Source organism: Kribbella sp. NPDC051952, assembly GCF_040680855.1.
GTDB lineage: Bacteria > Actinomycetota > Actinomycetes > Propionibacteriales > Kribbellaceae > Kribbella.
The window spans coordinates 1-53,028 of record NZ_JBFAXQ010000038.1 but is presented as its reverse complement, the minus strand read 5'-3'; the positions used below and the strand labels follow the sequence as shown (position 1 = coordinate 53,028).

At 68.0% G+C, this 53,028-nt stretch carries 53 protein-coding genes; 13 read left to right on the top strand and 40 right to left on the bottom strand.

Annotated features, from left to right (window positions below; translation table 11 throughout):
* Positions 1 to 122: 122 nt before the first annotated feature.
* Together fxlM and AB0L70_RS38635 are read right to left on the bottom strand one after the other, a co-directional pair.
* Positions 123 to 1,319 carry a methyltransferase, FxLD system gene (gene fxlM, locus AB0L70_RS38640; protein ID WP_363691857.1) on the bottom strand — a complete coding sequence of 399 codons (1,197 nt, stop codon included), beginning with the start codon at positions 1,317 to 1,319 and terminating at the stop codon, positions 123 to 125.
* A 3-nt stretch (positions 1,320 to 1,322) separates the two neighbouring features.
* A complete protein-coding gene (locus AB0L70_RS38635; RefSeq protein WP_363691856.1) occupies positions 1,323 to 1,820 on the bottom strand; it encodes a MarR family transcriptional regulator in 498 nt (165 codons plus the stop codon).
* 73 nt (positions 1,821 to 1,893) lie between these two features.
* Here AB0L70_RS38635 and AB0L70_RS38630 point away from each other — a divergent pair, with 73 nt between their 5' ends.
* The 4 genes from AB0L70_RS38630 (at position 1,894) to AB0L70_RS38615 (ending at position 6,074) form a co-directional block, all read left to right on the top strand.
* Entirely contained in the window at positions 1,894 to 2,796 is a 903-nt protein-coding gene (locus tag AB0L70_RS38630; protein ID WP_363691855.1) for an EamA family transporter, read from the top strand.
* Positions 2,797 to 2,798: 2 nt separating this feature from the next.
* Positions 2,799 to 3,065: an NAD(P)H-binding protein gene (locus AB0L70_RS38625; RefSeq protein WP_363691854.1), complete on the top strand. Its 267-nt coding sequence runs from the start codon at positions 2,799 to 2,801 to the stop codon at positions 3,063 to 3,065.
* Positions 3,065 to 3,280 (top strand): hypothetical protein, encoded by a 216-nt coding sequence (locus AB0L70_RS38620; protein ID WP_363691853.1) that lies wholly within the window; start codon positions 3,065 to 3,067, stop codon positions 3,278 to 3,280. Before AB0L70_RS38625 ends, AB0L70_RS38620 begins: the two co-directional genes overlap by 1 nt.
* 76 nt (positions 3,281 to 3,356) lie before the next feature.
* The gene (locus AB0L70_RS38615) at positions 3,357 to 6,074 is read left to right on the top strand and encodes a BTAD domain-containing putative transcriptional regulator (RefSeq protein ID WP_363691852.1); all 2,718 of its coding nucleotides are present in this window, start codon (positions 3,357 to 3,359) and stop codon (positions 6,072 to 6,074) included.
* 42 nt (positions 6,075 to 6,116) lie between these two features.
* Here the strand turns inward: AB0L70_RS38615 and AB0L70_RS38610 are convergent, their stop codons facing one another.
* From AB0L70_RS38610 to AB0L70_RS38600, 3 genes are all read right to left on the bottom strand, one after another.
* Positions 6,117 to 6,788, bottom strand: coding sequence for a response regulator transcription factor (locus tag AB0L70_RS38610; RefSeq protein ID WP_363691851.1), 672 nt, complete (start codon positions 6,786 to 6,788; stop codon positions 6,117 to 6,119).
* Positions 6,789 to 7,146: 358 nt separating this feature from the next.
* Complete coding sequence (gene aroQ, locus AB0L70_RS38605; RefSeq protein WP_363691858.1) at positions 7,147 to 7,584, bottom strand: type II 3-dehydroquinate dehydratase; 438 nt, start codon at positions 7,582 to 7,584, stop codon at positions 7,147 to 7,149.
* A 25-nt stretch (positions 7,585 to 7,609) separates the two neighbouring features.
* Entirely contained in the window at positions 7,610 to 8,209 is a 600-nt protein-coding gene (locus tag AB0L70_RS38600; RefSeq protein ID WP_363691850.1) for a TetR family transcriptional regulator, read from the bottom strand.
* Between the two features lie 58 nt (positions 8,210 to 8,267).
* Here AB0L70_RS38600 and AB0L70_RS38595 point away from each other — a divergent pair, with 58 nt between their 5' ends.
* The 3 genes from AB0L70_RS38595 to AB0L70_RS38585 are packed head-to-tail and all read left to right on the top strand — an operon-like array spanning position 8,268 to position 11,868.
* The gene (locus tag AB0L70_RS38595) at positions 8,268 to 10,268 is read left to right on the top strand and encodes an AAA family ATPase (RefSeq protein WP_363691849.1); all 2,001 of its coding nucleotides are present in this window, start codon (positions 8,268 to 8,270) and stop codon (positions 10,266 to 10,268) included.
* 20 nt (positions 10,269 to 10,288) lie between these two features.
* Complete coding sequence (locus AB0L70_RS38590; RefSeq protein ID WP_363691848.1) at positions 10,289 to 10,912, top strand: RNA polymerase sigma factor; 624 nt, start codon at positions 10,289 to 10,291, stop codon at positions 10,910 to 10,912.
* Positions 10,909 to 11,868, top strand: coding sequence for a hypothetical protein (locus tag AB0L70_RS38585; protein ID WP_363691847.1), 960 nt, complete (start codon positions 10,909 to 10,911; stop codon positions 11,866 to 11,868). Before AB0L70_RS38590 ends, AB0L70_RS38585 begins: the two co-directional genes overlap by 4 nt.
* A gap of 4 nt (positions 11,869 to 11,872) precedes the next feature.
* Here AB0L70_RS38585 and AB0L70_RS38580 read toward each other — a convergent pair whose 3' ends face one another.
* From AB0L70_RS38580 to AB0L70_RS38550, 7 genes are all read right to left on the bottom strand, one after another.
* Positions 11,873 to 12,955 (bottom strand): Gfo/Idh/MocA family oxidoreductase, encoded by a 1,083-nt coding sequence (locus AB0L70_RS38580; RefSeq protein ID WP_363691846.1) that lies wholly within the window; start codon positions 12,953 to 12,955, stop codon positions 11,873 to 11,875.
* Positions 12,956 to 13,043: 88 nt separating this feature from the next.
* The gene (gene aroB / locus AB0L70_RS38575) at positions 13,044 to 14,144 is read right to left on the bottom strand and encodes a 3-dehydroquinate synthase (protein WP_363691844.1); all 1,101 of its coding nucleotides are present in this window, start codon (positions 14,142 to 14,144) and stop codon (positions 13,044 to 13,046) included.
* Positions 14,141 to 14,650 carry a shikimate kinase gene (locus AB0L70_RS38570; protein WP_363691843.1) on the bottom strand — a complete coding sequence of 170 codons (510 nt, stop codon included), beginning with the start codon at positions 14,648 to 14,650 and terminating at the stop codon, positions 14,141 to 14,143. Before AB0L70_RS38570 ends, aroB begins: the two co-directional genes overlap by 4 nt.
* Complete coding sequence (gene aroC / locus AB0L70_RS38565) at positions 14,647 to 15,849, bottom strand: chorismate synthase (protein ID WP_363691842.1); 1,203 nt, start codon at positions 15,847 to 15,849, stop codon at positions 14,647 to 14,649. The genes AB0L70_RS38570 and aroC overlap by 4 nt, the downstream gene beginning before the upstream one ends.
* 43 nt (positions 15,850 to 15,892) lie before the next feature.
* A complete protein-coding gene (locus tag AB0L70_RS38560) occupies positions 15,893 to 16,303 on the bottom strand; it encodes a type II toxin-antitoxin system VapC family toxin (RefSeq protein ID WP_363691841.1) in 411 nt (136 codons plus the stop codon).
* On the bottom strand, positions 16,300 to 16,563 hold the full coding sequence (locus AB0L70_RS38555; RefSeq protein WP_363691840.1) for a type II toxin-antitoxin system Phd/YefM family antitoxin: 264 nt from the start codon (positions 16,561 to 16,563) through the stop codon (positions 16,300 to 16,302). The genes AB0L70_RS38560 and AB0L70_RS38555 overlap by 4 nt, the downstream gene beginning before the upstream one ends.
* 53 nt (positions 16,564 to 16,616) lie before the next feature.
* On the bottom strand, positions 16,617 to 16,817 hold the full coding sequence (locus AB0L70_RS38550; RefSeq protein ID WP_363691839.1) for a hypothetical protein: 201 nt from the start codon (positions 16,815 to 16,817) through the stop codon (positions 16,617 to 16,619).
* Positions 16,818 to 16,940: 123 nt separating this feature from the next.
* On the opposite strand from AB0L70_RS38550, the gene AB0L70_RS38545 reads away from it, so the two are divergent.
* Positions 16,941 to 18,056 (top strand): ADP-ribosylglycohydrolase family protein, encoded by a 1,116-nt coding sequence (locus AB0L70_RS38545; protein ID WP_363691838.1) that lies wholly within the window; start codon positions 16,941 to 16,943, stop codon positions 18,054 to 18,056.
* Here AB0L70_RS38545 and AB0L70_RS38540 read toward each other — a convergent pair whose 3' ends face one another.
* The 16 genes from AB0L70_RS38540 to AB0L70_RS38465 form a co-directional block, all read right to left on the bottom strand.
* Complete coding sequence (locus AB0L70_RS38540) at positions 18,057 to 19,637, bottom strand: FAD-binding protein (protein WP_363691837.1); 1,581 nt, start codon at positions 19,635 to 19,637, stop codon at positions 18,057 to 18,059.
* 85 nt (positions 19,638 to 19,722) lie between these two features.
* Complete coding sequence (locus tag AB0L70_RS38535; RefSeq protein WP_363691836.1) at positions 19,723 to 20,430, bottom strand: A24 family peptidase; 708 nt, start codon at positions 20,428 to 20,430, stop codon at positions 19,723 to 19,725.
* Between the two features lie 21 nt (positions 20,431 to 20,451).
* On the bottom strand, positions 20,452 to 21,498 hold the full coding sequence (locus AB0L70_RS38530; protein WP_363691835.1) for a DUF2330 domain-containing protein: 1,047 nt from the start codon (positions 21,496 to 21,498) through the stop codon (positions 20,452 to 20,454).
* A 13-nt stretch (positions 21,499 to 21,511) separates the two neighbouring features.
* Entirely contained in the window at positions 21,512 to 22,987 is a 1,476-nt protein-coding gene (locus tag AB0L70_RS38525) for an FAD-binding oxidoreductase (protein ID WP_363691834.1), read from the bottom strand.
* Positions 22,974 to 23,798, bottom strand: a complete 825-nt coding sequence (locus tag AB0L70_RS38520; RefSeq protein WP_363691833.1) for a shikimate dehydrogenase — start codon at positions 23,796 to 23,798, stop codon at positions 22,974 to 22,976. Before AB0L70_RS38520 ends, AB0L70_RS38525 begins: the two co-directional genes overlap by 14 nt.
* A gap of 16 nt (positions 23,799 to 23,814) precedes the next feature.
* Complete coding sequence (gene mltG, locus AB0L70_RS38515) at positions 23,815 to 24,996, bottom strand: endolytic transglycosylase MltG (protein WP_363691832.1); 1,182 nt, start codon at positions 24,994 to 24,996, stop codon at positions 23,815 to 23,817.
* Positions 24,997 to 25,007: 11 nt separating this feature from the next.
* The gene (ruvX, locus tag AB0L70_RS38510) at positions 25,008 to 25,466 is read right to left on the bottom strand and encodes a Holliday junction resolvase RuvX (protein ID WP_363691831.1); all 459 of its coding nucleotides are present in this window, start codon (positions 25,464 to 25,466) and stop codon (positions 25,008 to 25,010) included.
* A 16-nt stretch (positions 25,467 to 25,482) separates the two neighbouring features.
* Positions 25,483 to 28,152, bottom strand: coding sequence for an alanine--tRNA ligase (alaS, locus tag AB0L70_RS38505; RefSeq protein ID WP_363691830.1), 2,670 nt, complete (start codon positions 28,150 to 28,152; stop codon positions 25,483 to 25,485).
* A 5-nt stretch (positions 28,153 to 28,157) separates the two neighbouring features.
* Entirely contained in the window at positions 28,158 to 28,391 is a 234-nt protein-coding gene (locus AB0L70_RS38500) for a DUF6167 family protein (protein WP_363691829.1), read from the bottom strand.
* Positions 28,388 to 28,798, bottom strand: coding sequence for a DUF948 domain-containing protein (locus AB0L70_RS38495; RefSeq protein WP_363691828.1), 411 nt, complete (start codon positions 28,796 to 28,798; stop codon positions 28,388 to 28,390). The genes AB0L70_RS38500 and AB0L70_RS38495 overlap by 4 nt, the downstream gene beginning before the upstream one ends.
* A gap of 840 nt (positions 28,799 to 29,638) precedes the next feature.
* Entirely contained in the window at positions 29,639 to 29,947 is a 309-nt protein-coding gene (locus AB0L70_RS38490) for a nuclear transport factor 2 family protein (protein ID WP_363691827.1), read from the bottom strand.
* Positions 29,947 to 31,311 (bottom strand): replication-associated recombination protein A, encoded by a 1,365-nt coding sequence (locus AB0L70_RS38485; protein ID WP_363691826.1) that lies wholly within the window; start codon positions 31,309 to 31,311, stop codon positions 29,947 to 29,949. Before AB0L70_RS38485 ends, AB0L70_RS38490 begins: the two co-directional genes overlap by 1 nt.
* A gap of 86 nt (positions 31,312 to 31,397) precedes the next feature.
* Positions 31,398 to 32,318 carry a hypothetical protein gene (locus tag AB0L70_RS38480; RefSeq protein WP_363691825.1) on the bottom strand — a complete coding sequence of 307 codons (921 nt, stop codon included), beginning with the start codon at positions 32,316 to 32,318 and terminating at the stop codon, positions 31,398 to 31,400.
* 5 nt (positions 32,319 to 32,323) lie between these two features.
* Positions 32,324 to 32,554: a hypothetical protein gene (locus tag AB0L70_RS38475; protein ID WP_363691824.1), complete on the bottom strand. Its 231-nt coding sequence runs from the start codon at positions 32,552 to 32,554 to the stop codon at positions 32,324 to 32,326.
* A gap of 60 nt (positions 32,555 to 32,614) precedes the next feature.
* Positions 32,615 to 35,080, bottom strand: a complete 2,466-nt coding sequence (gene secA2 / locus AB0L70_RS38470; RefSeq protein ID WP_363691823.1) for an accessory Sec system translocase SecA2 — start codon at positions 35,078 to 35,080, stop codon at positions 32,615 to 32,617.
* Positions 35,081 to 35,119: 39 nt separating this feature from the next.
* Entirely contained in the window at positions 35,120 to 35,923 is an 804-nt protein-coding gene (locus AB0L70_RS38465; protein ID WP_363691821.1) for a GNAT family N-acetyltransferase, read from the bottom strand.
* A gap of 142 nt (positions 35,924 to 36,065) precedes the next feature.
* Here AB0L70_RS38465 and AB0L70_RS38460 point away from each other — a divergent pair, with 142 nt between their 5' ends.
* A complete protein-coding gene (locus AB0L70_RS38460) occupies positions 36,066 to 36,662 on the top strand; it encodes a hypothetical protein (RefSeq protein ID WP_363691820.1) in 597 nt (198 codons plus the stop codon).
* A gap of 50 nt (positions 36,663 to 36,712) precedes the next feature.
* Here the strand turns inward: AB0L70_RS38460 and AB0L70_RS38455 are convergent, their stop codons facing one another.
* The 5 genes from AB0L70_RS38455 to AB0L70_RS38435 all read right to left on the bottom strand — a co-directional run bounded on the left by AB0L70_RS38455 (position 36,713) and on the right by AB0L70_RS38435 (position 41,947).
* Positions 36,713 to 38,731, bottom strand: coding sequence for a GxGYxYP domain-containing protein (locus tag AB0L70_RS38455; protein WP_363691819.1), 2,019 nt, complete (start codon positions 38,729 to 38,731; stop codon positions 36,713 to 36,715).
* A 184-nt stretch (positions 38,732 to 38,915) separates the two neighbouring features.
* A complete protein-coding gene (locus AB0L70_RS38450) occupies positions 38,916 to 39,545 on the bottom strand; it encodes a glyoxalase superfamily protein (RefSeq protein WP_363691818.1) in 630 nt (209 codons plus the stop codon).
* A 126-nt stretch (positions 39,546 to 39,671) separates the two neighbouring features.
* Positions 39,672 to 40,628, bottom strand: a complete 957-nt coding sequence (locus AB0L70_RS38445; protein ID WP_363691817.1) for a carbon-nitrogen hydrolase family protein — start codon at positions 40,626 to 40,628, stop codon at positions 39,672 to 39,674.
* 81 nt (positions 40,629 to 40,709) lie between these two features.
* The gene (locus AB0L70_RS38440; protein ID WP_363691816.1) at positions 40,710 to 41,063 is read right to left on the bottom strand and encodes a GntR family transcriptional regulator; all 354 of its coding nucleotides are present in this window, start codon (positions 41,061 to 41,063) and stop codon (positions 40,710 to 40,712) included.
* Positions 41,060 to 41,947, bottom strand: coding sequence for a hypothetical protein (locus tag AB0L70_RS38435; RefSeq protein ID WP_363691815.1), 888 nt, complete (start codon positions 41,945 to 41,947; stop codon positions 41,060 to 41,062). Before AB0L70_RS38435 ends, AB0L70_RS38440 begins: the two co-directional genes overlap by 4 nt.
* Positions 41,948 to 42,034: 87 nt before the next feature.
* On the opposite strand from AB0L70_RS38435, the gene AB0L70_RS38430 reads away from it, so the two are divergent.
* Positions 42,035 to 42,634, top strand: coding sequence for a hypothetical protein (locus tag AB0L70_RS38430; RefSeq protein WP_363691814.1), 600 nt, complete (start codon positions 42,035 to 42,037; stop codon positions 42,632 to 42,634).
* Here AB0L70_RS38430 and AB0L70_RS38425 read toward each other — a convergent pair.
* The 3 genes from AB0L70_RS38425 to AB0L70_RS38415 are packed head-to-tail and all read right to left on the bottom strand — an operon-like array spanning position 42,627 to position 44,406.
* A complete protein-coding gene (locus AB0L70_RS38425) occupies positions 42,627 to 43,055 on the bottom strand; it encodes a VOC family protein (protein WP_363691812.1) in 429 nt (142 codons plus the stop codon). The genes AB0L70_RS38430 and AB0L70_RS38425 overlap by 8 nt on opposite strands.
* A complete protein-coding gene (locus AB0L70_RS38420; RefSeq protein WP_363691811.1) occupies positions 43,052 to 43,504 on the bottom strand; it encodes a helix-turn-helix transcriptional regulator in 453 nt (150 codons plus the stop codon). The genes AB0L70_RS38425 and AB0L70_RS38420 overlap by 4 nt, the downstream gene beginning before the upstream one ends.
* Positions 43,504 to 44,406, bottom strand: a complete 903-nt coding sequence (locus AB0L70_RS38415) for a proline iminopeptidase-family hydrolase (RefSeq protein WP_363691809.1) — start codon at positions 44,404 to 44,406, stop codon at positions 43,504 to 43,506. Before AB0L70_RS38415 ends, AB0L70_RS38420 begins: the two co-directional genes overlap by 1 nt.
* A gap of 67 nt (positions 44,407 to 44,473) precedes the next feature.
* On the opposite strand from AB0L70_RS38415, the gene AB0L70_RS38410 reads away from it, so the two are divergent.
* A complete protein-coding gene (locus AB0L70_RS38410) occupies positions 44,474 to 45,145 on the top strand; it encodes a class I SAM-dependent methyltransferase (RefSeq protein ID WP_363691808.1) in 672 nt (223 codons plus the stop codon).
* 59 nt (positions 45,146 to 45,204) lie between these two features.
* Here the strand turns inward: AB0L70_RS38410 and AB0L70_RS38405 are convergent, their stop codons facing one another.
* The 4 genes from AB0L70_RS38405 to AB0L70_RS38390 form a co-directional block, all read right to left on the bottom strand.
* Positions 45,205 to 46,140, bottom strand: coding sequence for a glycoside hydrolase family 19 protein (locus tag AB0L70_RS38405; protein ID WP_363691806.1), 936 nt, complete (start codon positions 46,138 to 46,140; stop codon positions 45,205 to 45,207).
* A 101-nt stretch (positions 46,141 to 46,241) separates the two neighbouring features.
* Positions 46,242 to 48,023 (bottom strand): aspartate--tRNA ligase, encoded by a 1,782-nt coding sequence (gene aspS, locus AB0L70_RS38400; protein ID WP_363691805.1) that lies wholly within the window; start codon positions 48,021 to 48,023, stop codon positions 46,242 to 46,244.
* Positions 48,020 to 49,351, bottom strand: a complete 1,332-nt coding sequence (gene hisS / locus AB0L70_RS38395) for a histidine--tRNA ligase (RefSeq protein ID WP_363691804.1) — start codon at positions 49,349 to 49,351, stop codon at positions 48,020 to 48,022. Before hisS ends, aspS begins: the two co-directional genes overlap by 4 nt.
* A gap of 13 nt (positions 49,352 to 49,364) precedes the next feature.
* Positions 49,365 to 50,054 (bottom strand): MBL fold metallo-hydrolase, encoded by a 690-nt coding sequence (locus AB0L70_RS38390; RefSeq protein WP_363691803.1) that lies wholly within the window; start codon positions 50,052 to 50,054, stop codon positions 49,365 to 49,367.
* A 236-nt stretch (positions 50,055 to 50,290) separates the two neighbouring features.
* Between AB0L70_RS38390 and AB0L70_RS38385 the strand changes: the two genes are divergently transcribed.
* Together AB0L70_RS38385 and AB0L70_RS38380 are read left to right on the top strand one after the other, a co-directional pair.
* Positions 50,291 to 51,517, top strand: a complete 1,227-nt coding sequence (locus AB0L70_RS38385; RefSeq protein WP_363691802.1) for a DUF349 domain-containing protein — start codon at positions 50,291 to 50,293, stop codon at positions 51,515 to 51,517.
* A 342-nt stretch (positions 51,518 to 51,859) separates the two neighbouring features.
* On the top strand, positions 51,860 to 52,726 hold the full coding sequence (locus AB0L70_RS38380; RefSeq protein WP_363691801.1) for a hypothetical protein: 867 nt from the start codon (positions 51,860 to 51,862) through the stop codon (positions 52,724 to 52,726).
* The last annotated feature ends 302 nt before the right edge of the window (positions 52,727 to 53,028 follow it).

Here is a 53,028-nt window from a genome sequence, read left to right as displayed (position 1 = left end):
CTTCGACCTGGACCGGGACGAGGACGTCTGGGCCAGCGGCTGGGTCGACACCCCAGAACCCGAGGACCGCACCGACATCGACGAGCTCTGGCAGACGGTCCGCAACGCCCCGCGTCCCGGGACTACGCCGCCCAGCTGACAGTGATGTAGCTGTGCCGCCGAGCGATCTGAAAGCCCGGTGGGGGCTCATCGCCGACCGCGTGGACCTGGAACGCGGGTCCGGGACCACGCCGGTGGTGCGTGTCCCAGATCCGCAACTGGTCGACCATCCGGTCGGCCAGGTCACGCCCATCCGGACCATGGCTACTGATCCCGAGCTCCACGAAGGAGGACGGAGTACGCCGTACCCGTCGACACGTCAGGTAGGCCACGCTGTCGCGGGTGGCGACCGCCGCCGCTCCCCCGCGCGGCGTCGGCGTGACTCCGGTCCGTTCGCCGGACAGAACGCAGTACCCGGGCAGTGTGGATGCGAGCCAGAGGTTCAGATCGAGCAATGGTTCCTCGCGGTTCACCACGACACTCGACCAGGTCTGGTGCCGCGGTTGATCGAGTACGCCGTCGAACGGATGCGCGTCGATCTCTTGGTCCTCGTCGAAGCAGACACTCACCTCGTCGCCCGCGATCGGGACCAACCGCTCGTAGTTCGCTCCCGCGCCCTGCATGCAGACGAACCCGCACAAGGTCGTCGACCGGCTCTCCAGATGACCCTCCACCCGGTCGAACGCGATCGACCGCGTCTGCCCACGCACCCGCAGCGGTACGACGATCCGCCCACCCGGCCGCAGCTGGTCGACCCACGCCGTCGGCACATCCCACGCGGTCACCGTCACCACGATCCGGTCGTACGGCGCTCCTTCGGGTACGCCGTACTCGCCATCGGCCTGCACGACCCGGACATCGTCGTACCCGGCCTGATCGAGCAACGCCCGCGCTCGTTCGGTGACGTCGGCGTCGATGTCGATCGTGGTCACGGATCCCTCCGGACCGGTCAGCTCTCGCAGCAGGGCCGCGTTGTAGCCGCCGGAACCGATCTCCAGCACCCGGTCACCCGGCCGGATCTCGGCCTGCTCGAGCATCAGCGCGACGATGCTCGGTTGCGAGACCGAGCTGATCGCCACGCCGGCCTGGTTCCGCTTCATCAGCACGACGTCGTCGGCGTACGCGATCTCGAGTGGCACGTGCGGGATGAACAGGTGCCGCGGCACCGTCCGGAACGCGGCCGCCACGTCCAGATCATGAATGGTGCCCTCGGCAACCAGATGCCGGGTGAGCGCATCGCGCAGCGTCTCCGTCCGGTCGTTGCCGAGGGCAGGCATCATGGATCAGTCCCGCTTGTCCCCGTGTGATTCCAGCAGTGCCCGGAGCAGACCGGCGAGCTGATCCCGCTCGGTCTCCGACAGGCCGGCCAGCAGGCGGTCCTCGGTGTCGATGTGGGTCGGCAGGACGGCATCGATCAACCGCAGTCCCTCGGCGGTCAGCGTCACCCGGACACCGCGCCCGTCGGTCTCACTGGGCGCGCGGGTGACCAGGCCACGGGCCTCCAATCGATCCAGCCGCTGGCTGATCGCACCGGACGTCACCATCGACGAGTGCATCAGACCGGCCGGCGTCAGACTGTGCTCGGAGTTGCTCCGCCGCAGGGTCGCCAGTACGTCGAAGGACGCGCGATCGAGCTCGTGCTGCGAGAAGTTGCGCCGCAGCTCGTTGTCGAACAGCTGATTGAGCCGGCTCAACCGGCCGATGACTCCCATCGGGGACGCGTCCAGGTCGGGCCGCTGCTCGCCCCACTGCTCGAGCACCAGGTCGACGTGATCTGCCATCTCCCCAGCCTAGCCCCAGATTGCTTAGCGGTGAGGGATTGTGGATTGCTTAGCGCTGAGATACTTTATCTTAGTGCTAAGCAAACGAGTCACCCTCCTCCTGGTCACGGCGATCACGCCGCTGCTCTGGGGCACCACCTATCTGGTCACCACAGAGCTCCTCCCACCCCATCGCCCACTCCTCGCCGCGCTGTTACGCTCGCTGCCGGCCGGGCTGCTGCTGGTCGCGATCACCCGCACGCTGCCGCGTGGCAGCTGGTGGTGGCGGTCGCTGGTTCTCGGCACCCTGAACATCGGCGCGTTCAATGCCTTGCTGTTCGTCGGCGCCTACCGGCTGCCGGGTGGTGTCGCCGCCACCGTCGGCGCGATCCAGCCACTCCTTGTCGCCCTGCTCTCGACCGGTCTGTTGAGTCAGCGTCTGTCGCTGCGGACCGTTCTTGCTGCGATCGCCGGTGTCTTCGGCGTCGGGCTGTTGGTCCTCCGGGCCAACGCGCACCTCGATACCTGGGGTGTGGTCGCGGCTCTTGGTGGCGCGGTGGTGATGGCGTTCGGCGTCGTACTGAGCAAGCGGTGGTCGACACCCGCTCCCCTGCTGGCAGTCACCGGTTGGCAGCTCGTCGCCGGTGGTGTGGTGCTGCTACCAGTCACGTTCCTGGTCGAGGGTGCGCCGCCTGCGTTCACAGCCCAGAACCTCGCGGGGTATGCGTACCTGACGCTGATCGGTTCAGCTGTCGCCTACGCCTTATGGTTCCGCGGCATCCGGGCCTTATCCCCCACCGACGTGACGTTCCTCGGCCTGCTGAGCCCGGTGATGGCGACCACGCTCGGCTGGCTGGTACTCGACCAACACCTCGCCCTCGCGCAGGGCGTCGGCGCCCTCATCGTTCTGACCGCCCTCATCAGCGCGCAAGTACGCCGGAAGCCGAAGCCGATCGCCCCGGCGCCAGTGCTCGTGCCGGCTGCGGAGAGGTGCTGATCATGCGCATCCTCGTCTTCGGCGCCACTGGCGCAGTCGGCAGCAGAGTCGTCAACGAGGCAACCTCCCGCGGGCATCAGGTGACGGCTGTCAGCCGCGGACCGCAGTTCGTTCGAGGTGATGCCTCCGACCCGGACGACGTAGCCAGACTGAGCGCCGGTCACGACGTGGTCATCAGTGCGACCCGGCCGCAGCCAGGTCGGGAGGACGAGCTGGTCCAAACGGCCAAGGACTACTCCTCGGCCTGCGGGCCGAACAGTTCGAACTGATGCGCGCGTCGATCGGCGTGGACTGGACCTATGTGAGTCCTCCGGCACTCCTCGAGCCAGGCGTTCGTACGGGCGACTACCGGAAAGGCGGCGACCACCTCCTGACCGATGCCGACGGCAACTCGCACATCTCGATGGAGGACTTCGCCATCGCCCTGGTCGACGAGGGAGAGCAAGCAGAGCACGTCGGTCAGCGATTCACCGTGGGCTATTAGGCCGCGCCGCGCCGAGGGACCTCCCGAGCTGCCGAACGGGCAGGCACCCTAAGATCTACGACGTTCTCCACTGGGGGTGAGAGCGACGAAGCAACCGCGCCTCGAAGTGCGCATCCTCGGCACCTCCGAGGTCCTCCGGCCTGCCCGGGACGTGCTGCCGGTGCGGCAACCAATGGCGCGGGCGCTCGCGGTCCGGCTGGCGCTGGCTCGTGGTCAGGCCGTTGCCGACGACATCTTGATCCGAGACCTGTGGGGCAAGGAAAACCCAGCGGGGCCGACCGCCCGGCTGCGAGTGCTGGCGTCGCGGCTGCGTGCCGCATTGGGAGATCACGCAGCCGCGCTCGAGCGCACCCCGGCCGGGTTCAGCCTGCGGGCCGAGCCGACCGACCTGATGGCTGCGGAGAAGGTGCTCGCCACGGCCGACGCAGTACGCCGTACTGGCGATCAGGCTCGGTTGTTCGCCGCGACCACCGCAGCGATCGAGCTCTGGCGGGGCGATCCGTTGAGCGACCTGGACGGGATCCCGTTCGTCGCCGCGGAACGGCGGCGCCTGCAGTCGTTGCGGCTGGAACTCCAGTTGGCGTGGGCCGAAGCCGGCCTCACCCTCGGCCATCCCGTCGGACCCGAACTGGAACGGCTCGTCGCCGCCCATCCGCTGCACGAACGCCTGGTCGGATTGTCGGCAATCTCCCTGTCCCGGTCCGGGCACGAGGCGGACGCCCTCGATCGGCTGCGCGACCTGCGGACGACGCTCGCGACTGAGCTCGGCATCGATCCGACTCCGGAGACGGTCGCGATCGAGGACGACCTCCGCGGACATCGGCCGGAGCTGCCACGGATCTCGTTGCCTACGGCATCGAAGAACTTCGTCGGCCGCCGGGACGAGCGGATCGCCTTGCTGGCAGAGATCCGGCGGCCGGGGCTCATCACGTTGCTCGGTGGGCCTGGCGTCGGCAAGACCCGGCTGGCTCGCGAGGTTGCTGCCGAAGCGGCGCGCGGTCGGACGGTCGCGTGGTTGGACCTCGCGCCGCTGCATGGCACCGACAACCTCACCGCGGCCCTCGCGGCCGCGGTCGGCGCCGACCGTGGGGACAACTCCATCAGCCAGTCCGCCGAGCTGCTGACCGGCGCACTTCTGGTCGTCGACAACGCCGAACACCTGACGGCCGACCTCGCCGCGCTGCTCGACAGCCTGCGGTTCAAGGCTGTCGACCTCTCAATTCTCGTGACCTCGCAACGACTGCTCGGCCGCTCCGACGAGTCTGTACGACGCATCGAGCCACTGCCGCAGGCCGCGGCCGTCGAGTTGTTCTGCGACCGGACCGGGGCCGAGCCGAGTCCGGCGGTGGAGCAGATCTGCGCTGCGGTCGATCGGCTTCCGCTCGGCATCGAGCTCGCCGCGGGTCTCACTCGCACGATCTCTGTTCAGCAAGTGGCCGAGCAGTTCGATGATCGACTTCGCCTGATCGGCGCCGAGGGCCGTGACCTGAATCTGCGCGCGGCTCTCGACTGGAGCCACGAGCTGCTCGATCCGCCTGTGCGTGCGGCGTTGCGCCGCCTGTCGGTGTTCGCCGGCGGCTGCACGTTGGAGGCGGCCGAGCAGGTGGTCGCGGGCGACGGGATCCAGGCCGACGAGGTCGCCGAGCTGCTGGCCGTTCTCGTCGACCGCAGCCTGGTCACGATGGACGACGACGAACGCTTCAGCTTCTTGGAGACGGTCCGCGAGTACGGGCTCGAACGGCTGCGAGCCGCCGGCGAGGAGAGCGCCGTACGCGGGCGTCATGCTGCGTGGTGCGTGACGTTGGCGGACTTCGGCAAGCATGCGGCGCGGATGAATCGCCGGCTTGCGTTGCGGCAGTTCGAGGCGGCACGTCGGTTGCGTGCCGAGGAGCCGAACTTGCTCGCCGCGATCGAGTGGTGCCTGGTCAACGATCCGGCCCGGGTGAGTGAGATCGTCGCGCCGCTGTCGTGGCACTGGTACTTCCGCGGCCTGATGGGCCAGGCCCTCGGCTGGTTGCGCGCCGCGCTCGACTCTCTCGCGCCAGGCACACCTGGGCGAGCCGCGGCGCTGGCGGCACTCGCCGCACAGACCCGGTACGCGGGTTGGTACGCCGAGGCTCGGGACATCGGTCTGGAGTGCGCGGCGACATACCGGGCGCTGGATGACAAGCGTGGGCTCGCGATCGCGATGCAGAGTCTGACGTTGACCAGTCTGGCGCTCGGAGACGAGTACGCCGCGCTGCAGTACGCGCACGAGGTTGAGGGGCTCACTGCGGACTTGGGGCTTGGTGTCGTCCGTGGGGCCGCTTTGAACTGCACTGGGTTGGCGCTTAGGCAGCTTGGACATCCGGTCGCGGCACGGCAGATGTTCGAGGAAGCGCATGCGGTGTGGTCGGAGATCAACGATGAGCAGGGCATCGTGATCGCGAACGGCAACCTCGCGATCATGGACTTCCAGACCGGTGCGCTCGTGTCGGCGCGGTCCCGGACTCTGCTTGCGCTGCGGATCTCGCGAAGCATCGGCTACTCGGTTGGTGTGTTGGACGCGTTCGGCGTACTGGCGACGATCGATGCCGCGGAGGGTCGGCACGAACGCGCCGTACGGCTGCTGGCGGTTGCCGAATCTGAGCGTGCGGAGATTGGTGCGCCACTCTTCATTGCCGATGAACTGACTGCCCTCACCGCTGCTTGGGCGGTGTGTCGTCAAGCTCTTGGTCCCGAAGTGGAGCGCATCGCCGATCACGCTCGGAGGCTTCCGCTCGACGCCCTGGTCACGGAGATCTTGACCGCGTAGAAGCCGGCCCCCGCCTTGGACAGGGCCGGCTTCGTTGAGCTGTTAGATCAGGCCTTCGCGGAGGGCGTAGGCGACCGCGTGCGAGCGGTTGCGCAGTTGCAGGCGGCTGGTCACGTCGTGGAGGACGTTCTTCACCGTTCGCTCCGAATAGGACAGCTCGCGGGCGATCTCCTGGGTGTCCTTGCCGTCGGCCACGAGCCGCAGTACCTGCGTCTCGCGGTCGGACAGCCCGTTGTGGGACAGCTCACGCGGTGCCAGCACGTGCCGCTGCATGCGCGACACCTGACCGAGCAACCGGCCCAGCAGATCTGGTGGCAGGCTGCCATCACCCGCGGCGGCGGCCTGCACCAGGTGCACGATGCGGTCGGCTGTCGCCTCGGTACGACGCAGTACGCCGGACACCCCCAGTTCGACCGCGGTCATCAGAGCATCGTCGTCGATCGTGCTGCCGATCAACACGGTCCGGCGACATCCCCGTTGGGTCGCGGCCCGCAGGACCTGGACGGCTCCCGCGTCCAGCGAATCCACGGCGACCAACGCGACCACTGGCGGGGCGATGCGCTGGCCTGCCGACTCGGACTGCTGCAGTGCCCCGAGGTCGGCGTCACTGATCAGCGCGATCTCCGGGCGCTGCCTGAGTGCGTGCACCAACCCGAACTGCGACAGCGGGTCCAGCGCCTTCACCCAGACCGGAATACGTTGTTGCGTCGTCATACTCGTTACTCCCCCAGAGCGGTTGATCAACGCAGAGCGTTGCTGAACGGAACGGATCGACTCAGCAGTCATACGAACCCCCCAAAATCGTCGATTCCGATCGTGCCCACGAACCTTCAGCCAGCCTTTAGACCGATGACGCGCGTATTACGACCTGATGCCTAGCGTGACGCAAACGCATTTCACCGGCATCTCAACCTGATCTCTTGTCCGTGTGCGGTCGAATCGTGACCTCGCGAACGGCGAAAGCTGCCCACACGGACTAGATGCCCAAAAGGGCAGGATGGTTGCCGGTTCTTCCGGCCGGCGCCCGACTGGGTCTCGGAGACGCGGCGGGTTACTCCGGGAGGGGGCCGGGTTACTCCGGGAGGGTGGTCAGGGCTTGGAGGGCCAGGCGGTAGGAGTTCAGGCCGAAGCCGGCGATGGTGCCGGTGGCTACGCCGGCGACGACGCTGGTGTGGCGGAACTCTTCGCGGGTGGCCGGGTTGGTGAGGTGGATCTCGATCAGGGGTGCGGTGCGCTGGGCGATGGCGTCGCGGAGTGAGTACGAGTAGTGGGTGAACGCGGCCGGGTTCAGCACGACCGGGATCCGGCCGTCGGCGGCCTCGTGCAGCCAGCCGACCAGCTCGGCCTCGTCGTCGGTCTGCCGCACCTCGACCTCGAGCCCGAGCTCGGCGCCCGCCTTCGCGCACTCCCCCACGAGCTCCTCGAAGGTCGTCGAGCCGTACTTCTCCGGCTCCCGCGACCCCAACCGGCCCAAGTTCGGCCCATTCAGCACCAGCACCCGCCTGCTCACATCAGTCACACCATCACCCTAGTGGTCACAACCCGGCAGCCAGCGCCTTGTACGCCGTGATCGCCTCGGCATAGGCGGTCGGGTGGTAGACATCGGCCGCCATACCCGAGGTCATCACCTGCCAGTTGCGCCGGCTCAGCACCTGATTCACCGAGATCAGGCAGGCCGCGGTCACCGCGGCACGCAGATGACCGCCCAGCGCCACCGCAAGCGCCTCCTCGTCAGCCGCAACAAACCGCGTCAGCCGACTCTCGAGCGCAGGGGTCGTGAACACGAGCTCGTAGAACGCGAGGACGGCCGGATCGTCGTTGAGCCCGGTAACCGGGTCATGGCGATCAAGGCCCGCCAGGAAATGATCCCGCAGCGCCTCCACCGGCGACGCCGAGGGCGCCGAGGACGCCGCCACCACGCGGGCGGCCTCGTGCTGGTGATCGGCGAACCGGTGCAGCACCAGGTCCTGCTTCGTCGGGAAGTACTTGAACAGCGTTGGCTTGGACACGTTCGCAGCCGTCGCGATGTCCGTGACCGAGACCTCGTCGAAGCCGCGCTCGAGGAAGAGCTTGATGGCCGCCTCGGAGAGAGCGTCGTGGGTCTGCTGCTTCTTGCGAGCACGAAGTCCGGTCACGCCGACATGTTAACCTAGACAAATTATTGACCGGGTTAACCTTTTTCATTGGAGCGTGATGCGAGAGCTGCCCGAGGAGCGCGCGTACGCCGAGCGATGCCGCGACGCGCTCCGGCGAATGGTCGCGGGAGCCCGCGACAACGTGGTGATCGGCGAAGACACCTGGGGTGACCGCTACACGGCCGAGCGACTCGGCTTCTACCTCAAGACCCTCGCCCGCGACCTGGGCGAGGAGGGAGACAACCCACCCTTCTTCGGCCTCATCGGGTACGGCGAGGACCGCGCGGCCGGCGAGCACCGCAACCAGACCTACTACCTCGGCCGCCGGCACATCTCGGACGCGATCGGCCGCCCGCCGATGGTGATCGACTGGCGAGCACCCGTCTCCACGGCCTTCTACCGCGCGTCCGCCACCGCGCCTCAAGGCATCCAGACCCGCCGCCGCTTCGGCTGGTCGGCCAACACCCTGACCAGCTTCGAAGACGAGCACCTCACCGCCGGCGAGACCTCCAGCGGCAGCGCCTTGGTACGCCGGGAGATCGAGCGAGCTCGCGTCGGGCCAATGCGCGACATCGTCGCCACGATCCAGCCGGAGCAGGACGAGGTCGTCCGGACCGACCTGGAGGTATCGGTCTGCGTCCAGGGCGCACCCGGCACCGGCAAGACCGCGGTCGGCCTGCACCGAGCCGCCTACCTCCTCTACGCCCACCGCGACCGGCTGAAGCGCACCGGCGTCCTCGTGCTCGGTCCCAACCGGGCTTTCCTGCACTACATCTCGGCCGTCCTCCCCACGCTCGGCGAGGTCGACGTCGAACAGACGACCATCGAGTCCCTTCTCGCCCGCGAGATCAAGGCGACCGACGATCCGGCTGCGGCCGGAGTCAAGCACGACCGACGGATGGCCGACGTACTGCGGAACGCGGTCTATGCGCGAGTGCAGCGCCCGGACGAAGCCGTGGTCGTCGCGGATGGGTCGTACAAGTGGCGCGTCAACCAGCACGAGTTCGCGGAGATGGTGACGGAGGCCCGGGTCGAGGCGACGGCGTATCTGCTCGGCCGCGAGCGGGTGATCGCGCGGATCGTCGCCGCACTCCAACGCCAGGCCGAAGCGCGCGGGCAGAACTGCAACGGTGTCTGGCAACGGCGGATGGCCCGAGCCGCGAAGCCGGCCGTCGAGGCAGTCTGGCCGAACACCAAGGCCGACGAGGTCCTGGCCGAACTGCTCAGCGACCGCGACCAGCTCAGCCACGCCGCCGACGGAATCCTCACTCCTGACGAACAAGACCTGATCGCCTGGCCGCGACCACGCAGGGCGAAGAGCGCCCGCTGGACCACCGCCGACGCGGTCCTGCTCGACGAAGTGGGCGCGCTGCTCGAACGCGGACCGACGTACGGACACGTCATTGTCGACGAGGCGCAGGACCTCTCCCCCATGCAGTGCCGCACCATCGCCCGCCGCAGCGAACACGGCTCGATCACCGTCCTCGGCGACCTGGCCCAAGGTACGACGCCCTGGGCCGCGACGGACTGGATCACCCAACTCCAGCACCTCGGGAAGCCAACAGCGCAGGTGATCGCGCTGACCACGGGCTACCGAGTCCCAGCGGCCGTCGTGGAGCTCGCCAACCGCCTGCTCGGCCCCCTCGACGTCTCGGTCCCACCGACCATCTCGTTCCGCACCGACGGCAAACTCACGGTCACCCACGTCGACGAGCTCCCAACCGCCTGCGTCGCCGCCGTACAAGCAGCCCTCGCGGACGAGGGCTCGATCGGCGTGATCGCCGCCGACCACCAGGCGGCCGCACTCGCCGACGCGCTCAAGGCCGCCGGCATCGAGGTCGTCCCCGCAGACGGCGACGGCCGGGTGACCGTCGTACCCGCGAGCCTGGCCAAGGGGCTCGAGTACGACCACGTGATCGCGGTCGAGCCGGCCGAGATCGTCGCCGCCGAGCCCCGCGGCCTGAACCGGCTCTACGTCATCCTGACCAGAGCGGTGTCGAGGTTGGAAGTCCTGCATCACCTGGAGCTCCCCACCGAACTGAAGGGAACCGCCGGCTGACGTCCTGGACTCTTCCAGGCATGAGGACATCAACGCTGGGGGTGCTGATGGGTGAGAGCCCAGGACAGCTGGTGGGCACCGATCGCGAGCTCTGGCAGCGGCTCCGGCTCGCGGACGAGCAGGCGCTGACCGAGCTGTTCCACCGGCACAGTGACGCCGTCTACAACTTCGCGTTCCGCCGTACGGCGTCGTGGTCGCAGGCCGAGGACGTGGTCCAGTTGACGTTCACCGCGCTCTGGCGACGAGCCAAGGCCGGCCGGATCGACGAACTGACGCTCGACTCCGCCCGCCCACTGCTGCTCGTCATGGCCGGATACGAATGCGGCAACGTCCTGCGCTCGACACGTCGGCAGGACGCGCTGCGGAACCGGATCGAGCTGATCGACGCGGGCGGTACGGCGGTCGCCGACCACTCCACGGTCACCGCGGCCCGGATCGACGACGAACGTGCGATGAGCGATATCCGCCGGCTGCTCGACAAGCTCCCCACCAAACTCCGGGACGTGGTCGAACTGGTGGTCTGGTCGGAATGCTCGATGGCCGAAGCGGCTCGCGCCCTCGGCATCCCCGAAGGAACCGTCAAATCCCGCTTGGCCAGGGCGCGCAGCCAGCTGGCCGGAACCTCCTTGGAAGGCCTGAAATGATCACCAAGCTCCCGGCCGACCGGCCGCTCCCGCACAAGCACGAAATCCTCGAACGCATCCTCGCCGACGACCTCACCGCGGTACGCCGTCGCCGCAGCTGGCTGGTGCCCGTCAGCGCCGCCGCCTCCATCGCCGTGATCGCCGGCGGAATCCTGGTCGTTGCCACCGGCCACGACAAGAGCCAGCCGGCACCGGCCACCCAGCAGACATCGGCAACAACCCAGGCCACGACCCCAGCCAAGCCGAAGGTGAGTATCCAGCTCCACCCCGACATCAACATCGACCTCGGCCCGCTCACGGCGGCGGACAAGACGAAGGCTGCGCAGGCCTGCCTGAGCAGCATGGGCGGCCCGAACCGGCCCACCGCCGTTGGCCACGGCATCAAGGTGATGACCTGGGGCCGGCAGGCGAGCGAGACCACGATCGCCTTCACCTCGCCGGAGAACCTGCGCTACGGCTGCTTCGGCGACGGCAAGACGATGACAGCGGCGCCCGTCGGAGGCGACCCGGCCGTGGCGGCCAGGTACAAGAGCCGGATCCCCACGACGGACGCGACCCACCCCGCCGCGCCGACCGAAGGCAGCTCAGCCGTGGGATTCATCGAGTTCGACCAGAAGCCCGACCTCCTGACCAGGGACGGCTGGTACGCGGTCGACGAGCGGGTCGCGACCATGCGGCAGCGCTGGATCGTCCGCGGCACTCCCGGCCCTTGGTACGTCGCCAACGCCGCCGACGGACTGGTGTTCCTCCGGTCCTGGGACCAATCGACCGCGCTGAAACTCGGCGAAGAGGTGAAGCTCGAGACCCAGGTCCTCGACCACGACGGCAATCTCCTCGACGCTCCCGCCACGCTGACCGGACACGGTCTCACTCCGAGCCCCGGCAGCACCCACGTCGACACCGGCAAGATCGTCCGCGAGGCGGCGACGGCGTACGGAATCCTCGAGCTGCTCTGACCCCTTACCAGGGTGCGCCCGGTCCGCCCATGCGTTCGGCATAGGCGGACCCGCGGGTCAGCTCGCCGCGGTGGATGGGTTTGTCGGTGAAGGCCGAGGCGTAGATGGCGGCTGCGAGTTCGACCGTGTTGCGCGCCTCGGCCAAGGTGACCGGAGCCGGGTCGCCGGTGTCCAAGGCGTCCAGTACGGCGGTCAACTGGGCAGTGTGTCCACTCGGGACGTCCGGGAGATCCGCTGTCCACGCGTCCGAAACCGCAGAGTGGCCGTCGGCCGGCGTCACCGTCCAGTCCGGGTTCTGGTAGCCGTACAGATGTTCCAGCTCGACCGTCGCGTTCTCGTAGTCGAAGCGGAGCTGGGACGTCTGGCGCGGCGACACCAGCGAGTTCACGATCGACGCGACCGCGCCGTTCTCGAACGTCACCATCGCCAGCGAGACATCCTCGGTCTGGGTCGGCCGCGCCTGCCGGGCCGCGAGCGCGGTCACCTTCTGCCAGGGACCGTAGATCGACAGCAGCAGATCGTACTGGTGGATCCCGTGACCCATCGTCGGCCCACCGCCCTCGACCTCGAACGTCCCGCGCCAGGGCACCGAGAAGTACGCGTCGTCGCGGAACCAGACGGTGTTGCACAAGGCAACCAACGGCCGGCCGAGGACACCGTCGGCCGCGAGTCGGCGCAGCCGCACCGCGCCGGATCCGAAGCGATGCTGGAAGACACATGCGACCTGAGCCGACGACGCACTCTCCGCCTCGAGCAGAGCATCCAGTTCGTCGAGCGACAGCGTCGGTGGCTTCTCCGTCAGTACGTCGACCCCGGCCGCGAGGGCCTCTGTGGCCAACGGGACGTGGGAGCTGGGCGGCGTACACAGGTGGATGAGATCGACTCCGCCGGCCGCGAGCAGCTCGGTCAGATTCGGGTAGGTCGACGGGATGTTCCACTCGTCCGCGAAGGCCTTGGCCCGGTCGAGGTCGACGTCGACCCCGGCCACCAACTCAGCGCGGTCAGGCAGCGCGGTCACGGCCCGAGCGTGCGACTTCGCGATCCCGCCAGTACCGACGATCGCGATCCGGCGTTTGCTCTCAGTCATATGGAAAGCCCTTTCCGAGGCGTCTCCAGCATCCTCGGCGGCTTTCCGGCGATCTACAAGGGTCAGTTCGCCCCGTGACCGGATCCGGTCAGCTGATCTCGGCGTACGCCGCGACGAGCAGGCTCGGGTCGGGCGCCTCGAGGATCGTCGGCTTGGCCAGCGCGTCCAGGACGACGAAGCGGAGCCGGTCGGCGCGGGTCTTCTTGTCGACCTTCATCGCGTCCTGCAGGTGCGGCCACGCGTCGGCGCGGTAGCTGACCGGGAGGCCGAGGGATTCGAGGACGGCGCGGTGCCGATCCGCCGTCGCGTCATCGAGCCGGCCGGCCGCGCGGGCGAGCTCGGCGACGAAGATCATCCCGATGCTGATCGCGGCGCCGTGGCGCCACTTGTACCGCTCGACCCGCTCGATCGCGTGGCCGAGGGTGTGCCCGTAGTTCAGCGCCTCGCGGCCGATCCGTCCGCCGGCGACGGTGGTCCGCTCGCGCAGATCTGCGCCGACGGAGTCCGCCTTCACCTGGATGGATCGAGCGATCAGCTCCTCGGTCCCGTCGTACGACGGACTTGCCGCGCCGGCCGGGTCCTTCTCGACCAGATCGAGGATCACCGGGTCCGCGATGAAGCCGCACTTCACGACCTCGGCGAGCCCGCTGATGTAGTCGTTGCGCGGCAGCGTCTCCAGCGCGGCGAGGTCGCAGAGGACGCCGGCGGGCTCCCAGAAGGCACCCACCAGGTTCTTGCCCTCGGCCGTGTTGATCCCGGTCTTGCCGCCGACGGCCGCGTCGACCATGCCGAGCAGGGTGGTCGGGATGTGCACGACCTTCACGCCGCGCAGCCAGGTCGCAGCCACGAACCCGGCCAGGTCTGTCGTCGTACCGCCGCCGATGCTCACGATCGCGTCGGAGCGGGTGAAGCCGGCCTGGCCCAGCACCGACCAGCAGTAGGCGAGCACCTCGGCGGTCTTGGCTTCCTCGGCGTCCGGGATCTCGATCGCGTGCGCGGTGTACCCGGACGAGGTCAGGTCGTCGCGGATCGCGTCACCGCTGCTCCGCAAGGCCCGCGGGTGGATCACGGCGACCCGCTGGACGCCGTCCCCGAGCAGGCCGGGCAGCTCGCCCAGCAGGTTGTTGCCGATGACAACGTCGTACGGCGCGGCCGCGGCGACCCGGATCCGGGTCGGCTCGCCGGTCATCCGCGGGCTCCCAGGTGGCCGAGGATCTCCTCCGTGATCTCCTCCGGCGTCTTCCCGTCGGTGATCACCGTCAACTTGGCGACCTCGTCGTACAACGGGCGCCGGGCGTCCATCAGGTTGCGCAACTGGGTCCGGACGTTGCCGAGCAGCAGCGGGCGCGCGACCCCGAGGCCGACGCGCTTCACCGCCTCACCAAGGCTGACGTCGAGGTAGACCACGGTGTGACCGGCCAGGTCGGCGCGGGTATCGGGGTCGAGGATCGCGCCACCGCCGAGTGACAGCACCTCACCGTTGTCGTTCAGAGCCGCGACGATGGCGGCTCGCTCGAGCGCCCGGAAATGCGGTTCGCCATGGTCGACGAAGATGTCGGAGATCGGCTGACCGGCGCCGGCCTCGATGTCCACGTCGGTGTCGCGGTGCTTGGTGTGCAGCCGCTCGGCCAGCAGGGCGGCGATCGTCGACTTGCCGGAGCCGGGCGGACCGACGAGAACAACGAGAGGACTCACTGGTCCCACTCCCGTGGCGTGATCGTGGTCGGCAGGTTCGCCAGGTACGACTTGTGGTTGCGCGAGGTCTCGGTCACCGAGTCGCCGCCGAACTTCTCCAGCGAGACCTCGGCCAGCACCAGCGCGACCATCGCCTCGGCCACGATGCCGGCGGCCGGTACGGCGCAGACGTCGGAACGCTGGTGATGCGCGGAGGCGGCCTCGCCGGTGGTCGTGTCGATCGTGCGCAGTGCCCGCGGAACGGTCGCGATCGGCTTCATCGCGGCCCGGACCCGAAGCGTCTCGCCCGTGCTCATGCCGCCCTCGGTGCCACCCGAGCGACCGCTGGTGCGGCGGATGCTGCCGTCCTCGGCGACGATCTCGTCGTGCGCCTTCGAGCCGGGAGTGCGGGCCAGCTCGAATCCGTCGCCGAGCTCGACACCCTTGATCGCCTGGATGCCCATCAGCGCACCGGCCAGCTTGGAGTCGAGCCGGCGGTCCCAGTGCACGTAGCTGCCGAGGCCCGGCGGGAGTCCGTCCACGACCACCTCGACCACACCGCCGAGGGTGTCGCCGGCCTTCTGCGCGGCGTCGATCTCGGCGACCATCTGCTTGCTCGCGTCCGGGTCCAGGCAGCGCACCGGGTCCGCGTCCAGTTGCGCGACATCGTCGTACGCCGGAATCACGCCGTACGGCGCCTTCACGGTGCCGAGCTCGACCACGTGGCTGACGATGGTGACGCCGTACGCCTGACGGAGGAAGCGGGCCGCGATCTCGCCGAGCGCGACGCGGGCCGCGGTCTCGCGGGCGCTGGCCCGCTCGAGCACCGGGCGGGCCTCGTCGAACCCGTACTTCTGCATGCCGGCCAGGTCCGCGTGCCCCGGCCGCGGGCGGGTCAGCGGCGCGTTCCGGGCCAGGTCCGCGAGCACTTCCGGATCGACCGGATCCGCGCTCATCACCTGCTCCCACTTCGGCCACTCGGTGTTCCCGACCTGGACCGCACACGGGCTCCCGAGGGTCAGCCCGTGCCGGAACCCGCCGACGAACGTCACCTCGTCCCGCTCGAACTTCATCCGGGCGCCACGGCCGTACCCCAGCCGACGACGGGCCAGCGCATCGGCCACATCATCAGTGGTGACCTCAACCCCAGCGGGAAGACCTTCAAGTACGGCGACGAGCGCTTGTCCGTGCGACTCGCCGGCGGTAAGCCAGCGCAGCATGCCGCAATTCTTTCACGCGCCCACCACCACCCCGGACCCGGTCTCAGGTGTGGAAGGGATTGAGGAGACGGACGCCGGTGCGCTCGACGTCCGCGGCGTTCCGGGTGACGAACGTCCAATCGTGCACAAGCGCGGTCGCGGCCATCAATCCGTCCACCAGCGGCAGCGGTTCTGACGCATTCAGGGCGCCCCAGGTCTCGGCAACCTCCAGCGACACCGGGACGATCCGGTCCGCATACCCGCGAACCAGTCGGCGGCGCCAGTCCTCGATCGCGGCCGCCTGCTCGGGGTCTCGCGCGGCGAGCCGCGCGACGCCCCGCTTGATCTCTCCAACCACCAGAACACTCAGGTACAGCTGACTCGACCGGACCGAGTCGAGCCAGTCCGTCGCGCCCACATCGGGAGATTTCTTCCGGAACTCCGAGACCACGTTCGTGTCGAGCAGAAAGCTCACTCGAAGTCGACCTGCCGCACCGGAGCCGTCGAACGCTCGATCTCGAGCCCGCTCAGATCTGGCGCCGAGGTCAGAAAATGCTTGAAGTCCACCACTTCCGCTCCCGTCATCCGCCGGTAGTCCACGATGTCCAGCACGACGGCGACCTGCTGGCCGTGCTTCGTCACGAACTGCGGACCGTCGGCCTGAACGGCGCGGATCAACTCACTGAAATGCTGTTTCGCCTCCTGCAGCTGCCACTGTCCAGCCGTAACCGTCATCACCATCACCTCGGAAACAGTCTAGACAGACTGGACAGAATCCATCAACCGGATCAGCGGCAGGTTGGGGTTTCTTGGGTCAGGCCTTCGCGGAGGGTCAGGACTGCGTCGATGGTTCTGACGATCGGGGAGGTGTCGCAGGAGGTCGAGGCGCTGGCTGCTGAACCGCCGGCGATCGCGGCGCCGGTCAGCGCCGTAGCGGCGAAGGCGGCCACCGCCAGGCGCCCGGCGGTACGACGGAATGCGGGGGTCATCATGCGCTCCTTCTCGATCGGCTTCGTTCTACCAATGACGGTAGAAGGAACGAGCTGAGAGGAACCTGGCCCTGGAACCCGTCTTCGGGGTAGCGCTGGCACCACCCTGGATAGGGTCTTTGCATGACTCGGGTGGCGGATGAGACGTGGCGGGCGCGGATTCGCGGGTGTCTGCTGGGCGGGGCGATCGGGGACGCGCTGGGTGGGCCGGTCGAGTTCGAGAACGCGCATTCGATCGTGGCGAAGCACCCTGACGGCCTGAAGACCTTCGCCTCCGGCTCAGCCGGCTGGCCGCCGGGGACGATCACGGACGACACCCAGATGACGCTGTTCACGGTCGAAGGGCTGATCCGGGCGAGCGTCCGGACCGATCGCGGGCTCGGCTTCACGGTGGCCGTCGTACAGCATGCGTACGATCGCTGGCTCGACACGCAGACGCTGCCCGGGCCGAGTGGTGCGCGGGACGGCTGGCTGCAGGCCGAGCAATGGCTGTACGCCCGGCGGGCACCGGGAAACACCTGCCTGAGTGCGCTTACCGAGGCCCGGAAGGGTGAGGCGAAGATCCCGCAGTTCGGCGCGGACGCGGTGAACGACTCCAAGGGCTGCGGCGGGGTGATGCGGGTTGCGCCGTTCGGCCTGATCCGGGCGCCCTACCCGATCGAGTGGGTCTTCGACTCGGCCGCGACCGCAGCCGGGTACACGCACGGTCACCCGACCGGCAAGCTGGCGTCCGGCACTCTCGCCGCGCTCATCCGTGCCCTGTGCGACGGCGCCGCACTCGACGACGCGCTCTCGACGGCCACAGAATTCCTGACCCAGCACGAAGGCCACGAGGAGACCAGTACGGCGCTCTCCTTCGCGCGTCACCTGGCGGCGACCGCACCGGCCAACCCCGTGACGGTCGAGCGCCTCGGCGGCGGCTGGGTAGCGGAAGAGGCGCTCGCGATCGCCGTCTACGCCGCGCTCGCCTGTCCCGAGCCCGACCAGTTCCTCGACGCCCTCGCGCTCGCGGTCACCCATTCGGGCGACAGCGACTCCACCGGAGCCATCTGCGGGAACATCCTCGGCGCCCTCCACGGCGAGACGGCTCTGCCCCCAGAGCTCGTCTTCACCGTCGAGGGCCGTCCTGTCATCCTCCAGTTGGCCGACGACCTCGCGCTGGAGTTCGCCGGCGGCCGGCGGTTGCACGGCGACTACGGCCCACACACCGCGTGGACCACCCGGTACCCGGGCTGGTGATCACTTCAGTTCGATCGACAGCCTGTGGTGAAAGACGTTCCGCGGATCCCAGGTGGACTTGACCTGCTGCAGCCGCGGGTAGTTGCCCAAGTAGTACAGGTCGTGCCACGGCACCCCGGACTTGTTGTACGCCGGATCCGCCAGATCCGCGTCCGGGTAATTGATGTACGACCCCGCGTTGTACGCGTTCGGCACCGGCACCCCGCCGGTGTCCTTGTAGATGGCCGAGTACACCTTGCGCGCCCAGGCCAGGTTCGCCTCGTCGTCGGCCGCGTTGTCCCACGCCGCGGTGAGCACCATCTTGCAGAACACGTCCCGCTGCGCCGACGCCGTCGCGTTGGACGGGACCGAGTTCACCTTCCCGCCGTACGGGACCAGCAGGATCGACGACCCCGGCCCGTTGTACGACGCGTCGGTCAGCCCCTGGTAGATCGCCAGCAACTGCGCGTCGGTGTACCCCTTCCGCAGGTACGCCGCCTTGAACTTGCCCCGGTTCGGCGTCGGTGTCTCGGCGATCGACCGCTGCATCGTCGTGTGCAGGAACGGCCCCTCGCCCGTGTCGAGCACCTGCGGCTTCGGGTCGACACCCTCGACCATCGCCGCGTTGAACGCCGCCATCAACCCGGCCGCGTTCGGCGCCGCCGCGTCGATCTGCGTCGACAGCAAGAACTGCCCCGCCGACGAGTGGGTCAGGATGAACGGTGCGTACAGCGTCGCGTACGGCGAATCCGCGGTGTTGTGCTGCTCGAAGAAGTCCAGCCAGTTCCGCAGCGTCCGGATGAAGCCGGCCTGCGTGGTCGTCTTCCAGTCGTAGACGAGCAGGCTCGCCCGCAGCGCAGCCGGTGCCTTCGGCAACGATTCGGCCGGCGTCCGGCCGGACGAACCGGCGGACCGCATCAGGTACCGCGTGACGACACCGAAGTTCCCGCCGCCACCACCGGTGTGCGCCCACCACAGGTCCTTGTGGGCGTTGTCGCGGGTCGCCACCACGGACCGGGCTCGGCCACGGGCGTCCACGACGACGATCTCCACGCCGTACAGGTGGTCGACGACCGAGCCGTACTTGCGCGAGAGCGGCCCGTACCCGCCACCGCTGAAGTGACCGCCGACCCCGACAGCGAGGCAGCCGCCGCCGGGCACGGTCACGCCCCAGCCGTAGAACAACTCCTTGTAGACGGTCTCGAGGACCGCGCCCGCGCCGATCGAGAACGCTTTGTACTGCGGGTCCCACGTGACTTCGTCGTACGTCGACATGTCGAGCAGGACCTGGATGTCGCTGGTGTCCACGAAGTCCTCGAAGCAGTGCCCGCCACCACGGACCGCGATCCGTTTGCCGGACCGGACGGCCTCCTGGACCGCCTGGACGGCGTCCTCGGTCGAGCGGATCACCCGCGCGTACTCGGGCTTGCCGACGAACCGCCGGTTCTGGCCACGCTGGACGAGATCCTGGTAGCGCGCATCGTTCGGCCCGATCTTCGAACCGATGACCGCGGCCGGCGCCGCTGACGCCGTACCGGGTATCGCTAGTGCCGCGCCGGTGACGGCGGTCCCGGCCAAGAGACCTCGGCGACTGACTGGCATGGGTTTCCTCCCAGATCGATTACCTCGACCCTAGGAAAATCCGCACTCCACCCGCATCAACCATCCGGCTGAGTCCAGGCATCAGCTATCCGGTGTACAACCGCTCCAACGGCGCACCCAGGAACACGCCGGCCAAGGCGCCAACGAGCATGTACGGGCCGAAGGGGACCATCTGCTTGCGGGTCATCACCTTCCCCACGATCAGCACGATCCCGACGATCGCTCCGAGGAAGAACCCGCCGTACAGGCCGCTCGCGAACTGGCCCCAGCCCAACCACCCCAGCGCCAGTCCGAGCAGCCCGGACAGCCGCACGTCACCGAACCCGACGCCGCGCGGGAACGCGAACCAGAGCAGGTAGAACACCGCGAATCCGATCGCGCCCGCGATCACCGCCCGTCGCAACGAGCCCCACTCCCCTGACACCACGGCCGCGCCGAGCAACGCCAGCCCGACCACGAGGTACGACGGCCAGATGATCACCGACGGCAGATACCGCGTCCGGGCATCGATGTACCCGAGCACCGCGCCGGCGACGGTCAGCAGCAGCCACGCCGGCAACACCGCGGTCATCCCGAGCATCAACCCGAGCAGTCCGCCGGCCACCGCCGCCAGCCCGCCACACCAGTACGCCGCTCGCCGTCCGGCCAGCGCGGAGTACGGGACCTTCGTCTCGCCCTCCTCCAGCACCGGCTCCGGGATGCGCCGCATCAGCCAAGGCCCGAGGACGTACGCCGCCGGGCCGCAGCAGACCACGCCGATCCCTGCGGCGAGCAAAGCGTTGTCAGCGGACACGATCCAGGAGCCTAGACGATGTCAGCCCCTCGCCACGCGGGCCCTGTGGACAAGTATCCGCCCCACCAGCGCGGCGCCGCCGCCGATCAGCAGCAGGCCGCCGAAGAGTACGCCGATCGTGCTCCAGAACCCGTCGTTCCTGGTCACGTAGGTGACCCGCTGGAACTCGTCGTCGTTCGCCGCCGGCGCGAACGTGAAGTCGTCGGTGATTCGGCTGGGATCGCTGTACGTGACCGTGTATGCGGTCAGGAAGTCGGCCGGCTTGGTCAGCGTCTCGCTCTCGACCCGCCCGGCGAACAGCAGCTCCGGCTTCACGTCCGGGTCGGGCAGCTTGGTGGCATCGACGCGGTGCGCGGCCGCGACGTACACGGTCACCGTCTGGTCGGTGGTGGCACCCTTGCTCAGCCGCATCGGGTAGACGATCCGGTCCGAGGCGAACGTCAGCCGCAGCGGAGGTGTCGCCCCGCTCATCGACTCGCCGTCGCGCTTCGGCGCGAGCTTCACGGCGACGATCTCCCACTTCTCGGTCAGGTACGGCGTGAGGTTCGCGGCCAGCGTGGCGGGTACGACGTACCCGTTCGTGCGCAGCCAGTCCGTCACGGCGGTGCCGCTCGATCCGTCGATGCGCGCGACCTGGAACGGCCCGAGGACCATCTGCTGCCGCACGTTCACCCCGGACCCGGCTCCGGGTGCCGCGCCGGCATAGTCGCCCCGGCCGGCCATGATGCCGAGGTTCCGGAACGGCCAGTAGGTCTTCTTGGTCACGACCTTCGGCCGCGTCATCATGTCCAGGCGGTAGAACAGCTGGTCGTCGCCGAGTTCGACCTTGGCCGCGGCGGGCACCGGCATGATCCAGGCCGCCTTCTTCGATGTCCCGTTGATCGCCATCGAGAGCGTGATCTTCTCGGTGCCGGCGTCGTACTGGACCAAGGCGTTCTCGCCGTACGCCCTTGCCCGCGACTCCGCGTCCGGTAGATAGCCGCCGCACGCGCAAGCCCACGCGGGCGTCACTCCGGCCGCGACGAACCCGACTGCCAGTACTCCTGCAAGAACCCGCCAGAACTTCACTGCCGGAGACTATCTAGGCAAGGGTGTAGGTGGTGTGGAAGAAGTTCGCCGGGTCGTACTTCTTTTTAACGGTCTGCAGGCGCGGCAGGCTCGCACCGTAGTACGTGCTGACCGACCGACCGGTCTCGACGTAGTTGACGTAGCCGCCGGCCGAGTATGCGCGGACCGCGCGATGCCCGTTGGTGATGAAGGTCTGCGCGGTCTTGAGCTGCGCCGTCGTCGGGTGCGCGGGCGTGCCGGAGTACCACTGGACCACCCCGAGCGCCGACCGCCAGGCCCAGGACGCGCCACCGGCCGGCTGCTTGGCCGCCTGTCCACCCAGCGGGTCGAGGATCGCCGACGCGGGAGTCTTGGCCCGGGCCGCCGCCTTCACCGCACCGAGCAGCGCCGTGATCGTTGCCGCGTTCATCGGGCCCTTCAGTACGTCGGAACCCGCCAGGAAGCCGGTCCGTGGGCTGGTCGTCCCGCCGCCGAGGTACTTCACCGCCTCCATGTGCGTCTTCACGGTGATCGACCGCGTGGACGCCCTCACGCCGACGAACGACTCCAGCTGTGCCGCCGCTGCGGCCGCGCTGCCGGTGGTGGAGATGCCGAGCACGTGGATCGACAGCGTTCCGTTGCTGCGGGCATCGATGTGCAGATTGCCCCAGGAAGTGATCGGCGCGGTCTGGGCGAACATCTGCCAGCCGCGGACCACGGCCGCGGCCTGCGACTCGGTCCAGGTCAGCCGGAAGAACCCGAGCTTGGTCGCGGGAATCGTGGAGATCCGGAACGACGTGACCACGCCGAGGTTCCCGCCGCCGCTCCCCCGCAGCGCCCAGAACAGGTCGGGCTCCACGGTCGCGCTGACGTTGTGCGGCTTGCCGTCGGCGGTGATCACGCCCATCGACAGGATCCGGTCGCAGGTCAGACCGAACGCGCGGGTGTGGATCCCCATCCCGCCGCCAAGTGCGAGTCCGGCGATGCCGACGGTCGGGCAGGTCCCGGTCGGGAGCGACCGTCCGCACTTGTCGAGGAACGCGTGGACGTCGTACAAGCGTGCGCCGGCGCCGATGGTGACGACTCCGTTGGCGTAACTGATCCCGCGGATGGCGCCGACGTCGAGCTGCATGCCGTTGCTGATCGTGGATGCGCCGACGTACGAGTGGCCGCCGCTCTTCGGCACCAGGACGAGCTTGTTCGCGCGGGCGAAGTTGATCGCCTTCTGCACGTCGGTGGCGTTCGCGGCCTTGACCACGGCCGTCGGCCGGACGGCGTCCCAGCGCGGATTGAAGAGCAGATGCGTGTTGGCGTACCCGGCCGATGCCTGTAGATAGAGGCGGCCCGCGAGCGACCGGGCGAAGCTGTTCCAGTTCGGCGCGGCCGCGACCGAGGTCAGATTGTTCGCCGCTCCGGTGGTGACTTTCTTCGCGTCCGTGCAGCCGGCCAGCGAGGTGGCGGCGAGTGCGCCGGCTGTCTTCAGTACCGTGCGACGGTCAAACTGACTCACGATCCCCGAGCTCCTCACGGGCGGCGGCCCTCATGGCCGCCAGAGGTGCCGGCGACCTACCAGTCATCATCTCCACCTGGAGGGTCGCCTGGTGCACGAGGAGATCAAGCCCGTTCAACAGCTCTGTACCGATCCGGTGCGCCGCGATCGCGAGCTTCGTCGGCCACGGGTGGTAGGCCACGTCGAAGACCACCGGCGCCACCGCCGCGAAGTGCTCGGCCCACGGATCGACGGCCCCACCGGGAAGCGTCGAGATGCACAGATCGAACCCGCCGATCTGCTCGACCTGGGAGAAGTCCGCAACCGAAGTCCGCAGGTTCAGTTCAGCCGCCAGGTCCCGCAGCCGCTCGGCCTTGGCGAGGTCCCGGACCACGACCGTCACCTCGCTGACCTGCAGCCCACGCAACGCGGCCAGCGTTGACGCGGCGGTCGCCCCGCCACCCAGCACGACGGCCGAGTCGGCCGCGGTGATGCCCCGCTCGGCGAACGCATTCACCAGCCCGGGTACGTCGGTGTTGTGCGCGGACCGGGATCCGTCCGGCTCGAACAGCATCGTGTTCGCCGCACCGATCAGCTCCGCGACCGGATCGACCGTGTCGACGAGGTCCAGCGCAACCCGCTTCAGCGGCATGGTCAACGACAGTCCGCGAGTGTCGTCGCCGAGCGAGGCGACGAATCCGCGGAGTTCATCCTCTTCGACCTCGAAAGCGTCGTACTGCCAGTCCAGACCGAGAGCGGCGTACGCGGCCCGGTGCATCGCCGGCGACAGCGAGTGCGCAATCGGCGAACCGAGCACGGCACACCGGGTCATGAATCCAGCACAGTCATCAGCACCGGTCCTTGTGCGCGGCACACCAGGCCTGCAGCTTCTTCACGTTCGCCTCGTGCTCGGTCGACGTCGTGGCGAACGCGGTCTCACCGGTGTCGAGGTTGATAAGGGTGAAGTACCGCCAGGACCCTTGGGCGGGGTTGATCGCGGCCCGCAGGGTGTCCTTGGTCGGCGAGTTGATCGGCGTCGGCGGCAGACCCTTGTACTTGTAGGTGTTGTACGGGGACGGGTTCTCACGCTGCTCGGGCGTCGTGAACACGCCGCCGTTCCGGCCGACCACGTAGTGGATGGTCGAGTCCATCTGCAGCTTCTGTCCGCTCGCCAGCCGGTTGTAAATCACCCGGGCGACCTTGGCGTAGTCCTGCGGCCGGTTCGTCTCCGCACCGATGATGCTCGCCACGATCACCGCCTGGTACGGGTCGAGCTTCTTGTGCTGCGCGGTCTTCACCAGGTTCAGGTCGGCCGCCGTCTTCGCGTACTTCGCCGTCATCTGCTTCAGGATCGTGTACGCCGTCGCACCCTTCGGGATGTCGTACGTCCCCGGGTACAGGAAGCCCTCGGCGTTGTTGTGCGCGTACGCCGGCAGCCCGAGCGAGGCGGGTTTCGCCAGCGCACCCGCGGCGGCACCGGCCGGTAGCTTCAGCTTCGACTTCTGCAGGTTGTCGCTGACCTCGGCCTTGGTCCAGCCGGCCCGGAAGCTGATCCGGGTGACCAGGATCGACTTGGCCGTGTCCAGCATCAGCGCGAGTGCGGCCTTGGCCGACATCTCCTTCTTCAGCGTGTACGTGCCGGCCTGGATCTGCAGCGACCGCGGATCGTCGCGGGCCACCCGCTCGAACGCGCGGGCACTCTTCACCACGCCCTTCTTCTCGAGCGTGTCCGCGATCGACTTGGTGGCCTGGCCCTTGCTGATCTCGACCACGACCGGATCCTTGCCGGCGCCGCTGTAGTCCGGCGCGGCGAACAACTGCTCGATCGCGTCCTTGCCCTTGCCGAAGCCGACCACGGCACCGGCGACCAGCGAGCCGACGACGAGCAGCGAGATCACACCGGCGAAGCAGCCGAACGCGCGCCGGCCGCGGGCGCGACGGCGGTTCGCCCGCCGCTCGACCCGGCTCTCCGGGCGCAGTCCGAGCCCGGTGCCGAGGTCCTCGTCACCTTCGTTCAGATCCTCATCCACCGATGGTCCGTTCACAGGGGCCTCCCGGGTGGGTTGCCGGTCTCCCGCTCGAGGTCGAGCGCGTGTTGCAGAATCACGACCGCGGCGGCCTGGTCGACCACCGCACGCCGCTTGGAACCCTTCTTCCCGCGTTCCCGCAGCATGCGTTCGGCGGTGACCGTGGTGAACCGTTCGTCCACCAGCCGCACCGCCGGCCCCGAGTGTTCCGCCTGCACCTTCTGTCGCACCAGCTCTGCCGTCTCCCGGATCTTCACCGCGGCCGGCCCCTCGCCCCCGGACAGGGAGCGCGGCAATCCGACCACGATCTCGACCGCATCGTATTCGGCGGCGAGTGCGGCGATCCTATCCAGGTCACCGGGCCCTCGGCGGACCGTTTCCACAGGCGTAGCCAGAATCCCGTGCGGATCGCTGCTCGCGACACCGATCCGGACGTCACCGATATCGAGTGCGATCCGCACGCCGACTCTCACCTGGGCCTCGCCTCGGTCAGCCGGTGACGAGCTGGCCGATGGTGTGTTCCACCGCCGCCAGAGCCTCGTCGGAGCCGCTGGCCTCGGTGCCGCCACCTTGGGCCACGTCGTCCTTGCCGCCGCCGCGTCCGCCCAGCTTCTCGGCCGCGACCCGGACCAGGTCACCGGCCTTCAGCCGCCATTCGCGCGCGGTGTCGTTGAGTGCGACCACCACTGCGGGCTTGCCGTCGTTCACGCTCAGTACGGCGACCACGGCCGGCTTGTCGTTGCTCATCCGGCCGCGCACGTCCAGGGCCAGCTTGCGCAGGTCCCCACCGTTCACACCGTCCGGTGCGCGATGACCGACGTACTGGACTCCGAAGACGTCGCGCGGGTTGCTCGCGATCTCGGCGCCGGCCGCGAGGACCTGCGATGCACGGACCCGCTCGAGCTCCTTCTCCGCCGTACGCAGCCGCTCGGCCAGGTCGGCAACCTTGGCGGGCAGCTCCTCCGGCCGGGTCTTCAGGTTCTCGCTGAGCAGCCGGACCAGCGCGCGCTCACGGCCGAGGTAGTGCAGCGCCTCGATGCCGACGAAGGCCTCCAGCCGCCGGACCCCCGCACCGACCGAGGACTCACTGGTGACGGTCAGCGCGCCGACCTGCGACGAGTGCTTCACGTGCGTGCCACCACAGAGCTCACGCGACCAGGGGCCGCCGATCTCGACCACGCGGACCTGCTCGTCGTACGTCTCACCGAACAGCGCCAGCGCGCCCCACTCCCGAGCCGCCGGGAGCGTCATGTACTGCGCGGACACCGGCAGGTCCTGCCGTACGGCGAGGTTGGCGACCTCCTCGATCTCCGACCGGGTCGCCTGGTCCAGCGCCGACGACCAGGCGAAGTCGAGCCGCAGGTAGCCGGGCTTGTTGTACGAACCGCTCTGCAGCGCGTTCGGGCCGAGCACCTGGCGCAGCGCCGCGTGCACGACGTGCGTGCCGGAGTGCGCCTGGCAGGCCGAGACCCGCCACTCGTGGTCGACCTCCGCGTGCACGTCCTGACCGGGCCGCAGCACTCCCTCGAGCACCTCGACCTTGTGCACGATCAGGCCCTTGACCGGGCGCTGGACGTCGAGCACCTTCAGCTTCATGCCGTCGGCGACGATCAGGCCCTCGTCGGCGATCTGGCCACCGGACTCGGCATAGAACGGGGTCTTCTCCAGCACGACCTCGACGGTCTCGCCCTGCTCGGCGGCATCGGCGACGACGCCGTCGCGCAGCAGGCCGCGGATCTGCGAGTCGGTGGCGAGCTCCTGGTAGCCGGTGAACTCGGTGACGCCCTTCTCCCGCAGCTCCCGGTACCCCGAGGTGTCCGCGTGACCGGCCTTCTTGGCCCTGGCGTCCGCCTTGGCCCGCTCGCGCTGTTCCTTCATCAGGCTCTTGAAGCCTTCGGTGTCGACCTGAAGACCTTGCTCGGCCGCCATCTCGATGGTCAGGTCGATCGGGAACCCGTACGTGTCGTGCAGCTGGAACGCCTTCTGGCCCTCGAGCTGGTGCGCGCCGCCGGCCTTGGTGTCCTTGACGGCGACGTCGAAGATGCTCGTCCCGGCCGTGAGAGTACGGCGGAACGCCTCCTCCTCGGCGTACGCGACCTGGCTGATCCGGCCGAAATCGGCTTCCAGCTCGGGGTAGGACTTCTTCATCTGCTCGAGGCTGGTCGGCAGCAGCTCGACCAGGCTCGGGTCCTCGTAGCCGAGCAGGCGCATCGAGCGGATCGCGCGGCGGAGCAGCCGGCGCAGGACGTATCCGCCTTGCTCGTTGCCCGGGGTGACGCCGTCGCCGATCAGCATCAGCGCGCTGCGGACGTGGTCGGCGATGACGCGGAAGCGCACGTCGTCGACGTGCTCGACGCCGTACTTGCGGCCGCTCAGCTCGGAGGCCTTCTCGATCACCGGGTAGATCTCGTCGATCTCGTACATGTTGTCGACGCCCTGCAGGAGATACGCGACCCGCTCCAGGCCGAGGCCGGTGTCGATGTTCTTCTTCGGCAACTCGCCGAGGATCTCGTACCCGTCCTTGCCGCCACCCTCACCGCGGATGTTCTGCATGAAGACCAGGTTCCAGAACTCCAGGTAGCGGTCGCCCGCCTCCCAGTCCCGGTCCGCGCCGAACTCCGGGCCGCGGTCGATCAGGATCTCCGAACACGGGCCACACGGACCCGGGATGCCCATCGACCAGAAGTTGTCCTTCATGCCGAGGCGGACGATCCGGTCGTCGGGCAGGCCGGCGACCCGCTTCCAGATGTCGATCGCCTCGTCGTCGTCGTAGTACACCGACGCGTAGAGCACCGACTCGTCGAAGCCGTAGCCGCCGTCGTGCTGGGACTTGGTGACCAGCTCCCAGGCGTACTCGATCGCCTTCTCCTTGAAGTAGTCACCGAAGGAGAAGTTGCCGTTCATCTGGAAGAACGTGCCGTGCCGGGTGGTCTTGCCGACCTCTTCGATGTCGAGCGTCCGGACGCACTTCTGCACGCTGGTCGCGCGCGCGTACGGCGGGGTCTGCTGACCGACGAAGTACGGGACGAACTGGGCCATGCCGGCGACGTTGAACAGCAGGTTCGGGTCCGGCGACGGCAGTGGCGCGCTCGGCACCACGGTGTGACCCCGGTCCTCGAAGTACGTCAGGAACCGACGCCTGATCTCACTGGTTTCCATGGGTGTTACCGGTAGTCCTCACGTTCGTTGGTCTCGATGCCCAGAGCGTCGCGCAGCTCGGTCTCCCGCTCCTCCATGCCCTCGCGGACCTGGTCGCCGAAGTGCCGGACCGCGGCGGCCAGCTTGGCCGCCGACTCCTGCAGGCCCTCGGGGGCGAGCACCTGAGCACGCTTCTTCAACCGGGTGACGGCGTACACGCCGACGGCGATCCCGATGATCAGCCAGATGATCCGCTTCACCGCTTCCGTGCCTTCCGCTCGGCCTTCATCTCTTCCCTGACCCGCTTGGCCACGTCGCGTCGCTGGCTCTCACCGAGTGCCTTGCGGACGCCGTACGTGAACGCGGCGGCCTTCACCATCGGACCGCCGGCGGTGGCCGAGAACAGCGACACCAGAGCGGCCGCGTTGGAGGTCACCGTGGTCGCGTTGTCGGTGATCGTGTCGACCTTGGCCAGCTGCGCGTTGGTCGTTGCCACCGTGGTGGTGACCTCGCCGAGCAGCGGAACGCTGGAGTCGGAGACGCCCTTCACCATGATCCGGGTCTCATCAAGGACCTTGCCCAGCTTCAGGATCGGGTAGGCCAACAGGCCCACCAGGATGAGCAGCGCGCAGGCCGCTATCAGCCCCGCGACTTCACCGACGCTCATGGAAAACGATCCACCTTCCCGTTGCGACCTCGTGGACCGCCCGACCTTATCGCGCGCCCTGACCGCACTCCGCTCCAGGACACCATCCCTCACATCACAGTCCCCCACCAAACCGCAACCGAGCGTGCCTGATGACCACCTACAGTTGCCGCCGGTCGGGTGGTCTACTCCGCGGTGCTGGGTGGTGTCGGAGTGGGTTCCGGCGTGGTGGATTCGGTCGGGGTCGGCGACTGCGTCGGGGTGGTGGAAACGGTTGGGGACGGCTCTGTGGGCGTTGTTGGGGGTGGCTCTGTGGGCGTTGTCGGGGTTGGAGACGGGGCGGTCGGGGTTTGTGGTGGTGCGGTCGGGCTTGGGGACGGCTTGGGTGTGGTGCTGGTTGACCGCTTGGCTGGGGAGGGGGTCCGCTTGGACGGTTGTGCCGGCGAGGACGCGGACCAGGGCGGGGCTGGTGCGCTCGGTGTGGCCGAGGGGCGGGGCGTCGGGAACCAGGGTGTCTTCTGAGTCGACAGATTCCGGGCCGGGACTCCTGGCCGCAGCCCCGACCGTGTCGCACCCGAGGTCCGCGCGACCGTCGGCCGCTGGGACGCCGTACCTGCGAACGAGCTGGTGCCCGGCGACGCCTGCGTGGTCGCCGAATCGTGTTTGGCTGGGAACGGGACGAAGAACATGGCCCCGGCCAGCGCGACCACAACGGTCGCGACACCACCGACCTTCACGACCGGCAACCGCCGGCCGAGGTGTCGTGGACCGGATGTCCCGGCATGACGACCTGTGTTGAACTGCCTCACTACCTGACCCTTTCGCCCCCAGGCCGACAGGAAGGCTACCCAGCCGAACGCTTCAATCGAAGCTGACCGTGAGAGTTTTCACTTTGTCGTCGGGGGTCCAGGTGAGCTGCATGGTGCCGGTGTCGCCGCCTGACCAGCGGAAGCTGACGGTGTCGCCGTCGGTTCCTGCCAGGGTCATGGTTTCGGTGGGCGGATTCTCGCGGTACGCCTCGGTGATCGCCGTACGGCCTTCGAACGGGCCGGCCGGGACGCCGACGAACGACATCCGGGCGTCGTCGGCGAAGCGGGTGCTGAAGGTGTCCCAGTCGCCGGTGGTGACGGCGTGGTTGAACGCGTCGACGTGGTCGGTGGTGCGGCTCATCAGCGGTCCCTGAGGATCTTGCGGATGTTGGCGACACGATCGGCGTACGCCGCTTCGCCGCCGTGACGGGTGGGGTTGTAGTAGTCGGTGCGGTCGACGACGTCCGGGGCGTACTGCTGCGGGACGATGCCGCGCGGATCGTTGTGCGAGTACTGGTACGACGAACCGTGGCCGATCTTCTTGGCTCCGGCGTAATGGGCGTCGCGCAGATGCGGCGGCACCGGGCCGACCTTGCCGGCCTTCACGTCCGCGATGGCGGCGTCGATCGCCATGATCACGGCGTTCGACTTCGGCGCCAGGGCGAGCGCGACGACGGCCTGGGCGAGGTTGATCCGCGCCTCCGGCATGCCGATCAGCTGCACCGCCTCGGCTGCCGCGATCGCGACCCCGAGTGCGGTCGGGTCGCCCATCCCGATGTCCTCGCTGGCCGAGATCACCAGCCGGCGCGCGATGAACCGCGGATCCTCGCCGGCCTCGACCATCCGGGCCAGGTAGTGCATGGCCGCGTCCACATCCGAGCCGCGGATCGACTTGATCATCGCCGAGGTCACGTCGTAGTGCTGGTCGCCGGCCCGGTCGTACCGTACGGCGGCTCTGTCGACCGCTGTCTCCAGCGTCTTCAGATCGATGACCTTGGCGTCCTTCGCCCGCGCACCACCGGCGGCGGCCTCCAGGTAGGTCAAGGCCCGCCGAGCGTCTCCCCCGGCCATCCGCAGCAGGTGAGCTCGCGCGTCGTCGGCGAGCTCGAACTCGTCGTTCAGGCCGCGCTCGTCGGTCATGGCGCGATCCAGCAGTACGGCGATGTCGTCGTCGGTCAGGGATTCGAGCGTGAGCAGGAGGCTGCGGGAGAGGAGTGGGGAGATGACCGAGAAGAACGGGTTCTCGGTGGTTGCGGCGACCAGTGTCACCCAACGGTTCTCGACGCCGGGCAGGAGCGCGTCCTGCTGCGCCTTCGTGAAGCGGTGGACCTCGTCGATGAACAGCACGGTCTCGACTGCGCCAGTACCTCGGGACAGATCACGGCGGGCGGCGTCGATCACCTGCCGGACGTCCTTCACGCCAGCGGTGACGGCGGACAGTTCGACGAACTTGCGGTTCGTCTGGTGCGAGACGACGGCCGCGATGGTGGTCTTGCCGGTGCCAGGTGGACCCCAGAGGAGCAGCGACATCGGCTGATCACCTTCGACCAGCCGGCGCAGCGGTGAACCCGGCGCGAGCAGGTGCTGCTGCCCGACCAGTTCGTCCAGACTCCGCGGCCGCATCCGCACAGCCAACGGCGCGGCCGTGTGATCCACATCAGCCAAACTCCCGCCACCCCGGGCAGGCGCGGGAGCACCCGGAAGATCGAACAACCCATCACTCACAACCAGAGCTTATCCAGCTCCACCGACAACCCCGCCCTCACAGGCTCGTTGGTCAGCGGCCTGGGCCATTAGCGGGCTGGGGTTGGTTAGCGGGACGGGCCGTCTTTGCGGGGCCGCGCCGTACCCAGGGTTCGGGCGTCTCGGCGACCGAACGGGTTGTCGCCGTCCAGGCTCTCGGTCGCGTTGGTGCGGACGGAACGTAGCTGTGCCTGGGCCGAGTCCACCCGGTCGTACACGTCGTCGCGTTGTCTCCAGATCTCCAGCGTCCGGACGAACATGTACGCCGCAGCCGGTGCCTTGAGAACCATTTGGACCCACTCCGGTGTGGGCGTCAGATCGATGCTGGTGGCGTACGCGATGTACCCGGCTGTCAACGACCCCTGCTGGGCGAGGAAGTGGCCCCGGTCAACGGCTGCTTGTCGCGCGGCCAGGCGATTCCGGTCGGCCGTGAGCTTCTGACCGTGCTGAACGAGATTGTCCGCGGCCTTCTGGACCGGCGTGCTCATCTGGACCTTGGCGCCCACCGCGACCACGTCCCGGAGTACGGACGCGCGGGCCAGGCGGGTCAACGACTGCTGCAGCCACTCTTGTCCGTTCGGGACAGTCGCGCGGCCGCCGTACGAATCCTCGAAGTCCTGCCGGAAATCCTCGATGCCCTTCTTCAGCTCCCCTTGCCGGGCGAAGAACGTGTCGGCTTTAGCGCGGATGGTGGCTCCCTGCAGCGTCACGCCCCATTTGTTCTCGGGATCGTGCGCCAGGTGGGCGGCGGCGACCAGAATGCGTTGTGCATCGGACGCTTGACTGAGCTCCACCTCGTCCAGGCGGAGCTCCTTCCAGCAGTACTTCAGCAGATTGGCCGTCTCCTGCGACCGGGCCGGGTCGTCGGACGGGGCCCGCCGCTCGAACTTGTCCAGCGCCAGCAGCGCTTCGGTCGCGAGCAGATCCATCACCGTCTCGGCCGCGGCGACGTCGTCTTCCGAAACCGGGTGCCTGCGTCCGAGCGCCATTTCAGCTACTCCCACGCACCGTCAACACGCTCGGCCCGAGCCCGCAGCCGATCGAACTCCTCCGCCAATTCGGCGTCAGCGAGGACGTAATCGGCGCCATCGGGTGCGTCGGCAGGCACATACCACCACTGCCCGTCGTACCAGGTGGGCCCGACCTCAGCCCCAGCAAGCAACGGCACAGCCGCCCCCGCAACCACCAACTCCCGAACCTCACCAGCCGACCTAGCCGAAGTCACCCCCCGACCATAGGCCCCAACAAGCTCACCCGGTACGACGCCTTTTCGGACTGCACCGACTTACTTCTTGGCGTCCGGCGTCTCGTCCCCTTCGTCAGCATCACGAAGTTCTTCGGGCAGCTCGTCGTCGGCGTCGCGGAGTTCCTCGGGGAGGTCTTCCTCGTCGAATTCTTCGGGGAGGATCTCTTCGGCCTCGGCGGAAGATTCGGGCTTGATGGCGTTGCGTAGGCGACCCAGGATCCGGTCTGCCTCGGTGCCGAAGGGGTTGTCGTTGACCAGGTAGGTCCAGGTGGCAGTGGGCCGCTGGATTCCGCTCGCGTCCTCGTCCAGCCCGTCCGCCGTGATCTCGGCGGTCTTGAACGTCTCGACCGCGTCGTCCCAGGAGTCCGCGATCAGCGTGTCGAACGACGAGATCGCCGACTTGTTGAACTCGTCGATCGGCTTCAGGTGCACGATCCCGCCGGCCAACGACCGCAGGTGGATCCCCTCGCGCAGATCGGCCAGGTACGCCAGGTGGTCGGTCCACCGCCGGTCCAGCTGACGCAGGGCGATCCGCCGGGCGGCCGACTTCACGACGTCCTCCCCGACCTCCTCGACAAGTTCGTCGTACCGCTCCTTGGCCCGTTCGGCCAGCTCCTCCGCGGCCAGGTCCTCGGTCAGCACCTTCTCCCGGGTGTCGAGCAGGATCGCCCGCTGCTGACCCGTCAACCGGTGGTACGACCAGGTCGTCCGGTGCAGCTCCGCGTTCGCCCCGTCCGCGACCCGCTGCGCGTGCTCCAGCACCCCAACCGACTTCCGGTCGCTCAGCCGCCCGCTCTCGTCCGGGTGCGGCCGCAGACCGGACGAAACGGAGTACTTCGTCACGAGCTCGTCCGCAAGGCTCGCGAAGAACAGCGACCCGCCTGGGTCACCCTGCCGCCCGGCCCGCCCACGCAGCTGGTCATCCAACCGCCGCGAGGCATGCAGCCCGGTCCCGATCACATACAGGCCACCGAGCTCGATGGCCTTCTCCTTGTCATGGGACTCGTCCCGGCCGCCCAGCCGAATGTCCGTACCCCGGCCGGCCATCTGCGTCGACACCGTCACCGTCCCCGGCACACCGGCCTCCGCGATGATCGACGCCTCTTCAGCGTCGTTCTTCGCATTCAGTACGACGTGTGGGATCTCGGCCGCCTCGAGCCGGTCGCTCAGCTGCTCCGACTCCTCGACACTGTGCGTCCCGATCAGGATCGGCCGCCCGGTCTCGTGCACCTCACCGATGTGCTCGACCAGCGCCACGTTCTTCTGCTCGACCGTCAGGTACAGCCGGTCCTGGTCGTCGATCCGGATGTTCGGCTTGTTCGGCGGTACGACGGCAACGTCGACCTCGTAGAACTCCCGCAGCGACTCCCCGACGACAACCGCCGTACCCGTCATGCCGCACAGCGTCTTGTAGCCGGTGACGAGCGCCTGCACGGTGATGCTGTCCAGCACCTCACCGGAGTCACTGACCGGCACGGCTTCCTTCGCCTCGACCGCGGCCTGCAGACCGTCGGGCCAGCGCTGCAGCTTCGCGATCCGGCCGCGGTTGTTGTTGATCAGGCTGACCTTGCCGTCACGGACCAGGTAGTCGACGTCCCGGCGCAGCAGCGCCTCCGCGTGCAGCGCGACGTTGATCTGGGTCAACCGGTCGAGGTTCTCGTCCTCGTACAGGTTGATCCCGCCGAGCGCCTCCTCGATCTTGTCGGTGCCCTTGTCGTTCAGCGCGACCGTGCGGCCGTCGCCGTCGATGTCGTAGTCCACGCCCGCGCGCAGCGTCCGGACCAGCTGGACCACGTCGTCGTCCAGCTCCTCGGTCCGGGTCGCGCCGGCGAGCACCATCGGCACCCGGGCCTCGTCGATCAGCACCGAGTCGGCCTCGTCCACCAGCGCCACATCCCGCTCGACCGTCACCCGGTCGGCCACGTCGGTGACGAGCCGGTCCCGCAGTACGTCGAACCCGATCTCGCTCACCGGGACATAACAGACCTCGGCCTGGTACGCCGTCCGCCGTTCCTCCGGCGAGGATGCCTGGCCGACGTGTGACACGGTCACCCCGAGCAGCTCGTACACCGGGCCCATCCACTCGGCGTCGCGCTTGGCCAGGTAGTCGTTGACCGCGAGTACCTGGACCTTGCGGCCACCGATCGCGTACCCGGCCGCGGCGATCGCGCCGGCCAGCGTCTTGCCTTCACCGGTGGCCATCTCGACGACCCGGCCCTGCAGCATCGCCAGCGCGCCGACGACCTGGCCGTCGAACGCCCGCTCGCCGATCGCGCGCTTACCCGCGTCCCGGGCCAGCGCGAGGAACTCGATCTGCTCGTCCTCGTGCAGCCCGCCGGTGGTGCGCAGCTCGGCGACCGACTCGGTGAGCTCCTCGTCGGTCAGGGGCAGGACCGACTCCTCCGCCTCGCCGACCAGCTGGGTGAGCCGCTCGTACGGGCCGAGATCGATCGAGCCGGGGCGCTGCAGCAGCCGGCGAAAGCGAGACGCGATTTTCAGGGCCATGATCCGGAAACGTACAGCGTCCGACGGTCGTTCCGCAGGTCAGGTCCGGGGTGTCCATTCGTACGGTGTCGTCACGGTGACGCCGTACAGGCCGAGTTTCTGCAGGATCGGGCGGGAATCCTCGGAGGCGTCCACCCGGAGGAACTCGTACCCGCGCTCCTTGGCCAGCCGGGCCCGGTGCCCGAGCAGGGCGCTGTAGATCCCCTGCCGCCGCCACTCCGGCAGCGTGCCGCCACCCCAGAGGCTGGCGAATCCGGTCCCGGGGTGGAAACGGATCCACGCGGCCGACACCGCCGGACCGTCCGGCCCCTTCAGCGCGTCCTCGACCAGGAACACCGACAAGCGGTCCGGGAACATCCGCGCCTCGGCCGCCAACCGCTCCTCGATCCGCTCCGTGCCGTTGTGCCACAGCGCGTCCGTCAGCGCCGCGATCCGGTGATAGTCGGCCGGTTCGACCGCCTCCCGCAGCCGGACCTTCGACGGCAACGCAGACGGTCGCTCGAGGATCCGGTCCACCTCGCCGAGGATCAGCGTCTCCGGCTCTTCCCGGCTGAACCCCGCCGCGACCAGTCGCTCACCGAGGTCGGCGGGTTCGTCGTACGCGTACGTCTTCCACTCGAACGGCAACGCACGTTCCCGGAAGAACGCCACCTGTCCCGCGATCACCGCATCCGGGTCGTCCCCCAGTCCCCGCGGCGTCTCGACGAACCCGGCACCGTCCGGACCTTCGACGTACGAGCGATGCACCAGCCCGTCATGTTCCTGCTTCCAGCCGGGGATCGCGTCGGCATCCGGCAGCCGGATCCGGCGATGGAACACGTCGAGCAACTCGTCAGGCGTCATTTGCCCATCGTGCCCGCCCGGCAACGGGTTTATCCGGTCGCCGCGCGTGCGCGATCGAGCACCGGAAATCACCAGGCTCGAAAGTAAACCAGTTGGCCACTGGTGTCGTCCAAGTAAATGTCCATACAAGGGGGAAAACAGCATGAAGATCCACCACCTCACACCCAAGACGATCCTCGCCGCGCTCGCCGTCATGGCGATCCCCGCGGTCGCGATCGCCGCACCGGCCGTCACCGGCTCGACCTCCGCCCGTACCGCCACGGTCGCTGCCGTCTCCTGCCCGACCGGCTGGGGATCGTTGCCCGAGGCAAACAGCCGGATGGCGCCAGGATCCGTCACCAACGTCCGCACCGGCCGGCACGCCTGCTTCGACCGCCTCGTCGTCGATGTCCGTGGCCGCACCGCCCCGGGGTACGACGTTCGCTACGTCAACAACGTCTACACCGACGGCGCCGGATTCCTCGTCCCGCTCCGCGGTGGGGCGAAACTGCAGATCGTCGTCCGCGCTCCGGCGTACGACGGCGTGACCGGTAAGCCGACGTACCTGCCGAAGAACGGGAAAGAGCTGACCAACGTGGCCGGCTACACCACGTTCCGTCAGGTCGCCGCCGCCGGCAGCTTCGAGGGGCAGACGACGGTCGGGCTCGGCGTCCGCGCCAGGCTTCCGTTCCGCGTCTACACGCTGGCGGGACCGGGTTCGAACACCCGCCTCGTCATCGACGTCGCGCACCACTGGTAAAGCCCCACACCGCGGTCGCCCGGATCCCCCATCCGGGCGACCGCTTGTGTCTACAGCACGCGGTTCAGCAGGTCGTAGAACGTGTTCGCGAGGACCAACTCGTACGGATCGCCGAGCAGTGGCGCGAGCTCCGCCATGTCGGTCGGCGTCCAAGACCAGGCATTGATCAGGCCCGAGACAAACAGCGGGCTGGCACCGTCCCAGTTCGCGATCCGCTGGTCGAGCGCGGCCTTGTACTCGGCGGCCTTACCCGGAGCACCCCACCCACCGGTGATCGGCAGACCGCCCTGACGGATGGTCAGCGGGTCGCCGTCCCAGGTCTGCATGATGCCCTTGACCGGCGTGTACTTGACGAAGCCCGCAGCGATCTCCTCGGACATGAGGATCCACTTGTCGTCCTGCCGGCCTGTGTACGAGTAGATGACGTCGAGCCCGGTACGGCGCATGAACGTGCCGGTCATCTTCAGGTACTGCGTCAGCTCGGCGGACTGCCACGAGCCGGGGTACGTGTACCCGCCGCCCGACGGACCGCAGACCAGGAGGTCGTTGGCCGTCGCAGTCCGCTGGAAGTGGCTGTACAGACCGGGACCAGCCTCGGCGAGCAGCGGGCTGATGGTCCAGTTGCTCGGCGCCTCGCCACGCTTCGGGTCGTCCCACATGTCCCGCAACCGGCGCTGGCAGTACTGGATGTTGTCGCCCTCGCCGAACGTCAGGGTGACGTACACCTTGTTCTTCGGCTTGCTGATCCGCCGGACCGGCCGGGGCTTGTCCGAGATCGGCGCGGTGAAGCCGGAGTGCACAGTGCCGTTCATGTAGAAGTCCGCCGCGACCACCGGCGAACCACCCTTGCTCGCGAGATCGACACCGTCCCATTCGCCGGAGACGTCGTTCGCGAACCAGCCCATGTACAGCGCCAACGTGGGCCACTTGTTGAAGTGCTCGATCAGCAGATCCCCCGTCTCACCGCCCGGCGGCAGCCAGCTCACCAGGGCCTTGGTGGCCACCACGTAGTCGCGGAAGTACGGGAACGGCTCGATCCGGGTCGGTGACGTGTCGGTCGCCGTGACCAGGTACTGGTTCCACATCGTCACCGTCACCACGAGGGACGTCGTACCGGCCGGTGGTTCGAAGCGGTAGATGAAGTAGCCGCCGCCGTCGCTGAAGCGGTTCGCGTCACCACCGATCGACGAGTTGACGCCGTCGAACAGGTACTGCGCCTCCTCCGGTGTGTCCGGCAGGAAGTGCGCGATCTCGGTCCCGTTCGCCTTGACCGTGACCTCGGAGACCGAGGGACCCCAGCCGTCGTCGGTGAACGAGTCCTGGAACCGGACGAAGACGGCTTCCTTTCCGAGCTTCGCCGAGACGTCGAGGTCGTAGCTCCCCTTGTTCGACGAGTCCCGGATCTGCTGGGTCTCGCGGGCGATCTCGGTCCACTGGACATTCTCGACCGGGACGACCCGAGTCGGCGGGAGGCCGGCGAGCAGCTTCTTGGTGACCTTGGGGAACAGGTTGTCGAGCTGCCACCGGTACGTCTTCACGCGGTCGTCGTCGAACATCCCGCGCAGGTCCTTCACGATCCTCAACCCGTGCGCCTTGGCCTGATCGGCGTCGGCGACGACCGCACTCTCGAGACCGGCCAGCGTGGTCGCGACGTTGAGCGAGTCCGGTACGGCGGGATCGTGAACAATCGCGCCCCGGACGCGATGGCGGTACTTCGCCACCAGGTCCAGCGGGTTCTTGTACAGCTTCGTGGGCAGATGCATGTCGGTCAGCCACTTGGCGTCCGGCGTACTCATCGTGCCTGTGTCGTAGAGGAAGTACAGCTCGGGTTGCGTGCGGTTGACGACGCCTTGCAACGTTGTCAGCAGCGTCTGGTCGCCACCGCTCAACTTGCTCACGTCGCCGTAGTCCAGGTGTTTCGGGCGGTTGAACACCGGCAGCAGCCGAGCGGGGCTGCCGGACGTCGATGAAACTGCAGCCTGCGCCGCGGACGTAAGGCCCGGAACCACCCCGAACCCACCTGCCGTCACCGCACCACTGCCCGCCAGGAACGTCCGTCTCGAAACCATCGTGACCACTCCCTGAGGTTGACATCGATGTCAAATCTGGCCGGACAGTAGCAACGACAAGACCCTCTGTACATACCTCACCACAACGTCGCCCCAGGAATCTTGGAATCGTTTCCGCGAGGGATGGTCCGACCCACGCGTGATCGATCGGCCCGTGAGGTGGATCGTGTGGCTGCGTTTGGACTCAGCCGACGAATGCGATGGCGTTGCCGTCTGGGTCTCGGACGATGAAGTCGGTGCCGCCCCACGCTTGTTTGGTCAGCTTCTGGACGATCTCGGCGTCAGCGGCCTGATATTCGGTATAAAGCTCGCGTACTTTCGGCGTATCGACGAACGCCATGATGAGACCTTCTCGTTCCGCGGCACCGGCCGCGAACACCGGCTCGTCTACGAGCTTCAGGTGCAAGGTCGCGCCGTCGCGCGACACCGAGCCGTAGAACGGCGGATTGCCGTGCACGAAGTCGATCCGGAAGCCGAGCCGGTCCCGATAGAACGTGGCCGAAGCATCGACGTCGGCGACGTACAGCACCGGCTTGGCGCTCGCGACCGCCGTGTCCTCAGTCTTCGGCTGCTCGCTGGTTGGCGGCGCCGCTTCCGTGCTCGCCTTGAGTTCGGCCCAGTTGGCGCAGCCCGCTTCGAGGGCGATGATCTCCTGGGCTTCGCCGAGGGGAAACTTCAGCGCGAGCGCTTCGCGGTCGGACAACGTGCGATAGCGCTCGAGCTGCCGGATGCGACCGCCGATCGAGAAGTTCCCCTCGCGGTGCCAGCGAACGAGCAGTTTCGCCTGCTTCTTGTAGGTTTCGAGCTTGGGCATGGCGCTCCCTCTTCGGTCTTGAAGTAGGTGGGCCTTGCCCTTCCGGCTTGCTGCCGCTGCGCCCTACGACCGGGGTTGAACCCGCGCCTGCGGCGTCGAGATTACCACAGCGCATCGGCCCCCGGCCTAGTCCTCGGGGAGGCTGTTGTGGAGTTTGGTGATGATGGGGCGGGGGGTGGTGTCTACGGCTAGGCGGAACAGGTCGGGGCGATGGTAGTGGCCTACTGGATCGAACATTCGGCGTGCCGAACGGACCTTGGCCAGGTCCAGTTCGGCGGTCAGGATGGTTTCGGCGTGACGGGCGGGGCCGGCGAGGAGTTCGCCGTTGGGGCCAACGATCACGGTGTTGCCGGGCTCGACCCAGTCGGGATCGTCCGGGTTGGTGCGCCACACTCGGTCGCGGTCGGGGAAGTCGGCAGGGATCTGGTCGACGCGGAGGACCGGGTTCGCGCCGATCACATAGCAGCGGCCCTCTCGGGCTATGTGCCGCATGGTCGCGATCCAGCCGTCACCCGTTGCCAGCGTCGGCGCCACCCACACGTCAACGCCCTGCGAATACAGGTAGAACCGGGCCAGCGGCATGTAGTTCTCCCAGCAGATCAACCCGCCGATGCGCCCGAACGGAGTCGGGTACGTCTCGAGCGTCGACCCGTCACCCATCCCCCACACGGTCCGCTCCGAGCCGGTCGGCATCAGCTTGCGGTGCGTGCCGATAAGGTTGCCGTCGGCATCGAAGTACAACAGCGTGTTGTAGATCGTGCTCCCCGTGGCCTCACGTTCGTTGATCCCGATCACCAGATAGACGCCCGCTTGCCGCGCCGCAGCCCCGAGCCGATCGGTGGCCTCACTCGGTACGACGACAGCCTGATCGGCCAGCATCGCGAACCATTCCTCGTCCCCGTCCCAGATCGGCGGCCCGTCGATCCAGATCGGCGTACCAGGCACGAACGCCTCCGGAAACACGACCAGATCAGCCGCCCGTACGGCGGGATCGGCCAGCAACTCCTCCACCTTGGCAAGCGTCGCCTCGCGATCCATCAACACATACGCCGCCTGCACAGCCGCAACCGTCAACGTCATCATCTCGCCCCCTCCCAGGACGATACGCCCGCGGCCGGCGTGGCATCAGTCCTCAGCGCAACGAGGCGGGCCCACTCCCCCGGGTTACCAGGCTTGGTGGAGGAGTTTGGTGGCTTCGGGGAGGGACAGGTTGGCTCGGCGGGCGGCTCGGGCGAAGACGGTGGCAGCGGCTCGGGTTTCTTCGTCGTCTACCCGGCTTCGGGAGGCTAGGACGAAGGTGCCGTTGCGGCCTCTCGTTTCCACCAAGCGCTCGGCTTCTAGTTCTTTGTAGGCCCGGGCCACCGTGTTGACGGCGAGTCCCAGGTCGCCGGCCAACTGGCGCACAGTAGGCAGCCGCGTCCCCTGGGCGAGTTCGCCGGTCCGGATCAGGCCGTCGATCTGATCCTTCACCTGTTCGTACGGCGGTTTGCTCCCGCCGGGGTCGACCGTGATGATCATCCGACGACTCGCTGTACTCGCTGCAGGCCGCGGCGGCTCGCAGCTACCCCCCACATCACACACATCAGCCCCACGGCCACCAGGAATAGCACCTCGGACAATGGTTCGGCAAAGGCTGGGGCGTCGGCGGGCCACTGGAAGGACATCGGGATCGACGCACCGAGCAGCCAGCTGACTGTGATCATCGAGGAGCCGAGGTCGCGCAAGGTGGTGGCGCGCAAGGCCTCCTGCCAGTGCAGCTCGGCCTGACGACCCGACGGCTGGTTGACCCGCAGAGCCATCCGTTGCAGGGCGGCGCCCACGGCCCACAGCGGTACGGCGGCCAGCCCGCTGCCGATCAGGATCCAGCCACGGACCGGCTTGTCGTTGCTGCCGAGTACGACGATCCCGAGCCCGACCGCGACCAGCGGCAGCACGAGCGAACCGTAGTGGATGGCGATCTCGATCGGGCTCAGGTAATCGCTCAACCGGCGCGGTCGCAGCGCCGCCATCCTGGGACCGTCGATCCGGGACGCCCGCACGGTTCGGTAGCTCAGCCCGAGGGTCGCAATCCCACCCGCGGCAGACGCGGCCGCGACCATCCAGGTCAGCAGCCGTACATCGATCACCGCACCGGTCTCGAACCCGATGTCCATCCCGACATACGCCAGTACGACGATCGCACCGCCCGCCAAGGTGCCGGCCAGGAGGCCCAGGAGCAGGACCGCCTGACGACGCTCGTACCACTTCAGCGCCGACTCGACGAGATCGCGCTCCGGCGGGAGACCGCCGCGGGCGACCAGCCGGTCGACCTCGGTCTTGGCCATCTTCCGGCGCTGCGTCCACATGATCCCGGTCGCGATCACCATCATCGCCACGATCCACAACACGTCCACCTGGCTCACGTCCCCTCGAGTCGTTTGTACCAAATGTATTGATACAAAACGCAGAGGTCAAGTCCGGTGACCCTCCGTTGCCCGACAGTAGGGGCCATGTCGTACTCGGGGCCTCCTCAGCAACAGCAGCCGTACGCACCGCAGCCGGCACCGGCGAGGAAGCGGGCCGGCCTGCTCCTGCTCGGACTGATCGCGGTGCCGCTGGTCGTCGTACTGGTGCTCGTGGTCGTGCTCAGCCGGACCGGCGTGATCGATGCGGGACCGTTCGCGAAGAAGGCGCCGAAGGTTGCGCCGATCACCCAGTTCCCGGCGTCCGCCGGCGGTCTGTACAGGGTCAACGCCGGCGAGATCCAACAGGTTCCGGTACTTGCCGGGAGCAAGTACGAGTGGCGCAGGAGCACGCTGTACGCCACGGTCGCGCCCGGCGAGACCAAGCCGGCCAAGGAGTACGCCGAGTACATGGTGGACGCCTACGGCTCGATCGACGACGTGAAGGACGCCTTCAGCGATCCGAAGGAAGTGACCGAGGTCGGACCGGGCGTCTGCGCGACCTGGGTTCTCGGCGAGGGAGTTCTGAAGCGGCAGTGCGGTGTGAACCGCGGCAGCATCGTCGTCATCGTCGAGGGCCCGTACTTCGGCCGGGACGACCAGAAGCTCGTTGGTTATGCCAACGCCGTCATCGAGAAGGTCAGCTGAAATCCTCGTGGGTGTAGGGCTTCTGCTCGACCAGGACGAGCCAGTTGCCGGAGTTGTCGCGCAGGACGGCCTCGACGCCGTACGGGCGATCGGACGGTTCCTGGATGTACTCGACGCCCTTGGCAACCAGTTCGGCGAAGGTCTTGTGACAGTCGTCCGTGGCGAGCCCGACGCCGTGCATCATGCCCTTGTCCATGATCCGGCGGATCGACCCGGCCGACTCCTCGTCCATCGGCGGACCGGGCAGCATCAGCGCCAGCTCGAGTTCGGGATGGTCGGCCTGGTGCACGGTGCACCAGCGGAAGTCCTCGCTGAGGGTGATGTCCTCCCCCAGGACGAACCCGAGCTTGTCGGTGTAGAAGGCCTTCGCGTCGTCGATGTCGTTGACGTAGACGGTGACCAGGCTGACGTTGGTGATCATTGTTCCTCCTCGACGTTGGTACGACGGTAGGCCTCCGAGACTCCTGGTTGCTTCTCCGGAATTGCGGAGTCCAGCCCGAGCATGAACACGAAGCACCCCGGGATCCGCGCACCGGTCTGGGTCCGCTGATAAGCCGACGGCGTCATCCCGACCAACTCGGTAAAACGCTGCGAGAACGACCCCAGACTGCTGTACCCGACCAGCCCACACACCTCGGTCACCGTCAGGTTCGTCGCCCGCAGCAGATCGGTCGCCCGCTCGATCCGCCGCCGGGTCACGTACTGCATCGGCGTCTCGCCGTACTCGGCCGCGAAACACCGTAGGAAGTGGTACTTCGACACCCCGGCAGCGGCCGCCAGCCCGGCCAGGTCGAGCGGCTCGGCATAGTTGCGGTCGGCAACATCCCGGGCACGCCGCAGATGCGCCAGCAACTCCCCCGGAACCGGCATCATTCGCCTCGCAGGAACGCTTCCACAACCTCGACGTACCGCTGCGGCTCCTCGACGTTCGGCAGGTGACTGGACTCCGCGAACACCTCCCAGCGAGCGCCCGGGATCTGCTCCGCGTACGGCGCCACGCACACGGGCTGAGCCTCGTCGTACGCACCCGACAGAACCAGCGTCGGTACGGCGATCTCCGGCAACCGATCGACGATCGTCCAGTCCTTCAGGCTGCCGACGACGTGGAACTCACTCGGCCCGTTCATCGTGTGGTAGACGGTCGGATCGGCCTCGATCGATCCGAACGCGGCCGCCACCTCCGGCGGATTCGGCACCACTCGGCAGACATGCTTGTCGTAGAACACCTTCATCGCGGCGGCGTACTCCGGCGAGTCCGTCGTCTCCGCGTCCTCGTGCTCACGCAACGTCGCCTCGACCTCCGCCGGCAACTGCGCCCGCAACGACTCCGCTGCCTCGATCCACAACGGCATCGAGGCCGGCGAGTTCGAGATCACCAGCCGCTTCAGACCGGCAGGACGTCGTACGGCGTGCTCTGCCGCCAACATGCCACCCCACGACTGCCCCAGCAGGTGGTAGTCGTCCGCGATCCCGAGCTGATCCAACAGGTTGTCCAGCTCCTCCAGGAACAGGTCCACGGTCCAGTACGACGGCTCCGCGTCCTGCAGGTGGGTCGAGTTGCCGCACCCGATCTGGTCGTAGTGGATCACCGGCCGGCTCGACGCGAGAGCGGTCAACGACAGCAGGTACTGGTGCGTCGCGCCTGGTCCACCGTGGGCAAGCACCAGTGGAGTGATTCCGCTGCTCAGGTCACCGGTGATCCGGTACCAGGTCTCGCCGTCGGAGAACGGCACCCGCCCTTTGCTCGTCGACGGCCGGATCTGGTACGTCATCGCGGTCCTTCTTTCGGTGTGGGCCGAAGGTTTGGAGACCGCCGGCCGACGGGTGAACCTTGATCGTATGAGAGTCGGACAGAGTGGGACCGGGCCAGGAGCGCTCACGCCGGACGGAAGCGCTGTCGAACTCTACGAAGTCACGCCGGTGCACGGTGAGGACCAGCTGATCAACGCGGCGATCGAGCCCGGTAGCAGCATCCTCGAGCTCGGCTGCGGAACCGGTCGGATCACCCGGCCGCTGCTCGCACTCGGCCACCAGGTGCTCGCGGTCGACGAGTCGCCCGACATGGTCGCCCGGGTGACCGAGACGGAGACGATCTGCTCGTCGATCGGCGAACTCAGGCTGGACCGCCGGTTCGACCTGGTGCTGATGATGTCGTACCTGATCAACGTCGCCGACGACGAGGAACGCCTGCGCCTACTGCGGACCTGCGCGCACCACGTTCGGCCCGGCGGCACGGTCCTGCTCCAGCAACAGGTCCCCAGCATGCTGCGCGGCCCGTCGGTGCTGGAGAACGAGCATCGCCGGATGGTCGTCTCCGACGTCGAGGAGCTTCCCGGCAATCGCCAGGCCGCGACGCTGACCTACACGATCGGCGGCCGCACGTGGTCCCAGCGGATCCTGACCCAGAACCTCTCCGAGGAGCAGTTGACCAGCCAACTCGCCGCGGCCGGCCTCACCCTGACCGACTATCTGACCCTCGACCAGACCTGGGTCCGCGCGCGCCCCAGCTAGCCGCGAACCGGCCGGACCCCCACTTGACGGGTCCGGCCGGCCGCGTCGGCTGAGGAGGGTCAGCCGAGTCCTCCGCCGTTCTTCGCCAGGGCGTCGAACTGCGGACGGGTCAAGTGGGTCGTGTCGCCGGTGAGGTTGACGGGGCGGGTGCAGATGACGCCGTCCGGGACCGAACCGGTGAGGTAACGGATCGCGTTCATGAACGAGTCGCAGCGGCGCTGGTCCTCGGTGCCGGCCGGGTAGCCGATGGCGGCGTTGACCCGGCCCATGTCGAGGTTGTCGGCGTACGGATTGATGTTGCGGGCAACGGTCCAGTACCAGCGGGCGATCGGCGCGCTCCACTGCAGGGACATGGCAAGGTCGGGATTACCGAGCAGGTCGATCCCGAGGTACTGGCCGGCCGGGCCGTAGTTGAAGTCGCCGGTCAGCTGGATGTAGCCGCGGCCGCCGTACGGGCGGGTGTCGCCGATCTCGCGGATGTTGTACTCCAGCCGCGACTCGTGCACGAGCGTGGCCAGGAAGGCGGCCTTGCGGTACGGCGTGTTGATGTTCGCGTCCCGCATTGCCTGGTTCAGCGACGGGAGGCCGGTCTGCACGATCGACGGGTTCGCGATCCGGCTGCCGAACATGGCCTGGACGTCGGCCAGCGTGATGTCACCGGTGGGCGGCGGCTCGTCACCACAGACGGGTACGCCGGGGAGCTGGTCCTCGGGGATGGCGACGTACGCGACGGTGACGTAGCCACCGAGGGCCGGGACGTGCGCCCACCACCTGCTCGAGCCGCCGGAGACGGTGACGAGGTCGCCCTCCTTCTGGCAGTCCACGTCGATCGACGTCGGACCGGGCAGCGTGGTGACGACCGCGGCGGACAGGTAGGCGTCGGCGCGGACGTTCACGCCGCTGCCGTAGGTCTGGAAGACAGTCGCGTACGCCGGAGCCACAGCGGTGACGGTGAGGCCTAGGCCGGCGAGTAGGGCAATGAGAAGACGACGCATGAGCACTCCTGGGGCGGTAGGAGGGGCAGTCGCCGTGAAAACCTAACCAAGCATTCCCACGACGCCGCCAGTTTCCTCCACAACCCCGGGGAGCTCAACCCCTACTTGTCTTTGTCCTTCGGCTCCGGCTTGGCGTCGACGCCGGCTTCCTTGCGCTGCGCGGGCGTGATCGCCGCCGGCGCCGCGGTCAGTGGGTCGTAGCCGCCGCCGGACTTCGGGAACGCGATCACGTCACGGATCGACTCCGTATCGGCCAGCAGCGCGGTGATCCGGTCCCAGCCGAACGCGATCCCGCCGTGCGGCGGCGCGCCGAACTTGAACGCGTCCAGGAGGAACCCGAACTTCTCCGAAGCCTCTTCATCCGTCAGGCCCATCACCTTGAACACGCGCTTCTGCACGTCCTCGCGGTGAATACGGATCGACCCGCCGCCGATCTCGTTGCCGTTGCAGACGATGTCGTACGCGTACGCCAGCGCCGACCCCGGATCGGTGTCGAACGTCGCCAGCGAGTCCGGCTTCGGCGACGTGAAGGCGTGGTGTACGGCGGTCCACGCGCCCGACCCGACCGCGACATCACCGGCGGCGGTCGCCTCGTCGGCCGGCTCGAACAGCGGCGCGTCGACGACCCACACGAACGACCAGGCCGACTCGTCGATCAGCCCACCGCGGCGGCCGATCTCCAGCCGGGCCGCACCGAGCAGCGCCCGCGACGACTTCACCGGACCGGCGGCGAAGAAGATGCAGTCACCCGGCTTCGCGCCGACGTGGTCGGCGATCCCGGCGCGCTCCTCGTCGGACAGGTTCTTGGCAACCGGTCCGCCGAGCTCGCCGTCCTGGCCGACCAGCACGTACGCCAGCCCCTTGGCGCCACGCTGCTTGGCCCAGTCCTGCCACGCGTCCAGCTGCTTGCGCGGCTGGTCCGCACCACCCGGCATCACGACGGCACCGACGTACTGTGCCTGGAACACCCGGAACGGCGTGTTCTTGAAGTACTCCGTGCATTCGACCAGCTCGAGGCCCATCCGCAGGTCCGGCTTGTCGCTGCCGAACCGCGCCATCGCCTCGGCGTACGTCATCCGCGGGATCGGCGTCTGGACGTCGTACCCGACGAGCTTCCAGAGCGCGGTGAGGACCTCTTCGGACAGCGCGATGATGTCGTCCTGGTCGACGAAGCTCATCTCGATGTCGAGCTGGGTGAACTCCGGCTGCCGGTCGGCGCGGAAGTCCTCGTCGCGGTAGCAGCGGGCGATCTGGAAGTACCGCTCCATCCCGGCCACCATCAGCAGCTGCTTGAACAGCTGCGGCGACTGCGGCAGCGCGTACCAGCTGCCCGGCTGCAGGCGGGCCGGCACCAGGAAGTCACGTGCACCTTCCGGCGTGGACCGGGTCAGCGTCGGTGTCTCGATCTCGACGAAGTCGTGCGTGCCGAGGACCTCGCGCGCCGCCTTGTTGACCTCGCTGCGCAGGCGCAGCGCCGCGCCCGGGCCCTGGCGACGCAGGTCGAGGTAGCGGTACTTCAGCCGGACCTCTTCGTTCACCGGGGTCGCGTGGTGCTCCTCGACCGGGAACGGCAGCGGGGCGGCCTCGTTCAGTACCTCGACCTCTTCGGCGATGACCTCGATCTCGCCGGTCGGCAGGTTCGGGTTCGCGTTGCCCTCGGGGCGCGGGGAGACGACGCCGACGATCTTCAGGCAGTACTCCGACCGCAGGCCGTGCGCGGCCTCCTCGTCACGGATGACCACCTGGACCGTGCCGGTGGAATCGCGCAGGTCGATGAACGCCACACCGCCGTGATCGCGCCGCCGCGCCACCCAGCCCGCCAGGATCACGGTCTGCTCGGCGTGCTCGGCGCGCAGCGAGCCTGCGGAATGGGTACGGATCACGAGTTCTCCTCCTGCGTTGCAATGCTTGGACGTAGATCTTCGACCGGCGGGCTCCAGGTCGCGGCATCGGCCGGCACCTGTTCGCCACTGCGGATGTCCTTCACCTCGGGACCGTTCTCGGTGCTGAACCAGACGAACGGAATCCCCCGCCGGTCCGCGAACCGGATCTGCTTGCCGAACTTCGCCGCCGCGGGCGCCACCTCGACCGGGATCCCCCGCTGCCGGAGCTGTGCGGCCGTCCGCATCGCCTCGGCGCGGTCCTCTTCGGCGGTGAGCGCGACCAGTACGGCGGTCGGCGTACTGCGGCTGCCCTTGAGCAGCCCCTGGCTGACGAGCCGGTGCACGAGCCGGGAAACCCCGATCGAGATCCCGACACCCGGGTATGTCGTCTTGCCGTCCGAGGCGAGTGCATCGTACCGGCCACCGCCACCGACGGACCCGAACGACTCCTGGCCGACCAGGTAGATCTCGTAGACCGCGCCGGTGTAGTAATCCAGGCCGCGCGCGATCCGCAGGTCGGCCATCAGCAGGCCCGGAGCGTGCTCGGCGGCCGCAGCCATCACCTGACTCAGTTGCTCCAGGCCCTCATCCAGTACCGGGTGCTCGACGCCCAGCGCGCGAACCTGGTCCACGAACGAGGTGTCCTTGCTGGAGATGTCCGCCAGCTGCACCGCGAGCCGCGCCTGCTTGTCGGTCGCGCCGGACTCGATCAGCCGCTCGACCACCTTCTCCGGGCCGATCTTGTCGATCTTGTCGACGATCCGCAGCACGGTGGTCACGTCGTCCAGGCCGAGCCCACGGTAGAAACCCTCGGGGATCTTGCGGTCGTTCACCTTGATCACGAACTCCGGCACCGGCAACCGGCGCAGCGCGTCCGCGATCACCAGCGGGAGCTCGACCTCGTAGTGGTTCGGCAGCTCGCCGCTGTCGATGATGTCCACGTCGGCCTGGGTGAACTCGCGGTACCGGCCCTCCTGCGGGCGCTCACCCCGCCAGACCTTCTGGATCTGGTACCGGCGGAACGGGAAGACCAGCTTGCCGCTGTGCTCCAGCACGTACCGGGCGAACGGCACGGTCAGGTCGAAGTGCAGTCCGAGCGCCGCGTCCTCGTCGGCGCCGGCCGCGAGACGCCGTACGCCGTAGATCTCCTTGTCGGCGTCCTCGCCCTGGTTGGACAGGCGCTCGACCGGCTCGACCGCGCGGGTCTCGATCGAGGCGAATCCGTGCAGCTCGAACGTCTCCCGGATCACGTCGAGGAACTGCAGCTCGATGATGCGGTCCTGCGGAAGGAATTCGGGGAACCCACTAAGCGGGCTGAGTTTGCTCACGATTTGGCCTTGCTCATATTTTCGGTATCTCCAGGTCTTGCAAGTAGGGGTTGGTCGCCTTCTCCCGGCCGATCGTGGTCTGGCCACCATGACCCGGCAGGACGACGATCTCGTCGCGCATCGGCAGGATCTTGGTGGCCAACGTATGCAGCATGGCCGGATGGTCGCCCCCAGGCAGATCCGTCCGGCCGATCGACCCGGCGAACAACACGTCACCGGAGAAAAGAACCGCGGGCACCTCTTCAGGTCCGTCGTACGGCGTCGTGAACGTGACCGATCCCCTGGTGTGCCCGGGGGTGTGGTCGACGGTGAAGTTCAGCCCGGCCAGCTCCAGGCTCAGACCGTCCTTGAGCTCGGCCACGTCATCGGGCTCGGCGAACTCGTGGTTCCCGCCGAGCAGCATCCGCGCCGTCTCCGGGCTGATTCCCGCCATCGGGTCGGCGAGCAGGTGCCGGTCGTCGGGGTGGATCCAGGCGGTCGCGTCGTACGTCCCGCAGACCGGGAGGACCGAGAACATGTGGTCGATGTGACCGTGTGTGAGCAGCACGGCGACAGGCTTGAGTTTGTTCTCCCGGACCACCTGCTCGACGCCTTCGGTCGCGTCCTGACCGGGGTCGACGACGATGCATTCCGCGCCCTGGCCGGTGGCGACGACGTAGCAGTTCGTACCCCACGAACCCGCGGGGAACCCGGCGATGAGCACGACAGACCTTCCTGAAACGGTTCCGGACCACCCAAGGCTACCGGTGTCACGGCCGTGAGTTCGAACCGGATTGTGACGCAACACCGTTGCGCCTGGGCTGGGAGTTTGTGATTGTTCAGGGATAAGCGTCGGGTTGGTCGCTCGACGCGCCCAGTCAGGGCCCTGTTCGCGCGGTTGAACCGGGGACTGACCAGAATGGGCACGAGCGCAGTACATACCGCCGGAAGGGGCGAGTTGTGGCCGGAGAGAGCTGGGGCCGGGTAGCTGAGGACGGAACGGTCTACGTACGGACCAAGGACGGTGAACGCGCGGTCGGCCAGTGGCCGGATGCGAACCCCGAGGAGGCGCTCGCCTTCTACACCCGCCGGTACGACGCACTGGCGTTCGAGGTGGATCTGCTCGAGCAGCGGGTCCAGGCGGGCACCGTGTCACCCGACGACGCACGAGCCGCAGTGAAGAAGGTGACCAGCTCGATCGAGGAGGCGCAAGCAGTCGGCGACCTCGACGGCCTACGCACCCGGCTGGAGGCGCTCGCCCCACTGGTCACCCAGCAGCGCGAGAAGCGCAAGGCCGAACGCGCCGCGAAGGTCGAGGAGGCACGCTCCGCCAAGACCAAGATCGCCACCGAGGCCGAGACCATCGCCGCCGGCACCGACTGGCGCCACGGCGTCACCCGCCTGCGCGAACTCCTGGACGAGTGGAAAGCACTCCCCCGGCTCGACAAGTCCAGCGACGACGAACTGTGGCACCGCTTCTCTTCTGCGCGTACGACGTACACCCGGCATCGCAAGCAGCACTTCGCCGAACTCTCCTCCAAGCGCGAGGAAGCCGCCGTGGTCAAGGAGCGGCTCGCTGCCGAGGCTGAGACGCTCACTTCATCGACCGATTGGGGACCGACGTCGGGCCGCTTCCGCGACCTGATGCGGCAGTGGAAGGCCGCCGGGCCGGCGCCGCGCGACGTGGACGACAAGCTGTGGGCGCGCTTCCGGGCCGCCCAGGACACCTTCTTCGGCGCGCGCGACGCCATTCAGGCCGAGGAGAACGCTGAGCAGGTGGAGAACCTGCAGGCCAAGGAAGCACTCCTGGTCGAGATCGAAACCATCCTCCCGGTCTCGGACGCGAAGACCGCGCGTGAGCAGCTGCGCGACTACCTCGACCGCTGGGACCAGATCGGCAAGGTCCCCCGCGACTCCATGCGCACCATCGACGGCCGCCTACGCGCTGTCGAGCAGGCCGTGAAGTCCGCCGAGGACGAGGTCTGGAACCGCTCGAACCCCGAGGCTCGGGCGCGGGCTGAGGCTACGGTCAAGCAGCTCCAGTCGCTCATCTCCGACCTGGAGAAGCAGGCAGCCAAACACGAGTCCCAAGGCAACGCCCGCAAGGCGAACGAGGCCCGCGAAGCAATAGCAGCCCGCCGAGAATGGCTAACCCAAGCCCAAAACGCCCTAACCGACTTCAGCTAAGAGCCCCACCCCGCGGTCCTACACGCAGCTCCTACGCCACCCCGCCCACCCGAAGACGGCGCGAGCTGTCGCGCGCTCTTGGCGCTTGCGCGCGATGTGCGCGGCTGTCGCCGCGGCTTGCGGGCTGCCGCCCGCGTTGACTGATCCGTGCTGAGCGCGGGCTCGTGGATAGTTCCAGGTTCGTGTTGTCGGTGGCGTTCGTCGCCTCGCGTGGTTCGCGCGGGTGAGTGACTTGTGTGGGCCTCGGATCGCCGGGGTGGTTTGAGGATCACGTGATGGGTGTTGGTTGGCTCCTGTGGATAACTTTCGGTGGGTGTTCGCGGATTGCGTCATTCTGTTGGGATGTTTGAGTACGACATGCCGTATTACTTCGCCGGCATTCCTTTTACGGCTCGGCAGGTTCCTCGGAAACTTGGGTGGTTGCTTGCTCGTGGGGAGATCCGCGAGGTCATCCGTGGCGTGTACGTCGACGTCCGGGTAACCGACACTCCTGAGCTTCGAGCCGACGCGCTACGGCTCGTCGTTCCACCGGACGCCATAGTCCGTGGACAAGCGGCGGCCTGGCTCCACGGGATCGACAGCACAGCCCTCGGCCCCGAGACCACCGTGCGTCCACAATGGACTTTCGAGGAAACCAGCCCGACGGTTGTCGTTCAGGGCCTGAAGGTCATCAGCCCAGCCGCAACAGCTGTCGAACTCGCCAAGCACCTGAAGCAGCCCTTCGCACTCTCAGCAGTAGACGCGTTGCTCCACTCGAAAACAGTCAGCGCCACGGAGCTCAAAACAGCATCCGCCGCCTACTTCCCCGAAGACGACTGCTCGAAAGCCGCCCGCGTCTGCCGGTACGCCGACCATCGCGCCGCATCACCTGGCGAGTCGTGGCTGCGCTTGCGCCTCCTGGACGCCGGCTTCGGCCGACCAGACCTACAGATTCGCGTCGACGGACCCAACCGCGTCTACCGACTCGACCTCGGCTACCCGGACCGCCCGATCGACGGCCGACGATTGGGGCTCGAGTACGACAGCGACGAATGGCACTCATCCGCGAGACAGCAAGTCCGCGACGAGACCCGCCGTACCGAGCTCGCCGACCTCGGCTGGCACATCATCCCCGTACGGCGAACTGACCTATGGGGCTCGTATCCCGCACTAGAACTCGCCGTCGGCTCCTTCCTCTGCCAAGAACCCAGGCTCCCCCGCCGCTGGTGACAGTCGCGGGGTTGGCTGTTGCTTTTAGCAACAATGGCTGAGTTGGTCCACAAACCGCCTGCTTGTGGACATCATCACACGGTTGTGGATAACCAGATCCCTTGGATATAAGGGGTTTCGGGTTTTGAAAACTGTCGGTGGCGGTGTCTATCGTTGTGGGCATGGAGATCCCGGACGAGCGGCCGATCTGGTCGATGAGCGGCAACGAACTGCTGGCCGCTCTCGACACGAACGAAGCCGCCATCGCCCGCCTCCAAGCCGACCGGATCCGGATGATCGCCCGCCTCGACGAAATCGGCCAC

Coding starts and splice junctions, on each gene's coding strand:
- fxlM (WP_363691857.1), bottom strand. CDS start 1,319: ATGATGCCTGCCCTCGGCAACGACCGGACGGAGACGCTGCGCGATGCG.
- AB0L70_RS38635 (WP_363691856.1), bottom strand. CDS start 1,820: ATGGCAGATCACGTCGACCTGGTGCTCGAGCAGTGGGGCGAGCAGCGG.
- AB0L70_RS38625 (WP_363691854.1), top strand. CDS start 2,799: ATGCGCATCCTCGTCTTCGGCGCCACTGGCGCAGTCGGCAGCAGAGTC.
- AB0L70_RS38620 (WP_363691853.1), top strand. CDS start 3,065: ATGCGCGCGTCGATCGGCGTGGACTGGACCTATGTGAGTCCTCCGGCA.
- AB0L70_RS38610 (WP_363691851.1), bottom strand. CDS start 6,788: ATGACGACGCAACAACGTATTCCGGTCTGGGTGAAGGCGCTGGACCCG.
- AB0L70_RS38595 (WP_363691849.1), top strand. CDS start 8,268: ATGCGAGAGCTGCCCGAGGAGCGCGCGTACGCCGAGCGATGCCGCGAC.
- AB0L70_RS38590 (WP_363691848.1), top strand. CDS start 10,289: ATGAGGACATCAACGCTGGGGGTGCTGATGGGTGAGAGCCCAGGACAG.
- AB0L70_RS38585 (WP_363691847.1), top strand. CDS start 10,909: ATGATCACCAAGCTCCCGGCCGACCGGCCGCTCCCGCACAAGCACGAA.
- AB0L70_RS38580 (WP_363691846.1), bottom strand. CDS start 12,955: ATGACTGAGAGCAAACGCCGGATCGCGATCGTCGGTACTGGCGGGATC.
- aroB (WP_363691844.1), bottom strand. CDS start 14,144: ATGACCGGCGAGCCGACCCGGATCCGGGTCGCCGCGGCCGCGCCGTAC.
- aroC (WP_363691842.1), bottom strand. CDS start 15,849: ATGCTGCGCTGGCTTACCGCCGGCGAGTCGCACGGACAAGCGCTCGTC.
- AB0L70_RS38555 (WP_363691840.1), bottom strand. CDS start 16,563: ATGACGGTTACGGCTGGACAGTGGCAGCTGCAGGAGGCGAAACAGCAT.
- AB0L70_RS38550 (WP_363691839.1), bottom strand. CDS start 16,817: ATGACCCCCGCATTCCGTCGTACCGCCGGGCGCCTGGCGGTGGCCGCC.
- AB0L70_RS38545 (WP_363691838.1), top strand. CDS start 16,941: ATGACTCGGGTGGCGGATGAGACGTGGCGGGCGCGGATTCGCGGGTGT.
- AB0L70_RS38540 (WP_363691837.1), bottom strand. CDS start 19,637: ATGCCAGTCAGTCGCCGAGGTCTCTTGGCCGGGACCGCCGTCACCGGC.
- AB0L70_RS38520 (WP_363691833.1), bottom strand. CDS start 23,798: ATGACCCGGTGTGCCGTGCTCGGTTCGCCGATTGCGCACTCGCTGTCG.
- alaS (WP_363691830.1), bottom strand. CDS start 28,152: ATGGAAACCAGTGAGATCAGGCGTCGGTTCCTGACGTACTTCGAGGAC.
- AB0L70_RS38495 (WP_363691828.1), bottom strand. CDS start 28,798: ATGAGCGTCGGTGAAGTCGCGGGGCTGATAGCGGCCTGCGCGCTGCTC.
- AB0L70_RS38490 (WP_363691827.1), bottom strand. CDS start 29,947: ATGAGCCGCACCACCGACCACGTCGACGCGTTCAACCACGCCGTCACC.
- AB0L70_RS38480 (WP_363691825.1), bottom strand. CDS start 32,318: ATGGCGCTCGGACGCAGGCACCCGGTTTCGGAAGACGACGTCGCCGCG.
- secA2 (WP_363691823.1), bottom strand. CDS start 35,080: ATGGCCCTGAAAATCGCGTCTCGCTTTCGCCGGCTGCTGCAGCGCCCC.
- AB0L70_RS38465 (WP_363691821.1), bottom strand. CDS start 35,923: ATGACGCCTGACGAGTTGCTCGACGTGTTCCATCGCCGGATCCGGCTG.
- AB0L70_RS38460 (WP_363691820.1), top strand. CDS start 36,066: ATGAAGATCCACCACCTCACACCCAAGACGATCCTCGCCGCGCTCGCC.
- AB0L70_RS38455 (WP_363691819.1), bottom strand. CDS start 38,731: ATGGTTTCGAGACGGACGTTCCTGGCGGGCAGTGGTGCGGTGACGGCA.
- AB0L70_RS38450 (WP_363691818.1), bottom strand. CDS start 39,545: ATGCCCAAGCTCGAAACCTACAAGAAGCAGGCGAAACTGCTCGTTCGC.
- AB0L70_RS38445 (WP_363691817.1), bottom strand. CDS start 40,628: ATGATGACGTTGACGGTTGCGGCTGTGCAGGCGGCGTATGTGTTGATG.
- AB0L70_RS38440 (WP_363691816.1), bottom strand. CDS start 41,063: ATGATCATCACGGTCGACCCCGGCGGGAGCAAACCGCCGTACGAACAG.
- AB0L70_RS38430 (WP_363691814.1), top strand. CDS start 42,035: ATGTCGTACTCGGGGCCTCCTCAGCAACAGCAGCCGTACGCACCGCAG.
- AB0L70_RS38425 (WP_363691812.1), bottom strand. CDS start 43,055: ATGATCACCAACGTCAGCCTGGTCACCGTCTACGTCAACGACATCGAC.
- AB0L70_RS38420 (WP_363691811.1), bottom strand. CDS start 43,504: ATGCCGGTTCCGGGGGAGTTGCTGGCGCATCTGCGGCGTGCCCGGGAT.
- AB0L70_RS38415 (WP_363691809.1), bottom strand. CDS start 44,406: ATGACGTACCAGATCCGGCCGTCGACGAGCAAAGGGCGGGTGCCGTTC.
- AB0L70_RS38410 (WP_363691808.1), top strand. CDS start 44,474: ATGAGAGTCGGACAGAGTGGGACCGGGCCAGGAGCGCTCACGCCGGAC.
- AB0L70_RS38405 (WP_363691806.1), bottom strand. CDS start 46,140: ATGCGTCGTCTTCTCATTGCCCTACTCGCCGGCCTAGGCCTCACCGTC.
- AB0L70_RS38380 (WP_363691801.1), top strand. CDS start 51,860: ATGTTTGAGTACGACATGCCGTATTACTTCGCCGGCATTCCTTTTACG.